Here is a 55,625-nt window from a genome sequence, read left to right as displayed (position 1 = left end):
ATCGTCGGCCAGACCACCCACGGCGGCATGCGGCGCATCTGGGACCAGGGCCTCACCGGTCCCCAGACCACGCTGATCTGCGCCAACTACCGCGGTCGCTCCCTTAGCGAGCTTAACGCCTGCATCGCTGCGTACATCGACAATGCCCGCGATCACTACGCCGCAACCGGCGACCTCCCCAGCTCGGGTAGCTCCGGCGAGCCGGACGAACCCGTCCGGGCTCTCACGCGCCTAAAGCGCCTAGATCCCTTACGGGACTGCGTCGCGACTCACGCAACCGGTCGCGCTCAGCCGCACCGAAACCCGCGAAACAGAGCGCGGACCTTCAGGTCCAGCATACGCGACCCCGACGGCGGGACTGACCGGACAAACACGACGACAGCGGAACAGGCGAAACCTTCCTAAGATAATAGAACCAAAGATTAAGGTCCAGGGGCGAATAAGGCTAGGATGTGTTAAAGGCGCTGATAGACTTTTATTGTTTAATGTAAAAATATGATAAAATGGATATAATTATAAGGAACAATCTTGGAGGTGGGAAGCGCCTAAGACCGCGCCCAGTCCGCGATCCTCGGCGACGGGAGGTGCGGTCGCGCTGCACCGGAGACCGAGGCGTTGCCGCTCTCGTTACCGGCTTCGCTCGACCGAACCTGGACCCGGACCTGCGACGTCTCCTCCGGGATCTCAGCAACGGACACCGCCGTCGGGCTCCTCGGTCGCAGCGTCGTCGGGATACCGCGCACGTCGGGGTGCACAGCCCGGTTCTCACCTGCGATCGGAGGCGAACGCCTAGAGCGGATGCGGCACCGAAAGCGGTCACGCCGTCGCCGGGTGACCAATCCGCGTCGCCCGTCTCGCCGACCGGCGTAACCGCGTGCGGTGCGGTCGACTCTACCGAATCTCCGGTGTCGAGAGCAGGGACTCGCCGCCCGCGTCGACGATGCATCCGCGGACCTGATCGCCCGCCGTCAGCCAGCGCGGACAGGTCGTTGTTGACCGCGGCCGAACGCGACGCTGGGCAAGGACGGGCGAGCACGAACGAGCAGCTAGACCCTGACGAGCCCAGCAACTCGCCGCTCGGCCCGACCAGCTCCAACGCGCCGACGCCGCCGCCCGAGTCCGTGCCAGACACCGTGCCGGGTGAGCGAGCGCACCCAGCCAGCTGGCGTCCCGGACAAGACCGCCGATCCCGGTGCGACGGTGTCCTTGACCGGAGGGTCGCGCGATAGAGGTCCGCCTGGACGTCGTTCACAGAGAAGCCAGTCTCGCACCCCGTAATCGGGGAGCGACCGACGGCAGAACGCGCCCTATTATCGACATACGGCGCCGATACCGCCCAACGTCAAACCGAACTGGCCAGCGAACTGGCAGAAACCGCCACCCGTGATCACGCAGTCCTCGTACTGACCTGCTCCAGGTCCACCTCGGGACGTTCATTCCCATAACCCAGTTGGTACCGTACTTCTGACAAAGTCCCTCACCTGACCACGGTCGTGACTGCTCGTGCCGGTGGGGGCTTGAATCTCATGCCGTGGTGGTGGTTCCGATGACATCGGGCGATGGCGAGACGTCCGCGGCGCGCACCGTCGCCGGGGTTGGTGCCGCCGCAGGCGCTGCTGGTCAGCATGGAGTTTGGTGTTCACGGCCGACCACCCGTCGATAGAGCCCGTGGAGCCGCACGACTGTACGGTGTACGTCCCGGCAAGCGCGGTAGAGGCGCCGACCATCGCGCACGCCTGCAGTCCGCAGGAGCAGCAGCGTGATTCGTCGGGTAGTGCAGTCGAGCATCAGCGAAAGCGTTTCGGCGGTCCAGGTGCAGATACTCCCCTCGGCCGCCGGAGGACTTCGCAATCACAAACCGGACCAGGATGCGATCGGGTCGGCGCGTCACGCGAAAGCTGATAGAGCTGCGGACGGTCATGCGGCGCAAGGGCGGAACCCGAAGCCACGGAACAACTGCGCTTTCACCTCAACGCGGGCACCCGTCGGCCGGTTGCGGACAACCACAACCACGCGACCGCGGACCCACCTGGCCGACGCCAGGCGACGTCGGGCAGGCGCGGCGTCTTGGGGTTCGTCGCGGGAGTCGGCGTTGCCGCTGAAGCTGGCTCCATGATCGTCTGGTCCGGTTGGGGCGGAGTCGTCACCGCGCTCGGTGCGGGATCCCGAGGCTGGGCGGCGCGGCGCGCGGTGGCGCGGTCAACGACACCGCCGAGCCCCGCCGCGCGGAAGGCTCCTGCGACATCGAGGACCGGGCGATCGGCGACGGTCCGTGCGCCGGTGCGAAGCCAGCCCTCGACCTCAGCCGGGCGCCGCCGGGCGCCATGACCGCAGCGCAGCGACGATCGCCGACGCGAACGCGGCCGCCGAAGACGACCCACCGTTCTCCGTGGTCACCGGTGCCTCGCCATCCTGCCGTGTCGATCCCGCACCCCGGGCCGACCAGTGTCCCCGGGCTGTACGAGGCGTAGCCGCACAGCCCGCCCGCCGGCGTACCCGCTGCGACCGCGATGACGCCATCGGCGGTGGCGGGCCACCCGTTGGGCGCACCAGCGGTGTTGCCGGCAGCTGCGACGACGGAGACGCCGTTGCCGCGGGCCTCCCCCACTCTGCCTCGAGCGTCGTGCGCTCATCGGCGGTCGGGGAGTTGTCGGAGCCAGTGAGAGGTTGACCGCCGCGACCGCCCACCGACTGGCGATCGATGACGACGGACACAACGCGCCACGCCGCCCTGTAGTCGGTGGCGCGGAAGGCGGACCGCTTGAAAGCGAGTTGCGCGAGTGACACCATGTGCGGCGATTCGGTGGCGCCGATCGTCCCGACTCCGTTGGCCTGCGCCCCGATGATCAGCCCTCATCCGTGATCCGTGCCGACCCTGAGTGGTTGGCTCGTCGGAGGGATCGGCCCCAGGAGTAGAACGAGAGCGCCCACCTCACCGGCCTGCCGTCCGATGGTCAGCAGTCAGCGGAACGCGACGCCAGTGTCCAACAGGTGGAGCACGCTGTTCTCGATGGTCTCCCTCGGAGATCGGCTGGGTGATGAACGGCATCCACTCGCGCCGAACGCGCTGCTGAGCTGAGGGCGATGAGGACTATGCTGTCGTAAACCGTCCCTGCCCCCATGTGAGAGAGCAGATCGCGACAGCGAGAATCGTCCTACGGTCGGGGGTGGCCGCCGTTTTCGAGCGGCATGCGCGATATTCCGTTCTCTGAGCGGTGGATGCTCCCTCGCCGATCAGTAGCGCACTTTCCGAGTCGGGCTCGCGCCGCCGATGTGGCGGTGGTACCGATCACGGCTCGGAACTGGACGGTCCCGCTGAGCGGGGCGGCCAGGCGGAGCGGCCGGAGAAGGCGCCTCGGGAGAGGTCGACAGCGCCAGGAACGGGCGCTGACCGCGTGCGGACGGATCGTGACCTCCGGCCGCCGAGCTTCCCCGGTGCGGATCTCGCCGCGAAGGCGGATCGCGCCGGGACGCTTGGCGACGCTGAGACGTGCCGTCGCGCGGACCGTCAGACGAGTTCGACCTTGGAGGTGACGTCCTGCTTGCTGAGGTCATAGCGGTAGCGCAGCTGCAGCTTGCGGGACGGGCTGTTGCTCGGGAGCTTGATGACGAACGAGCCGTCCTTGCGCGTGCGGGCACCGCCCATGTCGCGGACCGTTCCAGCCTCGAGGTAGACGAGCTCGATCTTTGCGTCGTCGACCTTTCCGCCGTCCGGACGGGCCAGCTGACCGCGGATCGTCGCCGAGGTCCCGTACCGCGTCGTCTGTCCACGGGTGCGGCCCTTCAGCCACACCGCCGACAAGACCGCCTGCGGATGACCGTTCTCGCCGTTGACCTTCAGGCCCGCACCCTCTCCCCCGGTCCCCGAGGAGGCTGCGACGCCCCTGCCGAGGGCGAGCTCGAGGACGACGCCGGGTCCTTGCCCCGCCTCGCCGGGCACCTTCGGGTCAAACGGAGCCGGATCGGCTGCGTCCGGAACGCCATCCCCGTCGTCATCGCTGTCCGCACAGTTCGGGATGCGATCGCCGTCCGCGTCCTCAGTGGGACCGTTGCCAGTGCCGGTTGGGGCCGACGGGCAGGCGGTGCCGGATGGAGCGGGCTCCGTGGGGGCGGGCTGGACGGTTGCGCCGTTGTCGAACGGGCCGCTCGTGGTCGTCGAGGTCTTCGTGGTCGACCCGCCCCCCCATCGGTTGCGGTCACGCGGCAAAGGGAGCTTCTTGGACTGGTCCGCGGCAGCGGCGTGTACTTCGCGCTGGTCGCGCCGGGGATCTCCTGCTGGCCCGAGCCGTCCGCGTTCGCGCGCAGCCACTGATAGCTCACGGTCGGGCTCTGTCCGTCGATCGCACCCGGCGAGCACGTCAGCTCCGTGCCGACCTGCGCAGACGAACCGGAAACGGTCGGCGTCCCGAAGCTCGGCGCGACGTTGTCGACCTTGATCGTCCACGCGGCGGTCTGCGCCTGGTTGGTGTCGGTCGCGTCGGTCACGCGCAGCGAGATGTCGTGCGTGCCGTCGGTGAGCGTCGCGGTGTCGAAGCTGAACGTCTCCGACGCCGAGAGCTTGCACGGGACCTTCTGCGTGAACGGGGTCGCGCACGCCCCGCCGTTGCCGTCGACCGTGGCGAGCGCCTGCGGGACATCGTCGATCACCAGGCGCCGGCGGAAGACCCGCCGCCTTGGTCGGTCGCCGAGAACGCGAGCTGCCGCGTGCGGATGGTCGTCGCGGTCGACGTCAGTGAACCGCTGAACCCCGAGATCGCCGGCGCGAGGCCGTCGTTGATCTGCAGCCGCATCCCGCGCATCGAGGCCGACACCGTGTCTGCGGGGCAGCCGTTGGCACCGGTGCACTGCACGCCGAACGTCACCGAGGACGCGCCACCCAGGCCGTAGTTCGCCGGTCCTGACCGGGACCCGCACGCGTACAGCTGGACGCAGTCCTCAAGGACCGTCGATCCGTTCTTGAGCACGAACCCCGACGAGTCGCCAAATCCGTTGGGGTGCGGGCGGCCCGCGCGCATCTGCCGCGAGTCAACAGCGAGGTGATGCAGCGAAGTGTTCGCCGGCGCCGTGAACGTCCACTGCGCGACGTTCCCAGCCGTATGTCCCTGGCCGCTGTCAAACGCCGTCGACAGCCCACCACCGGACGGGCAGTCATCGCCCACGTACACCCAAGCGCCCGCGTAGGCGCTCTCCCACCCCGACGTGCCGGGGCGCGCCGACGTGCACTGCTCCAACTCGTAGGTGTCCGCCGCAGCGACCGCGGGCGCGATCGATACGCCGGCCGTCGTTGCGAAGCCCAGGGCCACCGCGTAACGCAGAAGCCGTCCCCCAACCTGTGTCTTGAACTGCATGCTTCTCCTACTTCCGATCAGTTCGCGCGACTGGCAATGCCCCGCGCCCATACCGCGCGCTCCCAGCACGCGGCCCGTCCCTGGTCTGCGAACCTCACCCACCGTCGGTGGACAAGCCGAACGCCTTGTCCGCACTCGTCGGCGCACCGCCTGCGCCCCCGCCGCCGGACCCCGACGAGCCCGAAGACCCAGCCGGAGCCGACACCGGAGCCGCACGCGGCGCCACGCCGAATGCCTTGTCAGACCCCGTCGCCGACGCAGAACGCGTCGCCGAAGCGGCCGAAGAACTCTTGAACGCCACCTCCGCACTGGCACGCTTTTCCCGACGCGCCGCGCGCCGAGCGCGCTGCGACGACCGGTTCAGCGCACTCGACTGGGACCGCACCAGAGCAGGTGACGGCGTCGCCGTCACGACCGGCGCGACCGACGCCACGGGGGCCGGCCGGGCGGTCCGCGCCGTAGTTGCGGCGCGCTCCGCCGGCTTGACCGGTTCGCGGTCGACCTTCTCGATCACCACGGGCGTGGCCACCGCCACACATCCGACCGCAGCAAGACCAGCGCACGCCTTCACCGCCGTCCCGCCCGCCAGCAGGCCGCCAGACGCTGCCGTACCGCCCGCGGTGACGGTGGCGCCCTCGCCGCTTGAGAACCAGTCCCCCACCCGGGCCGCGACCGACGCCAGCAGACCGGCTCCGGCCAGCGCGGGCACCGGCGGCAGCACCGCCGCGGCGCGGTCGTGCATGCCGGCCATCACGTGCAGCACGTAGTCGTTGCACCGCTCGCAGTGGCGCAGGTGCAGCGCCTCCACCCCATCGGAATCCTGCAGCGTCCGCTCCAGAACGAGCTCGGCGATCCCCGAACGATGCTCCGCACACCAGGCGCCGGCAGCCATGCCCTCGACCTCGACCGCCAGCGCGGCCTTCAGCCGGGTCGCGCGCTTGCGCCACCCCTTCGGGGTCAACCCGAGATGCTCGCGGGCCTCCTCCATGCTCATCCGCGACTCCGGCGCCCCTCCCATCTCGACCAGCCGCACGCGCGCGAACTGCCGCAGATCCTCCGGAAGACGCAACAGCAGCTCCTGGAAACGATCAAGCCACTCCGAACCGCCCGCCGTGTCCAGCTCCTCGAGCTCCAGGCCGGTCTCCGCGGGTACGCCGATCGCCTCATCGAACGCGACGAACGACCGGGGCCCACTCTTCTCGCGGCCCTCGACGTGCTTCTTCGCATCGCGCGCTCGGTCGTAGGCCTTCGTGACGACAAACGCCATCAGGTCCTCGCTCGTCGGGCGACTGCGACCCTGCGCGGTCGCGTAGCGCTCGAGCTTCGCCGGATCTCCGAGCACCTCAGCGAACGCATCGGACGTGGCGTCCTCCGCCCATTCCGGGCCGACCTTGCGCGCCACCATCCGGACGATCTCGTCCTGACGCCCGTGGACCTCGCGGACCATCGCGTCAAACCGCGCGGCATCGAGCGGGCTACGCATCGTGCTCACGCGCCCGGCCGCCCGGCGTCGTCGAGATCCGCCAGGACACGGCCCATGGCCCTGGCGCCAGCGAGGCGCTCGTCTCCGCTGCGCAGGCGTTCGATCGCGTACTCGCGAAAGCAGCCGGCAGCGGTCGCGCCCGCGCCGGTCAGGACCGCCGCTTCGAGCACTCCGAGGTTCGGGTGGACGTCGACGATCTCGAGCCAGTGCTGGTCGGAGATCGGCGCCATGCCCTGAACCAGACACCGGGCAGGGCGAAGTGACCCCCCTTCGGGCCTCGTGGCGCATACGCGCTCACCGGGCGTCCCCTGCCCGGCGCAACGTCCTTCCCTGCGGTCCCGCATCCGTCCCCGCAACCTACGCGTCCCGGCCCGACAGTCAAAGCCGACGCACCGAAACTCGTCGCACGGGCACCAGAAAGCCGTGCACGACTGAAGTTTTCTGGTTGGACGCCGCCCACCCCGTCCGGGGGGGCGGTCCACGTTGCGACCGCGGCCTACGCGGCCAGCTCGTGACGCATCGAACGACTCTCGTACTCCGTGACCTGGCGGTAGGCCGCGTCCGCGTCAGCGGCCAGATGAGCATCCAGGACCCCGCTGATGAGGTGGGCGCGCTTGATCTTCGCGCCAGCCGGAAGGGCGCTGATGAGCTCGTCCATCCGTACGCGCAACTGGGTCGGCAGGCGCAGGTTCATCTCCGTGGTCTGGATCGCCGCCGACCCGCGACGCGGTCGCGCGGTCGCCAGGACCAGCTCTCGCACCTTCCCGGTCTCCAGCGGCAAATGCCGCTCCAGCACCGCGACCGCAAGCGCCGTCATCGAGACACCCGCCGCACGAGCCAGCTCACTCAGGCGGTCCGCCGTCTCGTTGGGCAAGAGCACCGCAGTCTGAACGGGCCGCCCCGTGCCCAGGAACGGCCTCTCCCCCACCTCCGCCTTCGCCCGCGGAGCGCTCGTCGTGCCGGACTCGCGACGCTCCGATCGCTGCGCGCGCCCGCCGCGGCTGCGGCCGGGCCGGCGACTCCCGCGGCTCCGGCTCCAGGGCGGCGACCGGGGGCTCCGGGAGCGACTCCGCTGCTGGACGCTGCTCCTCCGCAGCGGGTGCGTCGTCGGCCGTTGGCAGAGGCGCGCTGACGTCGGTGGGCCGACGCATGCCGATCCGGCTGAGGCTCGGGCGCGAGCTCATGCTGCGGCCTCCGCGACGACGCCGGCTTCGAGGATCTCCGTCGTGAGCTCCCGGACCTTGGACGCCGCTACGTGGTCCGGTGCGAACAGCACCAGCGGGACCGACGACGCGCCGGCGTTGTGGAACGCGGCCGCGAGCGGGATCTCGCTGCGGAACATCGGCAGGTCTTCCTCGGCCATCTCTTCCTGCAGCGCCTGATAGGTGAGCCGCTTGCGCTCGACCTGCGTCTTGGCGATCCCCGCCAGCCGCACGTCGATGCGGTTGCTGCGCAGCTCCTCGAGCGTGTTCATCAGCGCGAGCACGCCCTTGTAGGCGTTCAGGTCGACCATCGACACCACACCGACGACGTCGTTGGCCGCCACGAGCGCGTTGATCGTCAGGAGCCCCAGGTTGGGTGGCGAGTCGATCAGCACGAGGTCGTACTCGTCCACGTGGTCGAACAACGCCTTCAGCAGAAACTCCTCGCGGCGCATCTGGCCGCTGAGCTGGATCTCCACCTGAGACATGTCCGGATGCCCCACCACCACGTCGACGCCCTTCACGACGTCGCGCGCGGTCGCCTCGGGGATCTCGCACTCCCCCAGCATCACGTTGAACAGCGTCTTGCGACCTTCGGCGAACGGGTCGACCCCGAGCATCGTCGAGGCGTCCGCCTGCGGGTCGACATCGACGACCAGGACGCGCTGCCCGCGCTCCCCCGCCGCCGCCGCGACGTTCGCGGTGACCGTGCTCTTCCCGGTCCCGCCCTTCTGGTTGGCGAAGGTCACCACTCGCGTATTCGGTCGAAGCATCACTCACCCATTCGACATTGCGGTCAACAGTTCCTGCAATCACGCCAACGGTCACGTGCTCGCACGAGCGCACACACCACGGCTCGCACACTCGCCCACATAACCTAGCACCCTCTCTAGCACTCTACCTAGCACTCAACCAGGTGACCGGCCCACCGCTCGTCTGACCTATCGTACCCTCGACCTACGCGCGGCTCGATCTGAGCGCCAGGGAGCGTCGACCCGGGCGAGACCGCGAAATCGTCACGCCTTGGCGCCAATTGGAGCCAGAGAGGCCCCTCGAGCGACGTGCGAACCGCTCGCCGGACGGAACGTGGCGCCCGTGAGGGGGGAGGCGCGCCTCTGGCGACTGGAACAGGCGACCGGCGAGCGGCCGCGCATCGCCGACTGCCGGGTCGGGGGCCATCGCGCGGGCGCTGATTCCAGCAATCCGTCCGTGCTAGGCAGTGACTGCATCGTTTCGGCGAAGCGCGAAGAGCCCAGGGAGGACCCGGGCCGGCGCCGAGAGTCCGGACGGAGCAGACATGTCCGGCGCCAGCTTATGCACCCGGAGCGCGGCCGGCCCCATGTCGGGTTATGGCACTTCTCGACCGCTACTCGAGGGTTGCTCCGTCCGACCAGGTCACTGCTGGATCCGAAAGCCGGTCGACGATCGAGGCATCGCACCCAACCCTCGAGTGCTGGTCGAGGTTACCGATCGCCCGGATTCCGTACACCGGACGTGTCGACATAACGACCCGGTCGCAAAGCGCCGCGCGACCGGGCCGTTTCCCGGGGAACGGCAGAGCATCGTTCTTGCCGGCGGGGACCCTCCGGCAAGGCGGGAGCTATCCCACCCTCGGGAGCAGATCCACCGTCGGGAGCTATCCCACCCTCGGGAGCAAATCCACCCTCGGGAGCTATCCCACCGGCTCCATCCGCCCCGAAGCAGACACTTCCCGCATGCCGGGAGCTATTCCACCCCCCGAACCACCCTCGTTTTCCGCCCGATCACGCGCCGAAGGGGACTCCTGCTGGTCCGCGGAACGGTTGAGGTGGTGGACAGCACTCCCACTTGGCGGTGGACAGCACTCCCGTGCGGGTGGACAGCACTCCCGAACGGGCAGGAGCCGTCCGCAGCCACGACAAAGGTGGCGCGCGTGACCGACTCCGCCGTCAGCCCCGACCCCTACCCGCTGCGCCGCAGCTTCCTGGAGCAGGGACTCGGAAGCGCCGTCGGCCTGGTGCAGTTCAACGCCCAGGAACTCGTCGACAAGGTCTCCGCCAGCACCCTTGCCGGCGCGGTCGTCTCCTCCGCCAACGCGCCGATCGGAACCCTGGAGTTCGACGCGCTCACCGTGATGGCCCTCGACTTCGCCGAAGACGGCGACGACACGACCTACGAACTGCGCTTCCAGCTCGGCGCGCTGCTGCGCAAGCTCGGCATCACGCCCGGGGGATACCAGCGCCGAGACCTCGTCATCGCGCTCAAGCGCCTCTACGACGTCTCGCTCGAACTGCCCGAGTTCGACGAGGACGGCAACGAGATCGGCGTCCGCCAGCGACGCCTGTTCAGCGAACTCGCCGTCTACGCCGACTCCCGCACGCTGCAGGAAGTCGACGGGCCCCGCGACAAGGCCGGCAACCTCAGCTTCGTCAAGATCGCCGACGCCGAGGGCGCCCACGCCCAGGTCACCCTGACGCCGTGGTTTGCCGAAGCCGTCCTGGACCGCCGCGGCCGAACCCTGGACCTCGAAACCCAGCGCGCCCTCGACGGAGCCGCCAAGCGCATCTGGGTCACCCTCGGGATGCTCCCCTACGTCCAGGCCGCCGACGGGCAGTCCGAGAGCTACACGATCGCCCTCGACGACAAGGTCTACGAGGCGCTCAAACTCCGCGCCAAGCGCCCAACCGACAACCGCAAGGCCCTGCGCGCCGCGCTCGAGCGCATCCTCGAGCGCGACCCCTCCTACACCCGCCTGGAGGTCGTCAAGAGCCGCAACACCTGGAGCCTGGTCGTCGAGCGCCTCGCCGGCGACGCCAAGCAGGCCGCCCTGCGCTCCCGCGAAGCCGACCGCGACACCCGACCCAAAGGACGGATCGCCGCCTAAGCACGCAGCCCGCTCCGAAACGACGAAGCGCCGCCCGGCCAGGGGCGGCGCTCCTCAAGCACAGATGCCTGATTGCCCCTCACATCTTAGACGTGCGCCGGTCGCCTCCTGCCCGCAGGCGGCGCGACCCGCCCCGTCACTCCTCTTGGCGGCGTCCTCGCGATGACCGAGCGGCTGCTCATCGAAGACGGCCGCGACGGCTTCGTGATGGTCTCGTGCGCCGTCATCACGGCCTGCCGCAGCCGCCTCACCGGGGCCACGCTCGCCCAGAGCCTAGGCGCGACCGTCGTGCTGGCCGCCGCCGCTCTGCGCGACGGGCGCGCCAACGACGGACGGCAGATCTGCGACCGCACCATCCGCCAGCTCTGCCAACCCGACCACTTCGGCACCAGCAAGGAGCTCGGCCAGCGGATCCTCACGCACCTCCAGGACGCCGGTGCCATCAGCTGCGACACCACGCGCCGCGACGGAGCCCTGCGCCTGCCCTCACGCATCGAGATCCTCGGCGACCCCGTGCCGTTCGCGCGCGTCGACATCCCCGCCCTCGCGGCGATCGGCCGCCACGCCAGCGGCCCCGCGCGTCTGCGGGCGTTCGCGATGTACCTCACGCTCGTCGACCTCGCCGGCGCCCAGCGCCACGGGGAGACCGCCAGACCGTCCAGACCACCTACACCGAGCTCGCCAAGCTCACCGGCGTCAGCGTCCGCTCCGGCAAGGACCTCATCACCCTCCTAGTCGCCTCCGGCGTCATCGAACGTCACGCCCAGACCAGCGACAACGGCATGGCCCACGCCAACCGCTACCGCCTCATCCAGGTCCCCGCGACCACCACGCACACGACGCCGACCACGATCGATCCGGGAGTGCACCAGGTAGGACGAGGGCGTGCAGCAAACCCGTTGGTGGGGGTGCAGCAGGCAGGACATGACAGTGCACAGGCCAGGACAAGGCCGGGCGAGAGCCAGGACATGGGCGTGCAGCATCCGGTCCAAGGCGGTGCAGACCGCACGCCCTACGCGCACACGCGGGAAGGACAGACCCAGCAGACCGCCCAGAACATCCCCAGAGACCAGCCGGGGGAGAGGCTCATCACCAATCCCGTGGAGATCCTCATCGAGCGCTTCATGGGGCACCTCGCCAGCGGCCTGAGCGCCGCGCGGGTCGCCCGGCTCTACGCCCCCCAGCGCGACAGCTGGCTCCCCATCGCCGCAGAACTGCTCGAGGACTTCCCGCTGGACCAGCTCCTGGCCGGCGTCGACTACCTGCAGACCGACACCATCCTCAGCAGCAAGGCCAAGACCCTCCCGGCCTTCGCCGAGCTCGTCGACGACATCCTCCTGCGCGCCCGCGCCGCCACCACCAACGCCGCGGCACGCGGACCCGTCGCGGACGCGAGTGGGGGAGAGGCCGCACCGTCCTGGGCCACCGCCTGGAACCACCTGCGCCGAGCCGTCAGCGCCCACGGCCGCTCCGGCGAGACCAAGGCCCGCGCCTCCCTCGCCACCGCGTCGCCGGTGCTCGAGGAGTTCGTCGACCACCTCGGCTGGAGCTCGATCGCCACCGCCAGCGACGAGACCGACCTGAAGTTCGCCTACCTGGACTTCTGCAAGACCGCCGGCCGAAAGGCAGCATGAGCACCCCCGCCCAGACCCTGCCGCACAACCTCCAAGCCGAGGAAGCACTCCTCGGTGCCGCCATGCTCTCCGGCGTGCTCTTCGACCGCCTCGCGTTCGTCGAGCGCCTCGAGCCCCGCCACTTCTACCGCGGCCGGCACGCCGTCGTCTGGCAGGCCATGCTCGACCTCACCCGCCAAGGCGAGGCCATCGACGCCGTCACCCTCACCAACGAACTCACCCGCACCGGCAAGCTCGAACAGGCCGGCGGCGCCGTCGGCGTCGACAACCTCGCCGGCGCCGTCCCGTCGGTCGCCAACTTCGCAAGCTACGTCGGCATAGTCCGCGACCTCGCCACCATCCGCGACGTCCTCACCGCCACCTACGAGATCCAAGCCGCCGTCAGCGAACCCGGCGCCACGGGCGAGAGCCTCGTCGCCGACTTCCAGACCCGCGCCTTCGCCCTCGGCACCGTCGCAAGCCAAGACCGCGCCGTCGCGCTCGACGTCGCCGTCGGCCGCGAACTCCAACGACTCGAAGAGGCCTCCAAGTCCGACCGAGACATCCCCGGCCTCACCACCGGATTCGACGAGCTCGACCGCATGCTCGGCGGCTTCCAGCCCGGCAACCTGGTCATCCTCGCCGCACGCCCGGCGATGGGGAAGACCGCGATGGCCATGAACTGGGCCGAGCACATCGCCTTCTCTGAGCGCGCCCCCGTGCTCTTCGCCTCCCTGGAGATGAGCGAGACCGAAGTCGTCCAACGCCACCTCTCCGCCCACGCGCGCATCAGCACCCAACGCCTGCGCAGCGCCGACCTCAACGACAAAGACTGGGCCGCCCTCATGCGCGCCGCCCAACACGCCGACGGCGTCCCCTACACCCTCCTGGACGAAGGCTCACTCACCGTCACCCAGCTCCACGCCAAGGCCCGCGCCATCAGCGCAAAGACCCCCCTCGGCGTGATCGTCGTCGACTACCTGCAACTCATGCAGCCCGAACGATCCAACGGCAACCGCACCGAAGACGTCTCCGCCATGAGCCGCGGCCTGAAGATCATGGCCCGCGACCTCAACGTCCCCGTCGTCGCCCTCTCCCAGCTCTCCCGCAAAGTCGAAGACCGCGCCGACCGTCGCCCCCAACTAGCTGACCTCCGCGAATCCGGGCAGATCGAAGCCGACGCCGACGCCGTCCTCATGCTCTACCGCGACGACTACTACGAACCCGACTCCGAACGCCCAGGCGAAACCGACGTCCTCGTCCGCAAGAACCGCCACGGACCCACCGGCGAATTCATCCTCGGCTTCGACCCCGGCCGCGTCCGCTTCCGCCCCCACAACACCTGATCCAGCACGGGCGCATCTCTCAATGCAGATGAGGGCCGCTCCGCGTCCCCGACGCGAGCCCCCCAGCCAGCATGACCAAGAATCGCGCCTTCGCCAATCCAGAGGTCGACGTCTTCGACTCCCCGCGCAAAATCGGCACAGGACGAGTTGTTAGCCCGAACGTTCTTCATCCCCTCCGTAGCGGGTACAGACTTCCCAGCAGGCCAGACGATCGCCTACTCGCCACTACCGTGATCCGCCTTCGACATTTCGTAGTGATCGCTCTCGGAAGCGTCTCGGGGGGCCTCATGGCGGCGACCCAGGCCAATGCTTCCCCCAAATGGGAATGTGGGCAGGGCGCCGGGGTCACCAGCTTCGCTCGCTCGCCCGAAGCCCGGGTGTACCTCCGCTCGCGCTCGGGGGTCCTCGGCAACGAACCGAAATCGGTGGTGGGATGCTGGCGGCCCACCGGCAAACGCACGCGGATCGGCTTCAATGACAACGGCTTTGACTTCGAGCGCGACCGAGTGCGCCACGTCATCCTCTCAGGCCGCTTCGTTGCCTATACGCAGCGGCACGCCGACGGCAACAATCCAGGCGCCGGCACAGAACGCGCACTCGGCGTCGACCTCGAAACAGGCAAGCTCGTCGCCTGCGGCAACGCAGAATCGTCCATCGACGAAGTAGCTCTCACATCGCGCGGTGCGATCGCCGTCCTCAGCAGCAACCGCTCGCTGCTCCAGGTCTTCGACGTCCGCGGCGCCACGACCTTGGTGCGACGTGCCACTTCCCCGATCTCGCGACTTCGGGTCAACGGAGACCGGATCGTGTGGCGACGCGGGGACCGAACCGGAGCTGCCCGCGCCATGCCGGCCTCACCGGTAACCGCGGCATGCGAAGGTGTTCAGATCCGGCCGTTCTAGCCAGACCACCCGTCTGAACCCACACGGCTCGACCCTTTTCGGCGGAGCCGCCACGTCGTCGCGCACGCGAGATGCGCCAAGCGGATCCGAGCGGACCGCGCCCTACCCTCCCAGACATGCACCGCACGCTCGTTTGGACAGGGAAGGGCGGGACCGGCAAGACCACCAGCGTCGCCAACCTCGGCCCAGAACTCGCCTACCTCGGCGCCCGCGTCCTGCTCGTCGGCTTCGACCCGCAAGCCGATCTGGAAGCCTCGTACGACATCACCCCTGACGCGCCGACGATCGCCGACGCACTCACCGGTCACCGGCCCGTGACCGACTGCCTCACCGAGATCGCGCTTCCCGGCACCACCCACGGCGGCACCCTGCACCTTCTCCCGGCCAGCCCGGTCCTCGACGACCTTCTCGGAGCCTTCGCCGACGGCGGACATCAGAGCCTGGACCTGCTCCTGGGGCAGCTGGACGAGGCGTTCGACATCGCGCTCATCGACACGCAGGGTGCCATCACCCCGTTGAGCGACACCGCCGCGCACGCCGCCGACACCGTGCTCTTCGTCATGGAGCCCGGCGCCTACGAATCCCGCGCCCTGGCCAAGCGCCTCGGCGAGATCCAGGCGAGCCGCACCGAGACCGGCGGCTGGCGGATGAAGCCACTCGGCGTCGTCTTCATGCGCACGCCCGCGCGCTCGAGCAGCCTGCGCCTGCTGCGCGAGCAGCTCGCCGACACCGAGACCTACGGCGCCGAGATCTACGTCTTCGAGCACCACACCCGCCCGCAGACCAGCGTCCAGCTCCACCCACTCCACGGCCGGCCGACCGTCATGGTCGAGCCCGACAGCAACGTCGGCCGCGACTACCGCCGCATCGCCGCCGAACTGCTGCAGCAGCTCAACGCCCTCTACCCGGCCGCCGCCTAGAACATGACCAAGAAGCCCGCCTTCCCGACGATCAAGCAGGTCCGCGCAGGCCAAGAAGACCGCACCCCCAGCCGCACCTTCAACGCCCTCGGCCACGGCGGCCGGATCAAGACCGTCCCGCTGGACCGGATCGCCCCCAACCCCGCCAACCCGCGCAAGGCGTTCGACCCCGACGCCCTTCAGGCGCTCGCCGACTCCATCGCCGCCCGCGGTATCCTGCAACCCCCAGTCGTACGCCCCGCCGGCGCAGACGGGGTCCACACGCTGATCATGGGGGAGAGGCGCACCCGCGCCGCCCGGCTCGCCGGCCTGACCGAGATCGACGTGCTCATCGGGGGCAAAGACGACGCCGGCGCCGACCTCGAGGACGCGCTGATCGAGAACCTCGACCGCGAGGACCTCAGCCCCGTCGAGATCGCCCGCGGCTACGCCACCCTCATCGAGGACCTCGGCATCACCCGCGAAGAGCTCGCCCGGCGCATGGGCCGCAAGATCAGCCGCTCCACCATCAGCAACCACATCCGCCTCCTCGACCTTCCGGCGCCGATCCTCGCCGCCGTCGACGACGGCCGCCTCAGCTTCGCCCACGGCCGCGCGCTGCTCAGCGTCGAGGACCACAACCACCAAAAGCGCCTGGCCCGCCAGGCGATCGACCTCGGCTGGTCCAAGCGCACCCTCGAGACCGCCGCCGCCGAACTCTCCTCCCGGCCCGCCCGCAAACGCGTCAGCCCCGCCGACCGCGCCGCCATCGCCGAGAACCGCGACGCCTCCGACCGGCTCACCGACCAGCTCGCCCTCGCCGGCCACGCCGCCACCGTCAAGGTCACCCAGCAGGGCGTCACCATCAGCCTCAAGGACCTCGACGCCGCCGACCAGCTCGCCGCCGCACTCACCACGGCGAACACCACCACGCGCCGCTGAACCCGCCGTTCCCCGGGGAACGCGCACAACCGCCACCCGACCGCTCGGCGTGACCACCGAGGCGTAGGGGTCACCACCGACACGGACGCGTCGGGTGCAGGGCATGAACGCCCACGCACCCCAGACGCCAGGACGCGCCAGTCGCCCGACCGCCGGTGCGTGCCGTCCCGAGGGTGAGCGCGGGGAGGACCTCCTTGCCGCGGCCCCGGGGGCGCGGTGGGCAGCAGGCGGCGAGCATGGCCGACGCCGGACGGGCGGTGCGCAATCCGCCGCTCCAGCTTCCCCGCTCCCGCCCCGCGGCGCTCGGGCCGGGGCACCGCCGCTGCGCGACGGCCAAGCGGCCCTGACGGGCCGGCCCCTCGGCGCTCACGGCCTCGGGCGGGTCGGCTGCGCCGACCGCGGCGAAGCCGGCGCGTGCGTTCGCGCACGACCCGCCGGTCGCCGACCGAACTCGACACCAGCAACCACCACAGCCCCGGGGACCACCGGGAGAAGGGAAGTCCACATGCTCACCATCACCGGAAACGGCCGCCTCACCCGCGACCCCGAGCTCCGCGCCACCAAGGCGCAGAAGAGCGTCACCACGATCAGCGTCGCCTGCGACCAGCGCGGCCGCGACGGCGAGACCGTCTACGTCGACCTCGTGCTCTGGGAGCGCGCCGCCGAGGCCGCCGTCGAGCACCTCGTCAAGGGCCAGGCCGTCGCCTTCGCCGGCGGACTGCGCGTGCGCACCTGGGCCGACCGCGACGGCAACAAGCGCCACACCGTCGAGGTCCACAACGTCGACCTCGAGTACGGGGCCAAGCCCCACCGCACCGACGACGACCTCGTCGCGGTCCCCGACGGCGAACGCGACCACGAGCCCACCGACGACGAGATCCCCTTCTAGGACCTCCGCCGCCAGAAGCACCAACGGCCCGTCCGCCACCGGCGCGGACGGGCCCCGCCCAGTTCCAGACCGTCCAATTTTTCGCCAGGGAGACCCGATGAGCCACCAGGACCCGCAGATCACCCAGATGACCGCCGTCGACCCGCTGCTGGAGTTGCTCGCCGTGCTCGACGCGACCCGCGCCGAGGAGCGCGCCGAGCTCGACGCCATGACCACCGAGCAGCGCCAGGCCGCCTACGCCACCGGCCTCATGACCGCCTACCAGTGGCGCGACTGGTACCAGCGCTACCCCCACGAGACCCCGCTGACCAGCCTGACCGGACCGGGCGAGTTCTTCCACATCCTCTGCAAGACCCCCGAGTACCTCGGCGAGTAACGAGCCCGAGGTGGGGGAGGGCCGCCTCCGGGCGGCCCGCTACGGTCACCAGACCGTGTCGCAGCGTCCCCTGGAGCTCCACATCACCCTCGACGGCCAGCCCGTCCACGCCGCCACCGCCGTGGCGGACCAGGGCCCGCCGTGGGTCGTGACGATCACGACCTCCCTGCCCGACCAGGCGCTCGAGCTGAGCAGCACCTACGTCGGCCGCCGCGGCACCCCGACCCACATCGTCCGCGTCGCCCTCGCCCCGGGCCGGCAGATCACCACCAGCACCGACGAGCGCCCCCAGGGCGCGCTCCCGGTCACCCACGCGCGCGAGCACCTCCTGCACGACCACCTCGCCGCGCTACACACCCACGCCGCCACCCACCACGCAGGCGCCCTCGCCGCGAACGTCGACGACGCGACCGTCGCCGCCGTCGCCCTCGCCTAGATCCCGCGCGCACCGCCGCGGGGCGGCTTCTGCTTGCGGACGCCGGGCGCGTGGTGTTGCTCGACGTCGGCCGCGAGCAACCCGGTCAACACCTCCGCGTCCAGGCCGTCCACGCCTCGGGCCCACAACCCCGAGGCAGCGCCACGGACGATCGCCAACGTGTCCGGACCGAGATCCACCGAGCCCGCCACGCGCTCCACCGCCGCCAGCAACGCCGGCGGCGCCGACCCGTCCGCGATCGCCGCCGCACGAGCGCGGGACGCCCGCATCACCGCGACCATCCGATCCTCCGGCGTCAACACCGGCCAGACGCTACCGGCAGCCCACCAAGCCACGGCACCGAACAAGTCGACTGCCCCCCGAGACTCCAATCCCAGCAGCTGACCACCTGACGCTCACCGTCGCCAGCGTCAACGATCCACCACTAGAACGACCGACTGGCGCCTTCGGCACCAGAACAGCAGGGTTCTCCGAACCCACATCGACTTTGCTGCGCAAAGTTTCAGAACAGACTAGATGCACTACGTGCCAACGCTGCGCGAACGCAGCACGCCGGTGACGCCGCTCACGCTCCTAGCGTCACGCGCACCGTGATGACCGTGCACAGCATCAGCGCCGACGGCGCGAGCGACTACGTCGACTACCTCGACGGCAAGGCCGTCGCCAAGGAGGCCGGCGACTACTACCTCGGCCGCGATGGCGCTCCCGCCGAGGCCCCGGGGCGTTGGCTGGCCAGCAGCCAGTCGCTCGAGGCGCTGGGCATCACCCCGGGGGCGGACGTCGACCGGGCGGCGCTCGAGGCGCTCGTCGCAGGCCGACGGCCCGGGGGAGAGGCCGACCAGTGGCTGCGCCGCGCCGGCCCCGACGGCACCCGCTCAAGCGGGCTGGACGCGACGTTCAGCGCCCCGAAGTCCGTCAGCGTCCTGCACGCCCTCGGCGGCACCGAACAACGGCAACTGCTCGAGGGCTGCCACAGTCGCGCAGTCACCGCCGCGGTCGAGCACCTGCGCCGCACGGTCGAACTCACCACAAGGTGGGAGGGGGAGAGGCCGGATCGGTTCCGGACTCGGCCGGTGACCTGCTCGCCGCGGAGTTCATGCACACCACCGCCCGCGGGGTCGAAGGCCGCCTGCCCGACCCGCAGCTGCACTCCCACGTCTGGATCACCAGCGTCGTGCGCAAGGACGGGCAGGTCGCCGCCGTCCGCTCCCGCCCGGTGTTCCGCGCCGCCCGCGAAGGTGGGGCCTACTACCGGGCAGCACTCGCGCGGGAGCTCGTACAAGCCGGGTATCGCCTCGAGACCGGCACCGGGAAGAACGCCCGGTACTTCGAGATCGCCGGAATTGCGCCCGAGACGCTCGAGGCCTTCAGCGCGCGGTCCCGCGAGGTCCGACACGCCATCGACGCGTTCCGCGCCGCCCATGGCCGCGACCCGCGCGAAGACGAACTTCGCACGCTCAAGGTCAGCTCCCGCGAAGCCAAGAAGGCCCAGACCCGGCCCGAACTCGAGGCCCACTGGGAGCACGCCGCCAAGGACAGCGGCATGACTCGCGGCCAGGCAGAGGAGATGCGCCCACGTCGCGGCCGCCGTCTGGCCGGCGCCGATGACGAGTGGGCGTGCCGCGTCCTGGACCAGGCGACCGCCGACCGCGCGATCGTCGGCGCCGACGTCGTGCGGGCGGTCGCGCTGGAACAAGCCGCAGGCGTCATGGACCCCGACCGCGCACTGCGCGCCCTGGACGAGCTTTGCGACCACGGGGCGCTCATCGAACTCCAGGACGGACGCATCACCACCGCTGCCGTCCGCAACCGCGAAGAACGCCTCGTCGCCCACACCCGCACACTCGCCAACGACCTAACCGTCACGGTGCCCGAGGTCGCGCGGGAGACCGCGCTGCGCCGCGTGGCCGAGCAGCGCGGCATCCAGCTCAGCGACGAGCAGCAAGCCGCCGTCCAAGTCCTGACCGGACCCGAGCGGATCGCCGCACTCATCGGACAGGCCGGCACCGGCAAAGGCGTCGTCATCGACACCGCGGCACGCGCCGAACAGGCCGCCGGACGCACCGTCCTCGGGGTCGCGGTCGCCGGCGCGACAGCGCAACGCCTGGGGGAGGACTCCCCGAGCCTCGCCGGCCAGACCCAGACGATCGACGCGCTCATCTCGCGTGCCGATCACGGACACCAGCCCATCGACGCCAGCACCACCGTCATCGTCGACGAGGCAGGCATGGCCGACACCCAGCGACTCGACGCGCTCACCGACCTGGTAGTTCGCGAGGGCGCAAAGCTCGTGCTCGTCGGCGACGGCAGACAGCTCCCGTCCATCGGGCCCGGCGGCATGTTCGACCAACTCACCCAACACGCCCCCACCAGCGAGCTCACCCACGTCCGCCGCACCCAGGACCCCGCCGAACGCGCCGCATGGCGACACCTGCGCAACGGCGACCCCGAACCCGCCATGGCCCACTACCTCGCCCGCAATCAACTGCACCTCACCGACACCCGCACCCAAGCGATCGAAGCCGCCGTCAGGCGCTACGACGCCCTCAGCACTCAACTCGGGCACACCGCCATCGCACTCATGACCGACGGCCCCAACACCGAGATCGACGCCATGAACGCCCGCGCCCAACACCTCCGCCGCGCACGCGGCGAACTCGGTGCACACGCACTCGCAATCCCCGTCGAAGACGACACCACACCCACCTACGCACTCCGGCAAGGCGACCGGATCACCTGGACCCGATCCCAACCCGTCCCTAACGGGGACCGCGTCGAGAACGGCACGCGAGGAACCGTGGCCGCGATCGACCCGCACGGACGCGCACTCATCACCGTCGACGGCTCCAGACGCCACATCGAGGTCGCCGGCGACCAGGTCGGGGCGCTGCGCCTCGCCTACGCGAGCCACGTCTACCGCCAGCAGGGCGCGACCGTCGACCGCGCCGTGACCGTCACCGGCGGCTGGCAGACCAGCCGCGAGACCGCCTACGTCGAAGCCTCGCGCGCCAGAGAAGGCAGCGACTGGCACGTCAGCCGCGAAGACCTCGGCACCCACGGCAACGACCCCAACCGCATCGAGCGCCTCGCCGACGCGATGCGCATCACCGGCGCCCAGATCCCCTCCACCACCGTCCCCGCAGCGCCGACACCCACACGCTCGTTCGCGCCCGCCCACCTGGCACCCATCGCTCCACGCCTGGAACCGCTAGTCGAACACAGCCCCTTCCCGGACCCCACCAGGCCCCACGTACCGACGCCCGCGCCCGGAGTCACGCGATGAGCACCAACCGCAAACGCATCACCGTCAACCTCACTGCCGAGGCGTTCGCTCGCTTGGAGCAGCTTGCCGCCCAACGCGGCAAGCGCTACGGCTCGGTCGCCAACGAAATCCTGACCGGCCTCCTCGAGCACGGTCAGCTCCCCGACAACCCCGAACCTCCCGTCGACGGTGCCCCACCAGACTGGCTGGAACTCGGCCGCGGACAGCCATGGCGAGCAAAGGCCTGGGAGCAGGCCCAACACCTGCGCGAGGCCTACCCCACCGAACTGCACCTCCTGCCCAGCACCTGGACGACCGACCGCTTTGCCCGCGACGGCCTCCTCGCCCTCGCCGCATGGCGAGCCCAGATTGACGCCGGCACCAGCGACGACCCTCGCATCGAACTCGCCTGGCTCGACAGCCTGCGCCGCTTCCGCACCTGGCTCGAACTCCGCGCCCGGGAAACCCCCGACCGCCTCCCCGACCACTCAGCCCCGACGGGATGGACGCCCACCAGCTGAGCGCGCAGACATCCCCAGCACAGACAGATCGCCCGATCACCTAGCGTTGCCGGCGTGTCGCTCACCACCCACCTCGGAACCGAGCGGCGCGTCTGGGACACCGCCCTGCTGGGCATCGCCTACTGGGAAGCCCAACGCACCGCGCCCTCCGTCGTCCACACGCCACTGCTGACCAAGCCCCGAGCCACGGCCTGGACCGCAGCAGTCAAGGACGCCCACGACGCTCTGCGCTGCACCGACACCGGACTGCTCAGCGACAACCAGATTCAATGGCTCGTGGCCCGCACCAACGACGGCCAGGACCTCGACGAACTCCACGGCTGCCTCTGGGGCCTCGACCACGCCAACGCCGACGCGTTCATCACCTGCTGGCGCGACCGTCACGACGAAGAAGTGCTCCTCACCCCCGGCGACATGATCCCGGTCCCGGAAGTGATGTGGCCCGCCCTCGCCGACCAGCCACTCGTCTCCCGCACCACCTCGATCAACCAGCCTGCAGACGGCGAGCTGCCGCACGCCCGCCGCTACCAGCCCATCACCCTCGGGGACCGGCAACTGGAGATCGTCATCGACTTCGAGTTCGAAGCCGAGCTCCAAGAGGTCCTCCTGCCGGGCTTCACCGCGGCCGCGGTCCACCCCTATCGCGACCTCGCGGACTTCGCCAACGCCACGGGCACCGCGAACTTCCCGATCCGCCCACGCCGCCACAAGCCCGCCGTCACCCACGTCACCGACGCCCTCGACACCGGGGCGACCGTCGTGATCGTCCCCGAACTTCACGTCAATGCCCAGGCGCTCGAAAAACTCGCCGAGATCATGGCCGGCCACGACAGCGGACCGTGCCTCCTGATCGCAGGATCTAGGCACGAGAAGATCGGCAAGCGCAAGCTCAACATCGCCACCGGCCTCCTTGCAGGCGTCGACGAACCCCTGCTGCACACCAAGCTCTCACGGGCGATCTCCCCTACACCGCAGCCGGACCGGCATTCGAGCTCATCGACCAGCCAGAGCCCCTGCGGCTCCGCCTCTGGCAAGCCGGTTCGATCCGCATGGCGATCGTCATCTGCAAAGACGTCCTCGACGGCCGCATCGCCGACCACCTGGTCTACCTCGGCGTCAACGTGCTGCTCGGCCCCGCGATGTCCGGCCGCACCGACGGCTTCCGCGGCCACGCCGAAACGATGGTCACCGACGCCCAATGCGTCTCAGTCATCGTGAACGGCCCGCTGCACTGGCAGGCCGCGACCCCGGCACCCAGCTCGCTCATCACCCGACCGGTCGCCGGCAGCCAACGCACCGACCACCACCGCACCGAACCCGGCATCGACCTGCTGCACCTCAACCCCGAAAAATAGGTGACAAGTAGGGGACAGGCGCGCTACGCTACGCGCATGGACCAGGCAGTCATCGCCCTCAAGCCGGCGCTGGTCAACGCCCTCACCGGCTGCGAACTCGAACGCTCCCAGGAGCTCCTGGGCACCGTAGAGGAAGCCGTCTCCGTCGCGCTCTCCAGCGGGGACGTGTCGCACCTGGTCTCCGTCCGCGGCCAGACATCGCGTCTGCGTCGCGCCGCATCGGCAGCCGCACCGGAATGGGACGGCCTGGCCCAGATGGTCACCTACGACCGTCTGCTGGCCGCCGCGATCACCGGCCTGCAACTCGCGCTGCGCCGCGAGCAGGGAGCAGCGGTCCCCGAGGACGTCCGGCGAGCCGCCCGCAGCGCAGCCCCGAAACTCACGATCCGCGAACAGGTCCTCAAGGCCCTCGACGACAAGCCGCGCCGGCCGCTGGAAATCATGCAGCGCACCGGCGTCGGCAAGCGCCAGACCCAGCGCGCACTCGGCGAACTCGTCAAGAGCGGCCAGGCCCGACCGGTCATCGCCGCAAGCGCCGACGACCGCTCGGCGTTCTACCAGCGTGTCGCCTGACCCAGCCGTCCCACCCTCAGCGCACCAGCGCCGCCAGCAGGGCATAACCGTGGACGACCGCGGTCGGGACGTACACCGCCATCACGCCGGCCATCCGCGCCCGCGTCTGCGGACCGGCGACCACCGCGAAGCCCGAAGCCACAGTCAGCCACAACATCCCCGTCAGCAGGAACGCCTGCTCCCGAGGGTGCGGGGCATCGCCCGAGAGGAAGGCCGACGTGTCGGGTCGGCGCCACCGCGACCAGCAGCAGCGACGCCAGGACCGCCAAGGCGGCGAGCACCGTCAACGAGCTCTGCCACCGCGCCCCGACCACAACGATCGCCACGCTCACCGCGACCAGCAGCCACGGCTCGCCCTCCTCTCCGGCGTTGCCAGGGATCGTCGCCGGGGCGATCCCGGCGAGGACCAGAACGGTTCCCGCCACGTTCGAGCGCGAAGCACCGGTGGCGGCCGCGTGCAGCAGCAACAGGGCTCCGGGGAGCACGAGCAGGAACACCAGACTCGTTCCCTTGTCGTGCGGGAGGAGCGTGAACGCAAGTCCCGGCACGCGGCGAACGTATCAGCGCTCCGGGCGCGTGGGCTCCTGCTGCAAGATGCCGTGTAGAACGAGCGCGCGAACCGCAGCGGCGGCCCGCTCGGGACTCCACCGGTGGCCGGTGCGCAAGTGGATGTAGGTCCAGCCTGCGGAGTTGAACAACACCGTCGCGAGGTCCGGGTCCTGCTCCGGACGCAGGACCGCTTCCGCCCGGGCGTCGTGCAACAGGCGCTCGAGCGGCTCGGTGAAGACCCCGCGAGTCACGTCGCCCTCAGGGTCGTCGTCGGCCTCGTGGAAGACCTCATCCGAGATCGCACCGAGGGCGACCAGGAGGGGGAGGTGGCGTTCGGCCTGCTCGAGCAGCACGTCCACCGCAGCCGAAAGTCGCTCCCCCGCCGGAAGCGAGGACGTCAGCAGCGGCCACATCGCGTCCCGGTACTCCGTGGTGGCCCGAGCGGCGAGCAGGCCCAGCACGTCGCCCTTCCCGATCTCGTGCCGGTGAAGCGTCACGCGGGACACCCCGATCGCGCTCGCGAGGTCCTCCAGACGCAACCCGGCATAGCCGGTCCGGCCCATCGCCGCGGCGGCCGCGTCCAACTGCTCATCACTCAACTTCATACCCGTGAACTATACGCACCACTTGCACAGATGAAACATCTGTGTTTCACTCTAGAACCATGAAAGGTTCACGGTTCATCGGTCAGCTCGCACCGGCCGCGTTCTCGTTCGCGGCCGCGACAGCCCTTGCGGGCGGCTACTGGGACGATGCGTGGCACACAGAACGCGGTCGCGACACGTTCTTCATCGCGCCCCACATCGCCATCTACCTCGGGATCGCCGTCGCGGGCCTGGCCCTCGCCGCCGCACTCGCCTCCCGGACTCGGGACCGGCGCACCGACGTGCTGCTCAGGATCGGACTGCTGACCTTGATCGGAGCGCTTCTCTCAGGGCCGCTGGACAACGCCTGGCACGAGGCATTCGGCCGCGACTCGGTGCTCTGGAGCCCACCGCACATGCTCGGAATCGTCGGCTCGCTCGGCCTGGCCTACATCATGCTCCTGCACCTCAGCACCACCCCGCAACATCACCGCGTCCTCGGCGCCGCCACCGCCGGGCTCGTCGTCGCCGCAGCCGCCTTCAGCGTCGCCGAGTACGAAACCGACGTACCGCAGTTCGCGCCCGTCTGGTATCCGATCGTGCTGGCGTTCGCCGCGACCGTCGCACTGCGCCTGATCACCAACACGACAACGGCCCGGTGGGCAGCCACCAACGCCGCAGCCGTTCAGTCCGTCTTCGTCGCCGTGACCGGCGCGCTGCTGCTCGGCCTGGGCTACGACGCACCTTGGTTCTCGCTGATGCTCGCGCCGGGCCTCGCCATCGACCTCGGCGTCCGCCGACGGTGGGGGTACGCACGCTGCGCAGGCGCCATCACCCTCGCTGTCGTCCTCGTTGTCATGCCGCTCCGCGAGATCGCCGGTGGCGTCGGGCTGACAGCCTCCGACATCGGTCCCGCCGCCGCAGGGGTCTACGTGACCTCGCTCCTCGCGCTGTGGCTCGCCGACGGTGCACCACGCCGCAGGGGGAGGCCTGCTGACCGCGGCCACCGCACTCGCCCTGCTGCTGCCGGGAGCCGCGTACGCCCACGACCCCGGACAGGGCAACCCCGCGGGCACCGTCGCGTGGCGAGCCCAGACAACCCGTCAAGACGTGACAGCCACCGTTCGCGCCGACGCGTTGTGCGGACGGACGCCGGCCCGTCTGGTCGCCCGGCGAGGGGGACGGCTCATTCGGGGCTCGGACCTGCGCGGGGACTGCCGCCGAACCGGTCGCCTGAACCTGGACCGCGCCGGGCGCTGGTTCCTCTACCTGGAGATCGATGCTCCCGACGGACGGATCGAGAGCTGGGTCCCCGTCACGGCGGGGACATCGAGGACCTCCGCGCAGCCGCTGCGGTACGCCTACTACCCGCGAACGCCAGGGCGCGCTTCCACGATCAAACTCGGAGCCGGCCTGCTGCTGTACTCCCTGGTCGCCGCCTTCCTCGTGCTCCTCGCTCGCGCCGCGCGGGCCCTGCAACCGACAACCTCAGCCAAGCCGGCGTGACGTCCGTCGGGACCTCGCCATGGTCGATCAGCCGATGACCACCGGCGTTCCTACGCGAACCCGTCGATAGAGCCGCACGACATCGCGCACGCGCATGCGCACGCATCCGTGGGACGCCCGACTTCCGATCGACCCCTCCTCGGACGTCCCGTGGATCCCGATCCCCCGGCGAGGCCCATCCAGCGGGCCCGCAGCGGGTTCTGCGGCGAACCGCCCGCGACGACCGAGCCACCCAACTCGCCCGCCCACGGAGCGTTGGGCACGTACCAGTCCGGGTTGACCTGCTTGGACCGGATCCTGAACCGACCGCTCGGCGTCGGATAGGCCGGCTGCCCATGAGCGATCCGGTAGCTCGAGACGCGTCGCAAACCGACGAACAGCCGCAGCGTGAAGGTCCGCTTGTCGACCGTGACGATCGACGGATACATGCGCCGCAGCGCACCATCTGTATGAGCCGGGCGGATGCGGCGCACAGCGACCGTCACGCGACGCCCCTCCGGCTGCGCGGCAAGGGTCGCGATCGTACCGGCGAGCCGCGACGCGTCCACCTCAAGCCCCACTCGCGCGCGTCGCCACGACACACCACGACTCGTGATGCGGACCAGCCGCGCAGACCGAGCGCTCCGACGCACCGCGAGACGCACCCTCTCAGCCTGTGCAGCGACCCGGCTGGGATCGGTCACCACCGTCAGGCCCACATCGACCGGGCCGGTAGGAGCCGTCACCGCCGCGGCGCGCTGAGCCGTCCCGGGAGCGTCCAGCTGTGCCCCGAGCTCTGCGGGATCGATCGCGAAACGGCGCCCAGCGACCATCAGGACCAACGGCACCTGCAGCCGGGGACCCAACCGGTCCTGCAGCCGGGCCGCAGCGGCCTGCACCGTCAAACCGCCGAGGTCGACACCCCCGGCGCTGACCCCCGCGGCAATCACCTGATCGCCAGACGCGCGCGCGCCAGGGGCGAAGCCGAGAACGACCACCGCCACCGCCAGGATTCGCAACATGCCCGGACGGTACCAGCACTCCTACGTAGCGTCGGAGATTTGCGGCGAGGAGCGACCGGACGCGACAGCGAACCTCCTGGCACGCCGGCGCAACGCCCAGATCCCCACGAAACCGACGGCGACAAGCGCCAGGCTCGTCCACTGCGCCTGCCGCAGGCCCAGGCCGACCACCGGACTGTCACGGATTACGAAGAAGATCACGAACCGCGACGCGGCGTAGCCGGCGACCACTGCGCACAGCAGAGCGCCAGGGGGCCCGAAGGTCCGACGCAGCCGCCAGGCGACGATGAACAGCAGCCCCGCAGCGATGATCTCGTAGAACGCCCCGGACTGATAGGCGACGTCGCGCAACGGGGTCTCGGAATCGGGATGCGGATAGACGAAGCCCCACGGTGCGTCGGTCCGGGGCCCGTAGTGCTCCCCCGACAGCAGGTCGCCGACGCGCCCGACGGCCATACCGAGCGGAAACGTCAACGCGTACAGATCCAGATACCGCAAGACCGCTCCTGTACGCCGCAACACCACCCACGCCGCCAGCGGGGCCGCCAGCATCGCGCCGTAGAACGCAAAGCCACGCGTCCCCAACCACGAGCCGGGGTCCAAAAGGGCGGCAGCGTCGTCCTGTGCGAGAAAGAAGAGCCGCGATCCGACGATCCCGGCGATCGCGATCGCGACGATGCCGTCAGTCGCGCGCGCGGGATCGAGTCCGTAGCTCGGAGCCAGTCGCACGACCAGCGCGCTGCCGACGGCGATCCCGACCGCGATCATGACCCCGTGCCACGCCAGTTCCACCGGACCTAGGGAGAACGTGGGGGAGAGGTCGAGGGTGATCGCCGCCATTCGCATGTCCTACGAAGTGTAGGACATACTGTTGGGGTGATCCTTGGACGCGCCATCCTCGTCCTGCTCCTCCCTCGTCGCGCTGGCCGGACTGGCCAGCGCACTGCGCGCCGCACGCCGCGGAGACCGACGCTACCTCGAGGTCGCCCGGCGGTCGGTGATCGCCAGCGCCGGGCTCGCCGCGAGCGCCATGCTGCTCCTGGAAGCCGCCTACGTCCGAGACGACTTCGACTTCGCGCTGGTCGCAGGGAACTCCAGCACGACCACGCCGCTCTACTACAAGCTGACAGCGGTCTGGTCCACGCAGGCCGGGTCGCTGCTCCTGTGGCTCTGCGTGCTGGGAGCGATGAGCGTCGTCGCAGTCCGCAACTTCCGCGACGAGCACCGCGAGCTGGAACCCATCACCGTCGCGGTGCTGCTCGCCGTCAGTGCGTTCTTCGCGTTCCTCATGGTCTTCTACGCAAGCCCGTTCGACGCCAGCCCCGTCGGCACATCGCAGGGAGCCGGCCTGCAGCCGCTGCTGCGCTACCCCCTGATGGCACTCCACCCGATCGCCCTGTACCTCGGGTACGCCGGGGCCACCGTCCCGTTCGCCTACGCCGTCGCAGCTCTCGCGCGTGGACGACTGGACGCCAGCTGGCTGACCGCCGTGCGCAGGTACGCCATGCTCGCCTGGATGTTCCTGGCAGCCGGCCTGGTCCTCGGGTCGCGCTGGTCCTACGCGGAGCTCGGCTGGGGCGGCTACTGGGGCTGGGACCCGGTCGAAAACGCGGCGCTCCTTCCCTGGCTCACCGCGACGGCCTTCATCCACAGCTCCGTCATCCAAGAACGGCGCGGCATGCTGAAGATCTGGAACGTCTCGCTCGTCGCCGCCACCTTCGTCCTGTCCCTCGTCGGAACGTTCCTGGTCCGTTCCGGGATCCTTGACTCGATCCACGCCTTCGGAGCCTCAACGCTGGGCGTCCCGTTCCTCCTGCTCATCGCCGCGACGATCGCACTATCCGTCGGGCTGATCGTCTGGCGCGTCCCGCAACTGCGATCAGAACACCGGCTCGACGGCATCCTCTCGCGGGAAACCGTCTTCCTGCTGAACAACGTCATCCTGGTCGGCCTCGCATTCGTCGTCTTCTGGGGCACCTTCTTCCCCCTGATCAGCGAAGCAGTCACAGGCACGAAATCCGCTCTCGGGCCACCGTGGTTTGAGCTGTACGTCACACCGCTGGGCATCGCGCTCGTGCTGCTGCTCGCCATCGGCCCGAACCTCGCCTGGAAACGCACCCGGCCGCGCGCCCTCGCCCGCGTCCTGCGCGTCCCCGCACTGCTCGCAGTAATCGCGGCCGCAGCAGCGGTATCGCTCGGAACGTCCTCCACGAGCGCCGTCCTCACCACCCTAGGTGCGGCCCTCATCGTCGCCGCCAGCACCCAGGAACTGGCCCGCGCCGCCACCGCCAGAGCAGCCGCCACCGGAGCCGGGCGGCGGCGATCGGCCCTAGACGTCGTACGCCGCAACCGCCGCCGCTACGGGGGCTACCTGACCCATGTCGGGTTCGCGACGATGTTGCTCGGTGTCGCGATCTCGGGTGCGTCGAAGTCCGGGCGCGACATCACCATGCGCCCCGGCGACGAGGTGACGGTCGCCGGCTACCGCGTCGCCTACGAGCGTCCAACTACCAGCGTCCGAAGCGAGAAGATCGCGTTCGGCACCTCACTGTCGATCTGGCGAGGTGGGCGGCGCCTGGGGACGCTGAGCCCTGCACGCGAGTACTACCCGTCGCTCGACCTCGGGGGGTCCAAGGGCACCTTCGGTCGATTCTTCGACGGGGAAGCGACCAGCGAGATCGGCATCCGCGCAAGCTTCGGTCGCGACCTCTGGATCTCAGCCGCCCCCGACCTCGAGACCCTCCGCAAGCCGATCGAGGAAGCGAACCGCCGCTTCAGCACCGTACCGCCGGTCGCCCAAGCACTCATCATCAACGCGATCGCCGAACGGTACGTCGTGCAGGCCCCGCCCGTCGCCTTTCGCGTCATCGTCCGGACCGGCGTGACCTGGATCTGGGTCGGCGCAAGCGTCATGGCGCTCGGCGCGCTGCTCGCCCTGCGCCGGCCTCGACGCCGACCGGGCGCTCGCCGCGCAGCCCTGCCCGCTCCGGAGAACCCGGCCCGGATGCCATACTCCGGCGTTCAATGAGCGCTATTGCCCCGTTGCAGGGTGATCTCCAGGTCCAGGTGATGGCCGTCATGTGGCGCCTCGACGAGGCAGCGGTCGACGACGTCCGCCAAAGCCTGCCGCCGCGCTACCGTGGCGCCTATACGACCGTGCAGACCGTCCTGAATCGACTCGCCGACCGCGGCCTGCTCAAACGCCGCAAGCAGGGCAAGCTCGTCCTCTACCGCGCCGCGATCACCGAGACCACCTACGTCGCCTCAACGGTCGAGCACGCCCTCGCAGGAGCATCCTCCGGCACCCGCGACGCCGTCCTGGCGCACCTCCTCGGGTCGATCGACGACCAGCAGATCGACGACCTCCGCCGCCTCCGCGAAGAGCTCGAGAGCAAGCGCAAGTAGCCCATGCTGGTCTCGCTCGCCGCGCTCCTGATCGCCGCCAGCCTCGCGCTACCCCACCGCGCCGCCCTCGATCGCGCACGCCCGGAACTCGCCATCGCTGTCTGGGGCGCCGCGCTCGTCCTGCGCGCAGCGCTCGCCCTCGGCGCCGCCGTCTTCGCCTTCCGGTTCATGCCGGCCACTGACCTCTTCGGCGCGCTGACCCACTGGTGCTGGCACACGGCGCTTCCCGGGCTCAGCACCCACCTGGGCCTCAACGGTCACGCCGTCGGAGACATCGCCGTGCTGATCCCCATCGCCGTCCTGGCGTTCTCGCTGCTCACGGTCGGACACGGCCTCGTGCGCGCATCGCGCGCAGTCACCCGTTTCGTCCGCCGCACCGCAGTCGGCCCCGGACCGGAAGGGTCCGTCATCGTCGGCCAACCCGGCGTTCTCGTCGCCGCAGCAGGCCTCACCCGCCCCAGAATCATCGTCAGCCCCCTCGCGCTCGCAGTGCTCGACGAACCCGAACTCCAGGTCAGCCTCGAGCACGAACGCGGCCACGTCGTACGACGCCACCGCTACGTCCTGCTTAGCGCCGAGATCCTCCGCGCCCTCGGCCGCGTCGTGCCCGGATCCCGACATGCAGTCCGCGAGATCCAGTTCCACCTCGAGCGAGACGCTGACCGCTGGGCCCTGGCCCGCGGAGGCGACCGCCTCGCCCTCGCCTCCGCGATCTGCAAGGCCGCCGAACTGCGCTGCGCCACCAGCCCCGCGCTCACCGCGCTGTCCGGCTCCTCGGTGACCACCCGCGTCCGCGAGCTCATGGACGGCGACCGCGACCGAAACGACCGCGGCCACCTCCTCCTCGCCAGCTGGCTCACCGGCCTTGCGCTGGTGTTCGTCGCGCTCCTTCCCGCCGCAGCGCTCTCGCCGGCCTCCGCAGCCGTGATCGTCGAGCACTGCCCCTTCTAGACGACGACCGCCAGCCCAACTCCCACGCCCTGTAGGATTCAGGGGGCGTGCTCGTCGCCATCAACCGCACCCTCCGCCGCGCTCGACGCCGCATCGCCCTGTCCGTGGCCATGCTCTTCGTCGTGTTCGCCGTGATCGCGGCGCACTCCGCGCTGGGCGGCGGGCACATGGACCACGAGCAGGGCATGGCCACCGCCCTGGCTGTCTGTCTCGCCATCAGCGAGACCGCCGCAGGGGTCTTCATCGCCGTCGCCCTCAGTCAAGCCGCGGGACGCGTCGGACGCTGGCGACCCAGAGCCGAGCGCGCACTCTCCCAGATCACTCCGTGCCCCCGGACCACGAGCGCCCGCGCCCGGGCGGGCCCAGAGCTGCAGGTCTTCCTGACGTGATCGAGCGCTGCGTCACCTCACCGGTGCGCACCCACACTCGATCAGCTAACCCAAACAGGAGAACGACAACCTCATGCAGCACATCCTCAAGACCCGCCCGCTCACGCTGGCGGTCGCACTCATCGCCGTGCTCGCCGCGCTCGTCGTGGCCGGCTGCGGCTCCGACGACGACTCCGGCACGTCGAGCTCAAAGACCGGCAACGGCGTCGACCTCGCCTTCGTCGAGGAGATGGTCCCCCACCACAACTCCGCCGTCGCCATGGCGACCATCGCCAAGGAACGCGGCGAGCACGACGAGATCAAGACGCTGGCCGACAACATCATCAAGAGCCAGACCGCGGAAGTCACTCAGATGGAGACGATCGCCAAGACGCTCAAGGCCGACGGCGTCACCTCCGGCGACCTTGGTGTTCCGGAGGCGATGATGGGCATGTCCGGCGACGAGATGTCGCTGGAGACCGCCGACCCGTTCGACCGCGAGTTCATCGACATGATGGTCCCGCACCACCAAGGCGCGATCGTCATGGCGCGTGCGGTGCTCAAGAGGGGGAGAGCGCCGAAGTCAAGAAGCTCGCCGAGGCGATCATCGCCGCACAGTCCAAGGAGATCGGCGAGATGAACAGCTGGCGCAAGGAGTGGTACGGCGCGGAGTCTCCCGCAGGCGGCGTCCCCGCCGACACCGGCTCAGAGGACTCCTCCTCGGAGAGCATGCCCGGACACTCGATGTAGCCCGACTGCCGTGCCGGCCGGGACACCAGACCAACGGCGCCGGGGAGACCCGGCGCCGCCGGCCGGCCGAGCGGCGTTCGTCTTCGCCGACCTCGTCGGCTACACCGCGCTGACCGCCCACCACGGCGACGAGCTCGCCGCGGACCTCGCGCTCGCACTCGCTGACCTGGCGCGCACTGTCTTCCGTACCGCCACGTTCGTCAAGACGATCGGGGACGCCGTCATGGTTCGCGTTCCCGCCGCCAACGACGCCGTCGACCATGCCCTGACGCTGTGCGAGGTCGTCTGCGCACGCGTCGACTGGCCACAACTCACCACCGGCATCGCGTACGGCACCGCGGCGCAGCGCGGCACCGACTACTTCGGCGCGACCGTCAACCGCGCCGCCCGACTGTGCGCCCACGCCCAAGCGGGCCAGGTGCTCGTCGATCAACCGCTGCGCGACGCCGTCGGCCGGCACGACGGAATCCTCTGGGAGCCCGGGGGAGAGGTCGTCCTGCGCAACCTCGCCGAGCCCGTCACGGTCCACCAGGCCACCTGGCGACGCGCCGCACCTCGGGCCGTCCCGGCGATCGACCCGGTCTGCCGCATGCGCATCGACCCCGCGACCGCGATCCGCTCGACGCACCATGGCCAAGAGCTGTGGTTCTGCTCCCCGGAGTGCACGGCGCGGTTCCACCGCTCCCCAGAAGCCTTCACCAAGTCCTAGGACCCGTAGGAAGAACACGCAGAGGCCCAGTAGGGCATGCTGTACCCGGTGCTCGCCGGAATCCTCATCGCAGCGCTCGCCGGGCTCTTCGCCCGCCTCATGGTCCCGGAGCCCAAACCGCCGCGGGCGGCCGCCGTTCTGGCCGGCTTCCTCGGCATGCTCTCCGGCGCCCCGATCGCTCATAAGATCAGTGCCGATCACGAGTTTCACGCCTTTCGCCCCGAGAGCACGATCGCCGCCGTCGCCGGCGCCTACGTTCTGCTCGTCCTCCTACGACTGGTCATCCGCCGCTTCGGTGCATCCGAGGAACGACGCCTCTTCTCCTGACGCGCCTCGCCGAACCCTGGGCGGTCGCACGCCCGCACCACTTTCTCCTACACTTCGTCGGAATGCGAGGCGTGCGAGACCCAGACATGCAGTTCAGGATCAGAGCTGCCGTTCGTCACGGCAACCGAATCCGGTGGTTCGCAAAAGCCCGGAGCCTGCGGGCCTACGGCGCCAACGGTGCCTCGCTCGCTTCCCGGATGCGATACGTGCTCTGGGACCCGGAGGTAGGGGACTTCTCCTTCGACCTGGCCGACCTCGACGCCGCAGCGCACTTCCTCGCCGCGAACTTCGAGGTCACGCCCGAGGTTGCCCGCCAGCTGCTCGAGGAGCCCGCCCAGGACGAGCGACTGCAGCGCGACTACGCCGCCCTTCGTCGGCCCGCGCTCCTGCGACCTCAGATGGCCCTCGGGCACCGCCCGCTGCTCTGGGCCCTGATCCGGCTACGGCGCCCGCACGTCGTGGTCGAGACAGGCCTGTGGTACGGACTCGGAGCCATGGTCATGCTGCGCGCACTCGAACGCAACGTCGAGGACGGAGGTCACGCCGGACGGCTGATCAGCTTCGACCCCGACCCGACCGCGGGATGGATGGTTCCCCAGCGCCACGCCGACCGCTGGACCTGGGCGCGGGCCACCACCCAGGACGCACTCGCCGCCAACCTCGCCGGCATCCGCGTCGACCTCTTCGTCCACGACACGCCCTCAGAGCCCGACCTCGAACGGTACGAGTTCACCACCGCGGCCGACGCGGCCGCCCCGGGCGCCGTCCTGTGCTCGGGCAACGGGCAGAACACCCCGGCGCTCCGCGAACTCTGCGACCAGCGCGGCTTCCCGTTCATGCACCACGACTACGCCGCCGCGGGCCACTTCTATCGCGGAAACGGGATCAGCTTCGCCACCGCGACCCGCATGACCAAGACCCTCTGAACCGTCACGGACCGGGCGGTCCTTGCAGAACCGCATAACGCGGCGAACCAGGTCGAGACCAACTCCTACGATACGTAGGATAAACGGATGGTCCCTGTCTTCCGGGCGGGAGCAGCGCTCCTCGCCGGCATCCTCATGGCCCTTCTTGCCGGCCAAGGCACCTCCGGCGCACGCCTCCCCGATCCCGCCGACCTCGCCGCACGAGCGGAATCCACCCGCGCAACGATCGTCCGAACCCGGCTGCGTGAACGCCGGCTGGCGCTGAGCATCAACTCCTTCCAGCGCCGGATCACCAAACTCGGAGCGCGCGGAGCGGTCCTCGAGCGCCGACTACAGACCCTCCGCACCCGCTACGCCGCCCGCGCAGCCGCCCTCGCCACGACCCGCAGAACACTGCGACGTCAGCGGCGGCGGACCGCCCGGCTTCGCAGCCGGCTCGGCCAGGTCCGAGACCTGCTCGCGGTCCGGCTCGTCGCCGAGTACAAAGCAGACCCGCCGGACCTCGTCAGCGTCGTCATCGGCAGCGACGGCTTCGCTGGCCTCCTCGAGCGCCGGGAGTTCCTGCGCCGGCTGCAGCGCAGCGATCAGGAGCTCATCCGTCAGGTCAGGCGCGCACAGACCGAAGCCGGGACCGCGATCGCCGCCCTCAAGCCACTCCAAGACCGCCAACAGACCGCCGCTCGCCGGGTCCGCCAACAGGCTGAGACCGTCCAGGCCGCCCGCAACGACGTCGCACTGATCGAGCTACAAATCGCCGCGGCACGCGACACGCGCCGACGCTCACTCGCCCTGGCGAAGGTGTCCCGTCGTCGCCAAGAACGTCACCTCGTCGCACTCCAGCGCGAGCAGCGCCGAGTGAGGGCGATCCTCGCGAAGTCCGCCCGGCAGGCACCAGCCAGTGCTTCGGCCGCGCCGACAACGACCGCAGGCGGAGCGCTGCAGATGCCTGTCTCCGGACCGCTGACCAGCCCGTTCGGCCCGCGCTGGGGACGTCTGCACGCCGGGATCGACATCGCCGCCCCGGGCGGGACGCCGATTCGAGCTGCAGAGGCCAGCCGCGTGGCCACCGCCGGCTGGATGGGGGGCTACGGGCTCTACACCTGCATTCAGCACACCGCCTCCAAAGCCACCTGTTACGCCCACCAGTCGCGCCTGGGTACCCGGACAGGCGCGACCGTCCGCCGCGGGGAGATCATGGGCTACGTCGGCAACACCGGCAACTCGTTCGGGGACCACCTGCATTTCGAGGTAAGAATCAACGGACAGCCGGTCAACCCGCTCGCATACCTCTAACTCCCTACTCCTACGAGATGTAGGATAAAGGATGTGATCGTGACCGCCTTTCGAGCCTGGCAGCTGCGTCAGTGGGTGGCAGCCGCCGCGGGGACGGCGCTGGCCGCCGCGGTGATCGGCATCCCGACCGGGATCATCCAGACGTCGTACTACACGCGAATGACCCCGGTGCTCTGGTGGAACTGGCCCGTCTGGGCGGCCTCGTCGCTGCTGCTCGGGCTGACGGCGGCGACCTATCTACGGGCAGCCCCGCAGAGCCCGCGGGGGACGACCCGCAACGCCGGTGCGACGCTGCTGTCGACCTTCGCGGTCGGCTGCCCGGTCTGCAACAAACTGATCGTCGCGCTCGTCGGCGTCTCCGGCGCCCTGGACTACTGGGCACCGGTCCAGCCACTCCTCGGTCTGGCCGGTGTTGCGCTCCTGCTCGCCGGGCTGCGGATTCGCCTGCGGGGCCAGATCTCCTGCGCCAGCCCGCAGGTCGTCGGCGTCCCCGCCGGCTAACGCGCGCCAGGCCGCACGAATCCCACAGCGCCCCCGGCGTCAGGCCCATAGTTCCGGCGTGACACCGCGTCCGATGAGTTCCCTTCAACGACGGTCAGCTCGCCCCGCGGACCGACCTTCTCCACCACACCCATGTGCTCGTCCCACAAGATCAGGTCGCCGGGCCTCGGGACGTCGCTCCTCTTGAGGGTCCGGCCGGTCCGCGACGCCCACGACCATACGTCGTCAACACGCGCAAAGCCCTGACCCGCGTCGCCAAGAGGTGTGCCGGCCCGCGCCGACACCCACGAGGCGAAGTACGCACACCACGGGCCCACGGGACCCCCCGGCACAGAGCGACGGTACTCAGCGATCCTCGGCGAGTCATTGGAACCGGGAGGGGCCTCGCGCACGCCGACCTCGGCAGCGGCGAACGTCGCCGCCGAATCCCCCGCGTTCGAACGCGATGGGGGAGACGCCGTCGCGCTGGCCAGGACCGACGAGAAGGCGACCGGCGAGTCGGTCACCTGGACGGGAACCGGCCCGGGGACGTACTGGCGGATCTCAGCGATCCGCGCCACGACCAGCTCAACGCTCATGAACCGGTGATCGGCAGACACAGCATCTCCTACACTCTGTAGTGATGACGAGTTCGTCGGACGATCCGGCTTCACAGGAGACGACGCCCATCGGGCGCCGCGCGTTTCTCGGAACACTCGCAGTCGGCGGGGTGACGCTGGCCACCGGAAACGCGCTCACCGACGCCCTCGCACGACTGGCCTCACCCATCACCGGCCGGCTTCCGCAGGGCGTCCGCGACGCTGTCCCCGCGTCATCGTCGGGATGGCGGATCTACACCGTCTCGCGCCCCATGCCGCAGTTCGAACCGTCGCGCTGGCGGCTCGATATCGACGGCGACGTGACACAACCAATCCGCTACAGCTACGACGAGCTCCTCACCCTTCCTCGCACGACGCAGACCTCCGACTTCCACTGCGTCACCGGATGGAGCGTCCAGAACGTGCGCTGGGAAGGGGTGAGCGTCGCAGCGATTCTTGACCGAGCCGGGCTCCTCGCGGGCGCCCGTGCCGTCCGGTTCGTTTCCGCCGAGCGCCCCTACGTGGACTCACTGACCCTCGCTCAAGCCCGCCTCGACGACGTCCTGCTGGCCTACCGCATGGACGGACGAGCACTCTCCCGCGCGCACGGAGCCCCGCTCAGACTCGTCGTGCCGAAGATGTACGGCTACAAGAGCGTCAAATGGGTCGAGCGCCTGGAGGTGACCGGCGACCGGTCGCCGGGATACTGGGAGCAGCGGGGGTACGACGCCGACGCGTGGATCGACCCCGACGATGCGGTCTGAGCTCGTCCCGCGGTTCAGCGCCACCGCGCGCGCCCTGCATTGGATCCACGCAACGGGGTTCCTGGCGATGACCTCTACCGGCCTTGCCCTGTACGTCCCGGCCTGGAGTGGACTCGCCGGCGGCCGGACAGCGCTGAAAGCCGTCCACCTCGCGGCCGCCGCACTCTGGTTTGCCGGCATCGCGGCGACCGTGGCCGTTGCCGACCGCAGGGCCCTTCGGTCAGCCCTTCACGACCTCGAGCACTTCGACGTCGACGATCGCCGCTGGTTCAGAAACCGCCGGGTCCCCCAAGGACGCTTCAACGCCGGCCAGAAGCTGCATACCGCGCTGCAGGCCGGGCTTGCCTGCCTGCTCGGCCTCTCCGGAGCCCTGCTGTGGCTCGGCGAGCGCAACCACGCCTTGCGCACCGATGGCGCGCTCACCCTGCACGATGCCGCGGGCACCGTGGGACTCGTCCTGCTCAGCGGCCACCTGTGGTTCGCCGTCATTCAGCCGTCCACCCGTCCAGCGCTGCGCGGGATCGTGACCGGCCGGGTCTCACGGGACTGGGCACGCCACCACCACCCGAAATGGGACCCGCGCCACGAGACCCGACCGCCGACCGCTCCCGGGCAACGCCTCGTCGCGCTCGCAAGCCTCGCGCTCGGAGCCGGCGTCGCGCTCCTCTTCCTCCGTGAGGGCGACCTTCTTCCGCTCTGAGCCATCACGAGGCCCTGAGCCTGGAGCCGCACCGGGGCCGTCCACCCTCGCGCCCGGCGGTTCGACGACGCCGCGGCCCTTGCTGCCGCGCGACCCGGGCTACCCGTCGTCTGGACCCGCGGCCGATGACCCGAGGGCGACCCGTCGGTACAGCACCGCGCCCGTGAGCGTCTTTCCCGCGGATTGCGCCCACCCATGACGGCGTCCAACGCTCAGGGCCTCAAGCACTTCACGTTGCTGGCACCCCAGCATCCCGGCGAGGTCCCGTGCTGTCACGGACCGTCCATCGAGCCGCTCCAGCGCGAGGCGGAGAGCGGCGATCAAGTCACTCATCGCCACCCCGTTATACCGGAATTCAGCTAAAAGAGTCCCAGCGACGAAGCTCGGGCAACGGGTCGACGCCCTCGCCGCCCGTGTACCACCCAGGAGCCGTCCAGAGCTCGAAGTGCAGATGGCATCCGGACGCGCGGCCCGTCTCGCCGACGTACCCGACCCGCTGACCGGCCAGCACCTTCTGGCCCTTCTTCACCAGCGCGGCATCGCGCATGTGCATGTACACGTAGGACTGGCCGGCCGCGTCCTGGAGAACCACGTAGTTCCCGGCGCGGTCCTGCGTCGCCGCGAACTGCACCGTCCCGGGCCGAACAGCGACCAGCGGCGTTCCGCACGCAGCGAACATGTCCTGGCCGCCATGTCCCCGGGCACCGCCGAAGTTGTTCGTGTCGCTCTGACCGAGGTCGTGCTTGCCACGGATGGGGAACATCGCGTCGTGCACCAGCAGCGACTGCGCGCTGGCCTGCGAGGCGGTCGGCTGGCCGGTCAGCCGCAACTCGTAGCGGCCATCGGCCACGACGCTGCCGTTGGCCGTGCCATCCCAGCGAATCTCGCCGCTCCCTGCCGGCACCGGCCATGAACGGACCGCCACGCCGTCGCTCAGACGCACCGCCTCGACCGTGCCGGCGCCCGACGCCGAGTACCGCAGCACGGCCCGCTTACGCGACCCGGCGATCAGCGCCTCCCCGGGCTTGAGATCGGCCGCGGCACCAGTCACGTCCGCCTGAGGAGCCGCGCCCGTCAAGATCCGCAGCTTCCGGGTGCGACTCGATCCGCCCGCGGGGCTCTGCAGCCGCAGGACGCCCGACCGAGCGCCGCGCGGCACCGTCACCACGAGTTGCTCGGCGGACCTGGTGACCGGCACCGCCGACCGGTCGTCGCGCGAGCCCTTCCCGCCGAGGAAGGCGACACGCTCGACCCCATCGAGACCTTCGCCGGCGATCGTCAGGGTCTGCCCGACCCGGCAGGCCCACGACTCGCCCGATGCGCAGGTCGCGACCGACGCCACCGCACGGTCCGGAATCGCCGCGCCTCCGGTCGAGGTCTGCGCGCCGGCAGGGGCTGCAGACACAGCGGTGGTCATCAAGGCGAGCACGGTCAGGCTCGTGATCCGTCGGGGGTGCACCAAAGGCTCTCTTTCGTCGGCCTACGGGGTTAGCTGACGGGCTCGCGCAGAAAGAGTCGCGCTACGACATACGGTCGATTCGCCCCGTGAGTGGGTCCCCCGCTCCTCGACACGCGAGGACTCGGCGCTCCTATGACGTGTAGGAGATTACTCCACGGGACGGCGTTATGTCGATCCAGTCAGCGCGCACCAGCTCACGGGGTGCCGCGGCACCGGTATTGCACCGAGATCTGAGGCCTGCAGTACGTTGCGCGCGTGGGACCGGTCAGGACACGACGCCTGCTGTGGCGCCGCAGCGTGCGCTGGGCGTTGCTCGGTGTGCTCGCCGTCATCGCGGCATCGGTCGTGATCCATCACCCGGCTCCGGTCGCCGACCACGGCGACGGTCACCACCACGCGATCAGCGAGCTGTTGCTGTGCGTGGCGCTGGCCGGAGCCGCGCTGCTCAGCGCGACCGCAGCAGCACTCACGAGCATGGGGGGGACGTTCAGGCCGTCGTCGGTCTCCGTCCCTCGCGGCCTTCCTGCACCGGCGGTCCCGGCGCCCCGCGCGCGGGCCGGGCCCCCCGGCCGCCACTCGATCCTGCGGATGTGACGAGGGCGCGCGCCCCATCCTCTCGGGTGGGCGGCGACGACCCCTTTCCATCTTCCACAGGAGAACACCAGCATGGCCAGCCCGCTTCACCGCGCCCTCGACAAGGTGCGACTGCCGTACCGCTCGCGCCGGTTTCGCGCCGCGCTCGACATCCAGCCCCGTGCCGACCTCGTCGGGATCGCCGACCCCACCTACGGCGGCTACGTCGTCCCGGCCTCGCTGCTGCGGGAGGACAGCGTCGTGTTCCTCTGTGGCACCGGGACCGACATCACCTTCGACCTCGAGCTCATCTCACGCTTCGGCTGCCGCGTACTGGCGATGGACCCGGTCCCCGCCGCCGCGGAGTACGTCGCGCAGGCGGCCGCCGACGAGCCCCGTCACGAGTTCCTGCCCTACGCGCTGTGGAACGAGGACACCGAGCTCACCTTCCACGCTCCGCGCGTGGAGGGCTACATCTCCCATTCGGCCACCGACATGCACGGCACGGAGGTCGCGTTCACCGCGACCGCCCGCCGGCTGGCCACCCTTGCCGCCGAACGCGGAGTCGGACACGTCGACCTGCTGAAGATCTCCGCCGAAGGCAGCGAATACACCATCCTGGACGACGTGCTCGCCTCCGGGATCCCCGTCACGATCATCGCCGTCGAGTTCGCGACCCCGGTCAAGCCGGCCGTCCCGCTGGCCCACGTCGAGAAGCTCACCTCGGCCGGGTACCAGCTCGTCGCCGCCCACACCGCCGACTACAACTGGAAGCTCACCTTTGTTCGGACCTGAACAGGTCAGTGCGCGTGATGGGCGTGCACCAGGGCGTGCCCCTTGCCGCGGGCGATCAACCACCGGTTCGCGGCGAACGCGAAGGGAAACGCGATCGCGAACCCGCCGAGCATCGGGCCCCAGAAGAGCAGCTCGTCAAGATAGGCGTCCATCGCTCCCGGGTATAGGGCCATGAACCCGTTGTCGATGGCCTCCATGATCGAGATCGACACCGTGTCGGTCGCCAGGGCGATCGGCACGATCGCGCCGATCGTCATCCCTGCGCGGTAGAGCGGTAGGGACGTGAGAAGGTAGCCGAAGACGAACGCCAGACCGACCGCCAGGGCGATCGACGCGAGGTCGCCCCAACCCAGCGCGGTCGAGATGACGAGTCCGAGGATCTCGCCGATCAGGCATCCGGTCATGCAGTGCAGCGTCGCCGTGACGCTGAGGCGGTTGAGGCTCTGGGCTCCGTGATCCATGACCTCACCCCCCGCCGCATGAGGCGCGCGACCGCACCTATCAGCTCATCGGTGCGGTCCTCCCGGAGCTGGCCCTCAGCGCCCATGACGCAGTGGTGGGCGTGCTGATCGAGCAGGCCGAGGGCGACCTTGTCGAGGGCCGCCTGGATCGCGCCGATCTGCGTCAGGACATCGATGCAGTACCGGTCGTCCTCGACCATCGACTGCACGCCGCGCACTTGGCCCTCGATGCGTCGCAACCGCTTCTGCAGCTGGTCCTTGCTCGCGCTGTATCCCCGCGCCGAGGTGGTGGAAGTCGTCGTCATGCACCCAACAGTAGCAGTACCCCCAGGGGGTATGCTAGCCTCCGTCTTGCATACCCCCACCCCGTATCTACGAGAGGACGAGCATGACCCAACTCAGCGAGCGCACCTACACCGTGACCGGCATGACCTGCGGACACTGCGAACTCAGCGTGCAGGAGGAGGTCGAGGAGCTCGCGGGCGTCACCACCGCACATGCGGACCGCACCACCGGAACGCTGACCGTCACCGGCACCGACCTCGACGACGCAGCGATCCGCGCCGCCGTCGCCCAGGCCGGCTACGAGACGGGGAGCGCCTGATGAACCCCCCGACCCGCATCGCGCTCTTCGCCGTCACCGTCGGACTCGCCGCAGGCGGCGCGGCCCTCGCCGGCGCCGCGATCGATCCCACCGACGGCGCCGTCACCGCCGCCCCGCACTCTGCTGCCGACGCGCCCGCCGCGCAGGGGAGCCCTCACGGCGGCGGCCATACCAGCGACCGGTCGACCACAGCCGCGACCGAGTCTGCACAGGCGCCTGCCCCGGGCCTGGCGATCTCCCAGGACGGCTACACGCTCAAGGTCGACCGCACGACCCTCGACCCCGGCCGCCCGGCCCGGCTGACGTTCCAGATCCTGGGTCCCGACGGCCGACCGCTGCGCGACGAGTACGAGCGCTCGCACGAACGCGAGCTGCACCTGATCGTGGTCCGGCGGGACACGACCGGCTTCCAGCATCTGCATCCCACCAAGGACGGGTCCGGGACGTGGGGCACCCCGCTGCGTCTCGCCGAACCGGGCGTCTATCGCATGTACGCCGACTTCACCGTGGAGGGCCAGAAGCGGACCCTCGCCGCGGACCTCAACGCCCCCGGAGCGTTTTTGCCGGCCAAGCCTGTGGCCCTCACGCGCAGCGACCGCGTCGCCGGGCTCGACGTGCGCCTGGACAGCACGCGCGCACGCGCCGGCACGGAGTCCGAACTGACCTTCACCGTCAGCCGCAACGGCCGCCCGGCCACGGACCTGCAGCCCTACCTCGGCGCCCGTGGCCACCTCGTCGCACTCCGCGCCGGCGATCTGGCCTACCTGCACGTCCACCCGCTCGAGGAGACCGCGACGCAAACCGACCAGATCAGGTTCGCGGCGACGTTCCCGACCGCCGGGCGCTACCGCCTGTTCCTGCAGTTCAAGACCGACGGCGCCGTACGCACCGTCGACTACACCGTGGAGGTCCCGCGATGAGCACCACCACCCAGACCCAACAGCGCCTCGAGCTCCCCCTGGAAGGCATGACGTGCGCGTCCTGCGCCAACCGCATCGAGCGCCGCCTCAACAAGCTCGACGGCGTCCAGGCGACCGTCAACTACGCCACCGAGAAGGCCTCCGTCGCCTTCGACCCAGGACTCGCGTCCCCCGACGACCTCGTCCAGGCCGTCGCCGCCGCCGGCTACCACGCGCGACTGCCCCACACCGAACGCGCCGACACCGCCGACGAGCCCGAGGACGGCTACGTACGCGACCTCCGTCACCGACTGATCGGAGCGACCGTCCTGTCGGTCCCGCTGCTGCTCCTCTCGATGATCCCCGCGCTGCAGTTCGACTACTGGCAGTGGCTGGCCCTGCAGCTCGCCACGCCCGTCCTGTTCTGGGCCGGCTGGCCGTTTCACCGCGCCGCCTGGCAGAACCTCAAGCACGGCACCGCGACGATGGACACCCTCATCAGCGTCGGCACCATCGCCGCGTGGTCCTGGTCGGTGGTCGCGCTGTTCTTCCTCGACGCTGGCATGCCCGGCATGACCATGCCCATGGACCTCGTCCTGGACCGCAGCGCAAGCAGCTCCCACATCTACCTCGAGGCCGTCGGCGTCGTCACCACGCTGATCCTCGCCGGCCGATACTTCGAAGCACGCGCCAAGCGCCGCGCCGGCGCCGCACTCACCGCCCTGCTGGAGCTCGGAGCCAAAGAGGCCACGCGCCTGGACCAGGACGGCAACGAACGCCGCGTCCCGATCCACGACCTCGCAGTCGGCGACCGCTTCGTCGTGCGCCCGGGGGAGAAGGTCGCAACCGACGGCATCGTGGAGTCGGGTTCCAGCGCCGTGGACCAGTCGCTGCTGACCGGCGAATCCGTCCCCGTCGAGAAGCACCCGGGGGACGACGTCGTCGGCGCCACCGTCAACGCCGGAGGCCGCCTCGTGATCCGCGCCACCAAGGTCGGCGCCGACACCGCGATCGCCCAGATCAGCCGGCTGGTCGAGGACGCCCAGACCGGCAAGGCACCCGTCCAGCGCCTCGCCGACCGGATCTCAGGCGTGTTCGTCCCGATCGTCATCGGCCTGGCCGCCGTGGCCCTCGGCTTCTGGCTGGGCGACGGGACCGGAACCACCTTCGCGTTCAGCGCCGCCGTCGCCACGCTCATCATCGCCTGCCCGTGCGCGCTCGGGCTCGCAACGCCCACCGCACTGCTCGTCGGGACCGGCCGCGGCGCCCAGCTCGGCCTCCTGATCAAAGGTCCCGAGGTCCTGGAGTCCACCCGCGCCGTCGACACCATCGTGCTCGACAAGACCGGAACCGTCACCACCGGACGCATGGCCCTCGTCGAGGTCATCACCGACCCCTCCACCTCACGAGAGGAGACCCTGCGGCTCGTCGGCGCGCTCGAAGCCGCCTCCGAGCACCCGGTCGCGCAGGCGATCGCCGCAGGCGCCCGACAGGACGTCGGCCCGCTTTCCGAGGTCGAGGGCTTCACCAACCGCGAGGGCCTCGGCGTCGAAGGCGTCGTCGAGGGGCACGGCCTGATCGTCGGACGCCCCTCGCTCCTGCGCGACTGGTCCGTCGACCTGTCCAAGGAGCTCCGCGCAGCGTTCGACGACGCCCAGGGACGCGGCCACACCGCGGTCACCGCCGCCTGGGACGGGCAGGCCCGCGCCGTCATCGTCGTCGCGGACACCGTCAAGCCGACCAGCGCCCAGGCCATCGCCGCGCTGCGCGCCCTCGGCCTCACCCCGATCCTGCTGACCGGCGACAACGCCTCCAGCGCCCGCACCGTCGCCGACGAGGTCGGGATCGACGAGGTCATCGCCGACGTGCTGCCCGACGGAAAGGCGGACGTCATCCGCCGCCTGCAGGACGAGGGGCACGTCGTCGCCATGGTCGGCGACGGCGTCAACGACGCCCCCGCCCTCGCGCAAGCCGATCTCGGCCTGGCGATCGGCACCGGAACCGACGTCGCGATCGAGGCCAGCGACCTCACGCTCATCTCCGGTGACCTCCGCGCGGCCGCCGACGCCATCCGCCTGGCCCGCCGGACCCTCGCCGTCATCCGCGGCAACCTGTTCTGGGCCTTCGCCTACAACGTCGTGCTCATCCCGATCGCGATGCTCGGCTGGCTCAACCCGCTGTTCGCCGGAGCCGCCATGGCCCTCTCCAGCGTCTTCGTGGTCGCCAACTCGCTGCGACTCCGCCGCTTCCAAACACAACACCCCGCCTGACCCCGGCGGCCGGCGCGCAGACGGGCGCGCGCCGGCCGACCGCTCACGCGACCAGCGCCGCGCACGCCTCTGCGCACGCCCGACAGGCCTGCGCACACAAGCGGCAATGCTCGTGATGGTCGCCGTGGGCCTCGCAGCTCACCGCGCAACGCTCGCACGCCTGACGACACGCGTCGGCGATCGCGCGAGACACCGCCATATCGCCACCGCCCAGCACCAAGACGGCCGCCGTGGTGCGGCAGAGCTCGGCGCACTGCAGGTCATCGCGGATGCAGTCCGCCATCGCCGTGACATCGGCCTCGGACAGGCATGCCGACGCGCATGACGTGCACGCCACCTCGCAGCGCAGACACGCCTCTACACACGCAGCAATGAGTGACCGGTCAAGCTCGCTCGCGGTCGAATCGGCGGCCAGCAGGTCGGAGACATGATGTGACATGACGGTCCTCTCGTAGGGTCCGACCCGCGTTCCCGGCGGCCGCACGACCAAACGTTGTTCCTACGTCACGTAGTAGCGTGAGTGCTCATGGGTCGCCTGCGTACCGCCGTAGTCCTCGTCCTGCTCGCCACCGTGGCGAGCGGGTGTGGCGACGAGAAGCCCAAGGCGCCCGGAGCGGTCTTCGTGGACAAGCTCGGGCACGTCCACGCCGTCGGTATCGACCCCGCCGATGGAGCGACACTGATCGCGGCCCACAACGGCCTGTTCCGGGCTCCGGCAGGGCAGAGGCAACCGTCGCTGGTCGGCGATCAGAACCGAGATGTCATGGGCTTCGTCGTCGAAGGCGCCCAGCAGTACGCCGGCTCGGGCCACCCCGACGTGCGATCGAACGAACCCTCCTCGGTGGGGTTCATCCGCACGACCGACGGCGGCCGCAACTGGAAGAATGTGTCCCTCGCCGGACGCGCCGATCTCCACGCGATCGAGGTCGCGGGCAAGGTCGTCTACGCGTTCGACGCGCTGAGCGGAAAGCTCCTGTCCAGCGCCGACGCCGGCCGGACCTGGAAGCGCGCCACCGTCCCGCCCGTCCTCGACCTCGCCATCGACCCGCAGAACAGCCGGCGCGTCGTCGCATCAACCGAGCAAGGCCTGATCGTGTCCCGCGACGGCGGCCGGTCCTTCGAACCGCTCGCGGAGTTCCCGCTGAGCGTCCTGGCCTGGACCGGGGAAGGGGCTCACCGCGATCGGGCAGGACCAGGTCGTCCACCGCATCGACCGATCCCTGGACAACGTGCTGCAGGTCGGGCGCGCACCGGTGATTCCCGCCGCGCTGGCGGTCAGCGGCCGGACCATGGTTGTCGCGGCGGACGACGGCAGCGTCCACGAGAGCTCCGACGGCGGTAAGACCTGGAGCCCGCGCGTCAGCGCGGCACGCTGAACGCGTTCACTGCACCACCAGATCGGTGAACAGCACCTCGTCGACCTCGACGTCCGTCCTGGAGACGATCAGCCGGCGGATCCGCTCCTTCACCCGTCGACGGCCAGTCCGCGACGTCAGCTGACCGGCCTGACGCCCGGTCAGGACCTCCGTCACGATCGCGCGAACAGCAGCCTCCTGCTCCAAGGGCCCAAACCCCTCCGGCAGCTCCGCCGGCGCTCCCTCGGCCGGCGCGTGAGGCGCACTGCTGAAGCCGTGCGCCAGTACCAGACCCACCCCGACACGCGCGTAGCGTGCGCCGCCCAGCGTCACGACGAACTCCCGTGGCAGCACGTACACCTCGCCCTCGATCCTCGGCGCAGCCGCCGTCTCGTTCGGGGTGGACGATGTGAGTTTGTAGACGGCGCCCGCGGCGATCAGCAGCACGGCAACGAGGAGGAGAAGTTTCTTCATCTCCTACACGTTGTTGGTCATCCTGCGGTCGGCTTGACCTCCAGCTCGCCAGCTCGCTGCTGGACGTGCACATGGTCCTGATGGACCTCGTCGGTGAACGATGCGCGCCCGGGCCCATCGAAGTCCCACGGGCTTCCGACCTGTCGCGCCCCGGCCGTCGCGAACGCCTTGGCCAACGCGAAGGCCGCGCTGCCGTCCTGGCGCTGACGGATCACCAGCATCCCGTCCACGGAGTAGATGTCGGCGGCCAGACCGCCGGAATGCGCGCTGCGCCGATCGGTCTGCCAGACGTTCCGAGGGTGCCCCGAGCTCAGCACGGCCACCGAGAAGCGGTGGCGTCTGGCGGTGCGCGACAGCTCCTCGAGCAGCGCGTCGTCGACCTTGCCCCGGAAGATGTCCCACCGCGCGCTGTCGGGCAACGTGATCCGCTCGTCATCCAGGACCGCGCGCGCCGCAGCGGACAGACCCGACGGGCGGTCGAGGGGCTTGCCGCCCAGCGAGGCGACCTCGGCGAGCTTCCACGGCCCGTCGGTCCGGGTCAGGCGCACGTCGACGGTGCGCGTGATGGCGCGCCGGCGGCCGTCCTCGCTCTGCAGCAGCTGCCGCACGACGACCATCGCCCCGAAGGACGTCTCGGTGGTCCCGGACATCTGGGCGTAGATGACCTCAGCCGCCGACGAGCGCTCAAGGTCAAGCGACGAATCGATCGTGCTCACCAGCTCGGCCCCCGCCGTCCCCTCCAACGGCAGCCTCGAGGCGAGATCCTGGGGCGTCGTGCCACCGGGGTAGGTCAGCACCGTCTGCGCCGCGCGGCCTGCAAGCTGGCGAGCGTTGGGGAACGTCTCACCAGCACCGACCGCATAGGGAGCAAACCGCGGCAACGGCTCGACCGCCTGCGCCGTCGCGGTCGCTGCGGGGACGTCGGGCGTCCGCATCGTCGACGCCGTCTCAGAAGCGGGCTGGCTCGAGCATCCCGCCAGCACCCCGGCGCTCACGGCAGCCAGAGCCCACCGAGTTGCAGTACTCATGCGGGGACCCCCGAGTCCAGCGGCTTGCTCCACTCCTGCATCCGTGCCCCGTCCGCGGTCGGCCGGACCGGGCCGGGCTCCCACGACAGCACCTCATAGAAGGCGCCAGCGCCCTCGTCACCGTCCAAGGTCGTCAGGTACGCCGTCTGCGCGCCGCCAGCTCGTGCTTCGGACTCGAATGCGGCAACCAGGGCACGACCAGCGCCCACGCCGCGCGTTCCAGGCAGGACCGCGACGTGATTCAGCACTGCCACGTCCCGCACCGGACCCGCCCCGCCGCTCGTATCCCCACCGCGAGCCAGGAGGCGCCGGCGGTACTGAGAAATGCGGGTGCGCGCGAAACGGATCGCGGCCCGGGGATGGGCCAGCAGCGCCACCGCTCCAGCCGCCGCGAGGCGGAACCCACAATGCCGCAACACCCACTGACGGTGCGCACGGGCCCTCGAGGAGCCGACCAGGAAGCCGACCGGATAGCCGTCCACCGTGGCGATGAGTGCGACGGCGTGCGGAGAGTCGGCGAAGGAGCGGTAGTACACGCTCAGAAACCGGCTCCCGAGCGTCGCGAAGAAGCCATGCGGGAGGGCGCGAGTATGGAGCTCGCTGCAGAACGCGATCGTGCTCCCGTCGAGTCGGGCGACGTCGGCGGGCCGTCCGCTCAGCATGACGACGGGGGCTGCAGCCTCACGCGGAGCCAGCACGGACCCGACCAGGACCGCGGCCACCGCCGCGCTCCCCATCGCCAGCACCGCCCACGGAGCGACGTGGGCCGCCAGCGGGCCGACGTGATGCATCGCGAAACTCGCCGCCGCCGCGACCAGCGCCGTAAGCGCGAGCGCCGCTGTGGGGCTGCTGCCCGAGCGGATCACGGGCGCAGAAGCGTGCAGTCGAGGCGAGTTCATCCTACGTAGTGTAGGAGAAACGGGGCGGGCGCGGACCCCTTCCAAGGGCGCGCCCGCCCCTGCCATGATCCTACGATATGTCGGAGACACTGAGCTCGAGAAACGACACAGCGCCCGCGCCTGAGCGGGAGCCTCAACGACGCCGCCCACGAGGTGATGACGACCGGCTATGGGAGGTCGACGCCACGCGGACGCTCGCGATGGTCATGATGGTCGTCTACCACGTCGTCTACGACATCAACTTCCTGCTTCCCGCGGCCGGGGTGGACCCCTACAACGGCGTCTGGAGAGCGCTGCAGGTCGTCTGCGGCTCGACGTTCCTGACGCTCGTCGGGATCAGCTTCTGGATCTCCCACGAACGCGCCAAAGCCGACCGGCTCACCGGCGAGCAGCTCTGGCGATCACACCTCCTGCGCGGCTTCGAAGTGCTCGCCGCCGCAACGGTCGTGTCGATCGCGACCCGCGTCGCGCTGGGCCCCGACGACGCCGTGCGCTTCGGGATCCTCCATCTCATCGCCGCACTGATGATCGTCGTGCTGCCGCTCACCGTCCGGCTCGGCCGCTGGAACGCGATCCTCGGCGCCGCGATCATCGCCGCCGGGCTCTCCACGGACCTCACCAGCGACATCCCCGGTCTGCTCGCGCTCGGGTTCGAGCCGCCCCAGGCGGGCGTCGACTGGTACCCGTTGATGCCGTGGGGCGGTGCCGCACTCCTCGGCGTCGCCCTCGGAAGCGTCCTGTACCCCTGCGGGCGTCGCGGACCCGCCCTACGAGCGCTACCCCGCCACCCGCGCCTCGGTCGCCTCGCCGCCCAACCGGGTCGTCGCTCCCTGCCGTTCTACCTCGTACACCAGCCCGTCCTAGTCGCCGTCCTCGGCAGCGGCTTCTGGCTGTTCGGCGCCGACGTCTAAGCCTCGATCCACCGCGAGGCTAGACCGGTGTCGTCCGGTTGCTAGCGAAGAATGACCTCCTGAGCAGGGCTTTTCACGGATGTAGCGGCATCCGGGGTCCTGCAGCAGGAGGTCACCTTCGTGGTGCAGCATGGCGGGCCGTCCGGACTGGACGCGATCGACGTCTGTTTTGACGATGAGCGGGCGGTCGCCAGCGCCGGGATCGCGCTGGTCGCGACGCTTGCCCAACGCCTTGGGGCCGAGCAGCTCATCGACGAGACCGTCGATCTCGGTGATCGTCCCGGCGCCGGCCTGGAGGGCGCGAAGGCGATGACGTTGGTCTCGGCGATGGCGCTCGGCGCCGACTGCATCGACGACTGCGACCTGTTGCGCTCGGGGCGCACCGCCGAACTGGTCGGCCACCGCGTGCTTGCCCCGTCGACGCTCGGCACGTTCTTGCGGGCGTTCACGTTCGGGCACGTCCGCCAGCTCGACCGTGTCCTCGGTGAGCTCGTCGCGCGCGCCTGGGCCGCTGGCGCGGGGCCGGGCGACGGGCGGCTGGTGATCGACCTCGACTCGTTCGTTGGTGAGGTCTACGGATCCAAGAAGCAGGGCGCGGCGTTCGGCTACACCCGCGTGCGCGGGATGCATCCGATCCTCGCCACGCGCGCCGACACCGGCGAGGTCCTGCACATCCGCCTCAGGAAGGGTTCGGCGAACACCTCCAGGGGCGCCGGCCGGTTCCTCGACGAGCTCATCGCCCGCATCGCCCGCACGAACGCGACCGGCCCCAGGTTGCTGCGCGCCGACAGCGGCTTCTGGAACAACAAGACCTTCGACAAGCTCGAGGCCGCGGGCTGGGACTTCTCGATCGGCGTTCGCCAGAACCCCAAGATCCGAGCAGCGATCGAAGCGATCGACGAGACCGCATGGACCACGCTCGAGGACTACCCGAAGACCTCGATCGCCCAGATCGCCGAAACCGAATGGGCCACAAGCCGCCGGCTCGTGATTCGCCGCGTTCGCACCCTCGACCGCCAAGGCCAGCTGCTGCCGACCTGGGAGCACTACGCGTTCATCACCAACCGCACCGACGACCTCGCGCTCGTCGAGGCCGAGCACCGCCAGCACGCACAGATCGAGCTGGCCATCCGCGACCTCAAAGACCAGGCCCTCGCGCACTTCCCCTCCGGCCGCTTTTGCGCCAACAGCGCCTGGACGGTCCTCGCCGCGATCGCGCACAACCTGCTGCGCTGGACCCAGCTGCTTGGCGCCCCCAACCAGACCATCCGCACCGCCCGCACCCTGCGCCGCCGCTGGCTGACGTTGCCCGGCCGACTGACCCGCACCGCCCGGCGCTGGACCCTGCACCTGCCAGCCCGCTGGCCCTGGCGCAACGCCTTCACCCAAGCCCTCGAACGCATCCGCGCCCTGCAGCCGGCCTGACCGCCGGCCACTCGTTCGACGACGATCGCACCGCAGGACCTCCGCGACGGCCCCTGCACGCACACCCTGCTCAACCGCCGCCTCAACAGCTTCCGAAGGCGACCGCTAGCTCAGTTGGCGGACCATCGGCTTCCCGAGCCACCGCTCACGCGCTCGACCCCCTCGGACCGAGCGCGCTCACCGTTTACGCGGTGGATCGAGGCTAAGCTCCCCCCCGTGTCGAGTCCCTATATTCGCACGATCGTTAGAGTTAAGGTAATGGCAGCCAACGACGCAAGGCGATCTGATGCGTGAGTCATCTGCGCGGGGCGAATCGTGCGATACGCCAGGCGGACGCCAGCGATGAGAGTTCAAGGTGTCCTGGTGGTGGTCGCGGCCGCCCTGCTCGTCGGACTGCTGACCTACGGCCTCGTCCTTGGTGGCAACGACACCACGCTTGATGACGCGGTCAGGCGCGGCGAGTTCCCTGCCTCGCCCCAGGCCGGTCTGCAACTCCCGCTGAACGATGGCGGAGGCTCGCGATCGCTGAAGGATGTCCGCGGCAAGATCGTCGTCCTGAACTTCTGGGCCTCGTGGTGCGACCCGTGCAAGGACGAGGCCCCGGTACTCGAGAAGATCCACAGGCGACTGTCGGCCGCGGGAAAAGGCATCGTCCTCGGCGTGACCTACCAGGATGCGGTCGCCGACGCGCGGGACTTCGAGCGTGAGCACGGCATCACGTACACGAGCATCCGCGACACCGACACCGAGCTCTACAAGGGCTTCGGGGGCACCGGGGTACCTGAGACCTTCGTGCTTGACACGCAGGGGCGGATCCGCGCAATCTCCCGCGGCCAGGTCAGCGAGGAGTTCCTCGACGAGGCGCTCCGAAAACTCGGCGCATGAGCATTACGTTCGATCCCCAACCGCTGCTGCAGATCCGAGAGCCCAGCGGCACCCCTCCAGGGAGCAGGCGATGATCGGCATGTTGCTCCCGCTCGCAGCCCAGGCCGACACGACCGTCCTCGCGGCGTTCGCCGTGGGGTTCATCTCCTTCGTTTCCCCGTGCGTGCTCCCGCTCGTCCCGGGCTACCTGTCCGCGGTCAGCGGCCTGTCGCTCGACGACATCCGCACGCACGAACAGGGCGTCGGCAAGGTGCTCTGGCCGGCCTCGATCTTCTGCCTGTCGTTCACGGTGATGTTCGTCGCCCTGGGCATGACCGCGACCGGCATTGGCTCGACGCTCAACGACCACCGCGGCCTCGTCAACACGATCGCCGGCGCCGCGATCATCACCATGGGGGTCTTCCTCCTGCTCACCCCGTTCGTCACCCGCATCAACCAGGAGTGGCGACCCGCATCGATCATGGAGCGCGCCGGGTCCGGCGGCCCCGTCATCGCCGGCCTCGCGTTCGCGGTGGCATGGACGTCGTGCATTGGCCCGACGCTCACCGCGATCCTCGGGACCGCTGCGACGTCCGACTCGGTCGGCAAGGGCGGCGTCCTGCTCGCGTTCTACTCGCTTGGCCTGGCGGTGCCCTTCCTGCTGACGGCCGTCGCGTTCGACAGGGCGACCAACGTCTTTCGCTGGCTGCGCGACCGGCACCTGATCGTCACTGCGGTCAGCGGACTGATCCTGATCACGATGGGCGTGCTGATGCTCACCGGCGAGCTCACGAACATGAACAGCTCCGCGCAGGACCTCTTGAATACGCTCGGCCTGAACATCTTCTCGGGGCTGTGACAGCCATCGAGCGATCCGGCCCGGCACGCGAAGCGCATCTGCCGCCGGCCCACGCCAAGGCCGGATACGACCTGCCGTCCCGGACGGTCGACGAGGACGAACGCCGCGCACGACCGGACGTCGGCCGCCCGTGAATGTCCTCGAAGCCATCCTGCTCGGCGCCGTCGAAGGGCTGACCGAGTTCCTCCCGATCTCCAGCACCGGTCACCTGACGGTGATCGAGAAGCTGCTCGGGTACGAGATCGACGACCCGGACATCACCGCGTTCACGGCGATCATCCAGGTCGGCGCGGTCCTCGCGACGCTCATCTTCCTGCGGCACGACATCCGCCGGATCCTGATGGCGTGGTTCGCCGGGCTCACGCAGTCTTCGAGGCGCGACGAGCCCGACTACCGGTTCGCCTGGGCGATCCTGCTGGGCTCGCTGCCGCTGGGCATCGTCGGCCTGCTGTTCAAGGACACGATCGAGACGACGCTGCGCAACCTCTGGTTCGTCGGCGGCGCGCTGATCCTCTGGAGCTTCGTGATGTACGCCGCCGACCGGGGGGCGACCCAGGAGCGCGGGGAGAAGGACGTCACGCGCCGCGACACGATCATCATCGGGCTGGCGCAGTGCCTGGCGCTGATCCCGGGCGTGTCGCGCTCCGGCGCGACGGTCTCAATCGGGCTGATACGCGGGATCGACCGGGTCACAGCGACCAAGCTCGCGTTCTTTCTGGCAATTCCCGCGCTGGCAGGCGCCGGGACGCTGCAGTCCTTCACCCGATATGACGAGATCACCGCGGGGGTCGGATGGGGCCCGACGATCACCGCGACGGCCGTGAGCTTCGTCGTCGGGTACGCCGCCGTGACGTGGCTCCTGAGGTTCGTCGCCGGACACACCTACACGGTTTTCATCGTCTACCGGCTCGTCGTCGGCTCGACCATCCTGGCACTCATCGGCACCGGCGCCCTTACCAGTACCTGACGCCCAACCCGGCCAAAGCGACCCCGGTCACGCCCGAACGAACGCGGTGTCCCGAGCGCCGTGAACAGCACACCGATGGGCATGAGGCCGGTGTCAATCAGGCGCTCTCAAGGACCGGTCGCGCGACTCCGCAGGCCGCACGGCGCTGAGCAACACCAGGGCGACGCCGACGGTGAGGTAGACGTCGGCAAGGTTGAACGACGGCCACGCGCCGACGTCGATGAAGTCGGTGACGCCGCCACCCTCGAGCCGATCGACCAGGTTCGCGATGGCTCCACCGAGGAGCAACCCGCCAGCGATCCCGCCCGGCAGCACTCCGCTTACCACCGCCCACCCAAGCCCCGCGATACCGACTGCCACCACGCCCAAGACGACGCCGTCGGGAGCGCCGGAAAGCCCGCCGAACGCCACCCCGGTGTTATGGCTGAGGTCCAACCGCGCGCCGAGCGGCAACCCGACGCCTGGAGGCATCGTCTGTTCGGCGACGACCTTGGTCAGCCAATCGGTCGCGGCCGCGAGCAGCGCCCACCGAAGAACCCACCCTTGTCCTGAAATTCTCATCTTCGTTAGAGTATGCGCCATGGCTGAGGACGAGCGCTGCGACCTGCTGGCAATCGACGTCGCGACCGCCGAGAGGTTGCGCACGACGCTGCCGTCGGTCGAGGACCTGGAACTCCGGGCGCTGCGGGTGAAGGGACTCTCTGATCCGAGCCGCCTGCGGCTCGCGATCGCCCTGCGCGACGGCGGCGAACTGTGCGTCTGCGATCTGGCGTGGCTGGCCGAGAGGCAGGACAAGATCGTCTCGCACCACCTGCGCCTCTTGCGCACCGCCGGGCTGGTGCGCTCCCGAAAGGACGGCC

61 protein-coding genes, 3 pseudogenes and 1 riboswitch (1 of these 65 cut by a window edge) are annotated in these 55,625 nt (G+C 70.0%); of the genes and pseudogenes, 41 read left to right on the top strand and 23 right to left on the bottom strand.

Going from position 1 to position 55,625, the window contains the following annotated elements:
- Positions 1-2,143: 2,143 nt before the first annotated feature.
- The 7 genes from GKE82_RS31810 to GKE82_RS25650 all read right to left on the bottom strand — a co-directional run bounded on the left by GKE82_RS31810 (position 2,144) and on the right by GKE82_RS25650 (position 8,782).
- Entirely contained in the window at positions 2,144-2,608 is a 465-nt protein-coding gene (locus tag GKE82_RS31810; protein WP_375337065.1) for a S8 family serine peptidase, read from the bottom strand.
- 900 nt (positions 2,609-3,508) lie between these two features.
- Entirely contained in the window at positions 3,509-3,940 is a 432-nt protein-coding gene (locus tag GKE82_RS25675) for a hypothetical protein (protein ID WP_154735733.1), read from the bottom strand.
- A gap of 703 nt (positions 3,941-4,643) precedes the next feature.
- Positions 4,644-5,348, bottom strand: coding sequence for a hypothetical protein (locus GKE82_RS25670; protein WP_154735732.1), 705 nt, complete (start codon positions 5,346-5,348; stop codon positions 4,644-4,646).
- 94 nt (positions 5,349-5,442) lie between these two features.
- Positions 5,443-6,840: an RNA polymerase sigma factor gene (locus GKE82_RS25665; protein WP_154735628.1), complete on the bottom strand. Its 1,398-nt coding sequence runs from the start codon at positions 6,838-6,840 to the stop codon at positions 5,443-5,445.
- The gene (locus GKE82_RS25660; protein ID WP_154735627.1) at positions 6,837-7,061 is read right to left on the bottom strand and encodes a hypothetical protein; all 225 of its coding nucleotides are present in this window, start codon (positions 7,059-7,061) and stop codon (positions 6,837-6,839) included. Before GKE82_RS25660 ends, GKE82_RS25665 begins: the two co-directional genes overlap by 4 nt.
- A 266-nt stretch (positions 7,062-7,327) precedes the next feature.
- Positions 7,328-7,705 (bottom strand): hypothetical protein, encoded by a 378-nt coding sequence (locus GKE82_RS25655; RefSeq protein ID WP_154735626.1) that lies wholly within the window; start codon positions 7,703-7,705, stop codon positions 7,328-7,330.
- 306 nt (positions 7,706-8,011) lie between these two features.
- Complete coding sequence (locus GKE82_RS25650) at positions 8,012-8,782, bottom strand: ParA family protein (RefSeq protein WP_196189457.1); 771 nt, start codon at positions 8,780-8,782, stop codon at positions 8,012-8,014.
- 1,163 nt (positions 8,783-9,945) lie between these two features.
- Between GKE82_RS25650 and GKE82_RS25645 the strand changes: the two genes are divergently transcribed.
- The 10 genes from GKE82_RS25645 (at position 9,946) to GKE82_RS25600 (ending at position 18,299) form a co-directional block, all read left to right on the top strand.
- A complete protein-coding gene (locus tag GKE82_RS25645; protein WP_154735731.1) occupies positions 9,946-10,896 on the top strand; it encodes a hypothetical protein in 951 nt (316 codons plus the stop codon).
- A 162-nt stretch (positions 10,897-11,058) separates the two neighbouring features.
- The gene (locus GKE82_RS27520) at positions 11,059-11,631 is read left to right on the top strand and encodes a hypothetical protein (protein WP_196189473.1); all 573 of its coding nucleotides are present in this window, start codon (positions 11,059-11,061) and stop codon (positions 11,629-11,631) included.
- 239 nt (positions 11,632-11,870) lie between these two features.
- Positions 11,871-12,530 (top strand): hypothetical protein, encoded by a 660-nt coding sequence (locus GKE82_RS25635; protein ID WP_154735730.1) that lies wholly within the window; start codon positions 11,871-11,873, stop codon positions 12,528-12,530.
- Positions 12,527-13,855, top strand: a complete 1,329-nt coding sequence (gene dnaB, locus GKE82_RS25630) for a replicative DNA helicase (protein ID WP_154735729.1) — start codon at positions 12,527-12,529, stop codon at positions 13,853-13,855. The genes GKE82_RS25635 and dnaB overlap by 4 nt, the downstream gene beginning before the upstream one ends.
- 287 nt (positions 13,856-14,142) lie before the next feature.
- Complete coding sequence (locus GKE82_RS25625) at positions 14,143-14,757, top strand: hypothetical protein (RefSeq protein WP_154735621.1); 615 nt, start codon at positions 14,143-14,145, stop codon at positions 14,755-14,757.
- Between the two features lie 116 nt (positions 14,758-14,873).
- On the top strand, positions 14,874-15,677 hold the full coding sequence (locus GKE82_RS25620) for a ParA family protein (protein WP_196189455.1): 804 nt from the start codon (positions 14,874-14,876) through the stop codon (positions 15,675-15,677).
- 3 nt (positions 15,678-15,680) lie between these two features.
- Complete coding sequence (locus GKE82_RS25615; RefSeq protein ID WP_154735619.1) at positions 15,681-16,598, top strand: ParB/RepB/Spo0J family partition protein; 918 nt, start codon at positions 15,681-15,683, stop codon at positions 16,596-16,598.
- A 505-nt stretch (positions 16,599-17,103) separates the two neighbouring features.
- A complete protein-coding gene (locus GKE82_RS25610; protein WP_154735618.1) occupies positions 17,104-17,487 on the top strand; it encodes a single-stranded DNA-binding protein in 384 nt (127 codons plus the stop codon).
- A 97-nt stretch (positions 17,488-17,584) separates the two neighbouring features.
- The gene (locus tag GKE82_RS25605) at positions 17,585-17,863 is read left to right on the top strand and encodes a hypothetical protein (protein WP_154735617.1); all 279 of its coding nucleotides are present in this window, start codon (positions 17,585-17,587) and stop codon (positions 17,861-17,863) included.
- A 55-nt stretch (positions 17,864-17,918) separates the two neighbouring features.
- The gene (locus GKE82_RS25600; protein WP_154735616.1) at positions 17,919-18,299 is read left to right on the top strand and encodes a hypothetical protein; all 381 of its coding nucleotides are present in this window, start codon (positions 17,919-17,921) and stop codon (positions 18,297-18,299) included.
- Here GKE82_RS25600 and GKE82_RS25595 read toward each other — a convergent pair.
- Entirely contained in the window at positions 18,296-18,568 is a 273-nt protein-coding gene (locus tag GKE82_RS25595) for a hypothetical protein (RefSeq protein WP_154735615.1), read from the bottom strand. The two genes, GKE82_RS25600 and GKE82_RS25595, sit on opposite strands and share 4 nt — an antisense overlap.
- Positions 18,569-18,892: 324 nt before the next feature.
- Here GKE82_RS25595 and GKE82_RS31805 point away from each other — a divergent pair.
- The 3 genes and pseudogenes from GKE82_RS31805 to GKE82_RS25580 form a co-directional block, all read left to right on the top strand.
- A pseudogene (locus GKE82_RS31805) lies at positions 18,893-19,327 on the top strand (relaxase domain-containing protein); the annotation flags it as partial.
- A gap of 5 nt (positions 19,328-19,332) precedes the next feature.
- A complete protein-coding gene (gene mobF / locus GKE82_RS25585) occupies positions 19,333-21,582 on the top strand; it encodes a MobF family relaxase (RefSeq protein WP_196189454.1) in 2,250 nt (749 codons plus the stop codon).
- Positions 21,579-22,082, top strand: a complete 504-nt coding sequence (locus tag GKE82_RS25580; RefSeq protein WP_154735613.1) for a hypothetical protein — start codon at positions 21,579-21,581, stop codon at positions 22,080-22,082. The genes mobF and GKE82_RS25580 overlap by 4 nt, the downstream gene beginning before the upstream one ends.
- 36 nt (positions 22,083-22,118) lie before the next feature.
- Here the strand turns inward: GKE82_RS25580 and GKE82_RS27515 are convergent, their stop codons facing one another.
- On the bottom strand, positions 22,119-23,021 hold the full coding sequence (locus GKE82_RS27515) for a hypothetical protein (RefSeq protein ID WP_196189472.1): 903 nt from the start codon (positions 23,019-23,021) through the stop codon (positions 22,119-22,121).
- Positions 23,022-23,131: 110 nt separating this feature from the next.
- On the opposite strand from GKE82_RS27515, the gene GKE82_RS27510 reads away from it, so the two are divergent.
- Positions 23,132-23,437 carry a hypothetical protein gene (locus tag GKE82_RS27510; protein WP_196189471.1) on the top strand — a complete coding sequence of 102 codons (306 nt, stop codon included), beginning with the start codon at positions 23,132-23,134 and terminating at the stop codon, positions 23,435-23,437.
- A gap of 36 nt (positions 23,438-23,473) precedes the next feature.
- A complete protein-coding gene (locus tag GKE82_RS25570; protein WP_154735611.1) occupies positions 23,474-24,010 on the top strand; it encodes a hypothetical protein in 537 nt (178 codons plus the stop codon).
- A 16-nt stretch (positions 24,011-24,026) separates the two neighbouring features.
- Here the strand turns inward: GKE82_RS25570 and GKE82_RS25565 are convergent, their stop codons facing one another.
- Positions 24,027-24,167 (bottom strand): hypothetical protein, encoded by a 141-nt coding sequence (locus GKE82_RS25565; RefSeq protein ID WP_154735610.1) that lies wholly within the window; start codon positions 24,165-24,167, stop codon positions 24,027-24,029.
- A 403-nt stretch (positions 24,168-24,570) separates the two neighbouring features.
- A complete protein-coding gene (locus GKE82_RS25560; protein WP_154735609.1) occupies positions 24,571-25,164 on the bottom strand; it encodes a TetR/AcrR family transcriptional regulator in 594 nt (197 codons plus the stop codon).
- Positions 25,165-25,223: 59 nt separating this feature from the next.
- On the opposite strand from GKE82_RS25560, the gene GKE82_RS25555 reads away from it, so the two are divergent.
- A complete protein-coding gene (locus GKE82_RS25555; protein WP_196189470.1) occupies positions 25,224-26,687 on the top strand; it encodes a hypothetical protein in 1,464 nt (487 codons plus the stop codon).
- On the opposite strand, the gene GKE82_RS31800 is transcribed toward GKE82_RS25555, so the two are convergent.
- From GKE82_RS31800 to GKE82_RS25545, 3 genes and pseudogenes are all read right to left on the bottom strand, one after another.
- On the bottom strand, positions 26,677-26,898 hold the full coding sequence (locus GKE82_RS31800; protein ID WP_375337067.1) for a L,D-transpeptidase: 222 nt from the start codon (positions 26,896-26,898) through the stop codon (positions 26,677-26,679). The two genes, GKE82_RS25555 and GKE82_RS31800, sit on opposite strands and share 11 nt — an antisense overlap.
- A pseudogene (locus tag GKE82_RS31795) lies at positions 26,892-27,077 on the bottom strand (L,D-transpeptidase); the annotation flags it as partial. The gene GKE82_RS31800 and the pseudogene GKE82_RS31795, both read right to left, overlap by 7 nt.
- Positions 27,078-27,671: 594 nt before the next feature.
- Complete coding sequence (locus GKE82_RS25545) at positions 27,672-28,490, bottom strand: prolipoprotein diacylglyceryl transferase (protein WP_196189453.1); 819 nt, start codon at positions 28,488-28,490, stop codon at positions 27,672-27,674.
- A 43-nt stretch (positions 28,491-28,533) separates the two neighbouring features.
- Between GKE82_RS25545 and GKE82_RS25540 the strand changes: the two genes are divergently transcribed.
- From GKE82_RS25540 to GKE82_RS25490, 11 genes are all read left to right on the top strand, one after another.
- On the top strand, positions 28,534-30,678 hold the full coding sequence (locus tag GKE82_RS25540; protein WP_154735725.1) for a heme lyase CcmF/NrfE family subunit: 2,145 nt from the start codon (positions 28,534-28,536) through the stop codon (positions 30,676-30,678).
- Entirely contained in the window at positions 30,675-31,055 is a 381-nt protein-coding gene (locus tag GKE82_RS25535) for a BlaI/MecI/CopY family transcriptional regulator (RefSeq protein WP_154735604.1), read from the top strand. Before GKE82_RS25540 ends, GKE82_RS25535 begins: the two co-directional genes overlap by 4 nt.
- Positions 31,056-31,058: 3 nt before the next feature.
- Positions 31,059-32,006 (top strand): M56 family metallopeptidase, encoded by a 948-nt coding sequence (locus tag GKE82_RS25530; protein ID WP_154735603.1) that lies wholly within the window; start codon positions 31,059-31,061, stop codon positions 32,004-32,006.
- A gap of 47 nt (positions 32,007-32,053) precedes the next feature.
- Entirely contained in the window at positions 32,054-32,395 is a 342-nt protein-coding gene (locus tag GKE82_RS25525; protein WP_154735602.1) for a hypothetical protein, read from the top strand.
- A gap of 73 nt (positions 32,396-32,468) precedes the next feature.
- Positions 32,469-33,014, top strand: a complete 546-nt coding sequence (locus GKE82_RS27500) for a DUF305 domain-containing protein (protein ID WP_154735601.1) — start codon at positions 32,469-32,471, stop codon at positions 33,012-33,014.
- Entirely contained in the window at positions 32,978-33,124 is a 147-nt protein-coding gene (locus tag GKE82_RS31790; protein ID WP_375337066.1) for a hypothetical protein, read from the top strand. The genes GKE82_RS27500 and GKE82_RS31790 overlap by 37 nt, the downstream gene beginning before the upstream one ends.
- Before the next feature lie 10 nt (positions 33,125-33,134).
- The gene (locus tag GKE82_RS31085) at positions 33,135-33,833 is read left to right on the top strand and encodes an adenylate/guanylate cyclase domain-containing protein (protein ID WP_154735600.1); all 699 of its coding nucleotides are present in this window, start codon (positions 33,135-33,137) and stop codon (positions 33,831-33,833) included.
- Positions 33,834-33,869: 36 nt separating this feature from the next.
- Positions 33,870-34,160: a hypothetical protein gene (locus GKE82_RS25505; RefSeq protein WP_154735599.1), complete on the top strand. Its 291-nt coding sequence runs from the start codon at positions 33,870-33,872 to the stop codon at positions 34,158-34,160.
- Positions 34,161-34,357: 197 nt separating this feature from the next.
- On the top strand, positions 34,358-35,086 hold the full coding sequence (locus GKE82_RS25500) for a class I SAM-dependent methyltransferase (RefSeq protein WP_154735724.1): 729 nt from the start codon (positions 34,358-34,360) through the stop codon (positions 35,084-35,086).
- Between the two features lie 87 nt (positions 35,087-35,173).
- Positions 35,174-36,379, top strand: a complete 1,206-nt coding sequence (locus tag GKE82_RS25495; RefSeq protein ID WP_154735723.1) for a M23 family metallopeptidase — start codon at positions 35,174-35,176, stop codon at positions 36,377-36,379.
- Between the two features lie 39 nt (positions 36,380-36,418).
- On the top strand, positions 36,419-36,880 hold the full coding sequence (locus tag GKE82_RS25490; RefSeq protein WP_230317261.1) for a hypothetical protein: 462 nt from the start codon (positions 36,419-36,421) through the stop codon (positions 36,878-36,880).
- Here the strand turns inward: GKE82_RS25490 and GKE82_RS25485 are convergent.
- Positions 36,877-37,458: a CHAP domain-containing protein gene (locus GKE82_RS25485; RefSeq protein WP_154735722.1), complete on the bottom strand. Its 582-nt coding sequence runs from the start codon at positions 37,456-37,458 to the stop codon at positions 36,877-36,879. The genes GKE82_RS25490 and GKE82_RS25485 overlap by 4 nt on opposite strands.
- A 44-nt stretch (positions 37,459-37,502) precedes the next feature.
- Here GKE82_RS25485 and GKE82_RS25480 point away from each other — a divergent pair, with 44 nt between their 5' ends.
- Together GKE82_RS25480 and GKE82_RS25475 are read left to right on the top strand one after the other, a co-directional pair.
- Positions 37,503-38,222, top strand: a complete 720-nt coding sequence (locus GKE82_RS25480) for a molybdopterin-dependent oxidoreductase (RefSeq protein WP_154735721.1) — start codon at positions 37,503-37,505, stop codon at positions 38,220-38,222.
- On the top strand, positions 38,212-38,922 hold the full coding sequence (locus GKE82_RS25475) for a cytochrome b/b6 domain-containing protein (protein ID WP_154735720.1): 711 nt from the start codon (positions 38,212-38,214) through the stop codon (positions 38,920-38,922). Before GKE82_RS25480 ends, GKE82_RS25475 begins: the two co-directional genes overlap by 11 nt.
- 355 nt (positions 38,923-39,277) lie before the next feature.
- On the opposite strand, the gene GKE82_RS30450 is transcribed toward GKE82_RS25475, so the two are convergent.
- A complete protein-coding gene (locus GKE82_RS30450; protein WP_154735719.1) occupies positions 39,278-40,351 on the bottom strand; it encodes a peptidoglycan DD-metalloendopeptidase family protein in 1,074 nt (357 codons plus the stop codon).
- Between the two features lie 33 nt (positions 40,352-40,384).
- Positions 40,385-40,518, bottom strand: a riboswitch (cyclic di-AMP (ydaO/yuaA leader).
- A 118-nt stretch (positions 40,519-40,636) separates the two neighbouring features.
- Between GKE82_RS30450 and GKE82_RS25465 the strand changes: the two genes are divergently transcribed.
- Together GKE82_RS25465 and GKE82_RS25460 are read left to right on the top strand one after the other, a co-directional pair.
- Positions 40,637-40,975 (top strand): hypothetical protein, encoded by a 339-nt coding sequence (locus GKE82_RS25465; protein WP_154735718.1) that lies wholly within the window; start codon positions 40,637-40,639, stop codon positions 40,973-40,975.
- A 72-nt stretch (positions 40,976-41,047) separates the two neighbouring features.
- Positions 41,048-41,749 carry an FkbM family methyltransferase gene (locus tag GKE82_RS25460; protein WP_154735717.1) on the top strand — a complete coding sequence of 234 codons (702 nt, stop codon included), beginning with the start codon at positions 41,048-41,050 and terminating at the stop codon, positions 41,747-41,749.
- A 5-nt stretch (positions 41,750-41,754) separates the two neighbouring features.
- On the opposite strand, the gene GKE82_RS25455 is transcribed toward GKE82_RS25460, so the two are convergent.
- Positions 41,755-42,153, bottom strand: coding sequence for a DUF4396 domain-containing protein (locus tag GKE82_RS25455; RefSeq protein ID WP_230317260.1), 399 nt, complete (start codon positions 42,151-42,153; stop codon positions 41,755-41,757).
- A gap of 65 nt (positions 42,154-42,218) precedes the next feature.
- Positions 42,219-42,515, bottom strand: a pseudogene (locus GKE82_RS29445) (metal-sensitive transcriptional regulator); the annotation flags it as partial.
- An 83-nt stretch (positions 42,516-42,598) separates the two neighbouring features.
- Here GKE82_RS29445 and GKE82_RS25445 point away from each other — a divergent pair.
- The 3 genes from GKE82_RS25445 to GKE82_RS25435 are packed head-to-tail and all read left to right on the top strand — an operon-like array spanning position 42,599 to position 45,983.
- Complete coding sequence (locus tag GKE82_RS25445; RefSeq protein WP_154735714.1) at positions 42,599-42,814, top strand: heavy-metal-associated domain-containing protein; 216 nt, start codon at positions 42,599-42,601, stop codon at positions 42,812-42,814.
- Positions 42,814-43,734: a hypothetical protein gene (locus tag GKE82_RS25440; RefSeq protein WP_154735713.1), complete on the top strand. Its 921-nt coding sequence runs from the start codon at positions 42,814-42,816 to the stop codon at positions 43,732-43,734. The genes GKE82_RS25445 and GKE82_RS25440 overlap by 1 nt, the downstream gene beginning before the upstream one ends.
- On the top strand, positions 43,731-45,983 hold the full coding sequence (locus tag GKE82_RS25435) for a cation-translocating P-type ATPase (protein ID WP_154735712.1): 2,253 nt from the start codon (positions 43,731-43,733) through the stop codon (positions 45,981-45,983). Before GKE82_RS25440 ends, GKE82_RS25435 begins: the two co-directional genes overlap by 4 nt.
- Positions 45,984-46,026: 43 nt before the next feature.
- Here the strand turns inward: GKE82_RS25435 and GKE82_RS25430 are convergent, their stop codons facing one another.
- Complete coding sequence (locus GKE82_RS25430; RefSeq protein ID WP_154735711.1) at positions 46,027-46,422, bottom strand: four-helix bundle copper-binding protein; 396 nt, start codon at positions 46,420-46,422, stop codon at positions 46,027-46,029.
- A gap of 87 nt (positions 46,423-46,509) precedes the next feature.
- On the opposite strand from GKE82_RS25430, the gene GKE82_RS25425 reads away from it, so the two are divergent.
- Positions 46,510-47,325, top strand: a complete 816-nt coding sequence (locus tag GKE82_RS25425) for an exo-alpha-sialidase (protein ID WP_154735710.1) — start codon at positions 46,510-46,512, stop codon at positions 47,323-47,325.
- Positions 47,326-47,365: 40 nt separating this feature from the next.
- On the opposite strand, the gene GKE82_RS25420 is transcribed toward GKE82_RS25425, so the two are convergent.
- The 3 genes from GKE82_RS25420 to GKE82_RS25410 are packed head-to-tail and all read right to left on the bottom strand — an operon-like array spanning position 47,366 to position 49,706.
- Entirely contained in the window at positions 47,366-47,812 is a 447-nt protein-coding gene (locus GKE82_RS25420) for a flagellar basal body-associated FliL family protein (RefSeq protein ID WP_154735709.1), read from the bottom strand.
- A 17-nt stretch (positions 47,813-47,829) separates the two neighbouring features.
- Positions 47,830-48,807 (bottom strand): hypothetical protein, encoded by a 978-nt coding sequence (locus tag GKE82_RS25415; RefSeq protein ID WP_154735708.1) that lies wholly within the window; start codon positions 48,805-48,807, stop codon positions 47,830-47,832.
- A gap of 29 nt (positions 48,808-48,836) precedes the next feature.
- A complete protein-coding gene (locus GKE82_RS25410; protein ID WP_154735707.1) occupies positions 48,837-49,706 on the bottom strand; it encodes an N-acetyltransferase in 870 nt (289 codons plus the stop codon).
- A 110-nt stretch (positions 49,707-49,816) separates the two neighbouring features.
- Here GKE82_RS25410 and GKE82_RS25405 point away from each other — a divergent pair, with 110 nt between their 5' ends.
- From GKE82_RS25405 to GKE82_RS25385, 5 genes are all read left to right on the top strand, one after another.
- A complete protein-coding gene (locus GKE82_RS25405) occupies positions 49,817-50,650 on the top strand; it encodes a heparan-alpha-glucosaminide N-acetyltransferase (protein ID WP_154735706.1) in 834 nt (277 codons plus the stop codon).
- 120 nt (positions 50,651-50,770) lie between these two features.
- Positions 50,771-52,075, top strand: coding sequence for an IS1380 family transposase (locus tag GKE82_RS25400; RefSeq protein WP_196189339.1), 1,305 nt, complete (start codon positions 50,771-50,773; stop codon positions 52,073-52,075).
- 363 nt (positions 52,076-52,438) lie between these two features.
- A complete protein-coding gene (locus GKE82_RS25395) occupies positions 52,439-52,960 on the top strand; it encodes a TlpA disulfide reductase family protein (protein ID WP_196189468.1) in 522 nt (173 codons plus the stop codon).
- A 79-nt stretch (positions 52,961-53,039) separates the two neighbouring features.
- The gene (locus tag GKE82_RS25390; RefSeq protein ID WP_196189467.1) at positions 53,040-53,798 is read left to right on the top strand and encodes a cytochrome c biogenesis CcdA family protein; all 759 of its coding nucleotides are present in this window, start codon (positions 53,040-53,042) and stop codon (positions 53,796-53,798) included.
- Positions 53,799-53,928: 130 nt separating this feature from the next.
- Positions 53,929-54,765 (top strand): undecaprenyl-diphosphate phosphatase, encoded by an 837-nt coding sequence (locus GKE82_RS25385; protein ID WP_309233846.1) that lies wholly within the window; start codon positions 53,929-53,931, stop codon positions 54,763-54,765.
- A 93-nt stretch (positions 54,766-54,858) separates the two neighbouring features.
- On the opposite strand, the gene GKE82_RS25380 is transcribed toward GKE82_RS25385, so the two are convergent.
- Positions 54,859-55,326 carry a signal peptidase II gene (locus GKE82_RS25380; RefSeq protein ID WP_196189466.1) on the bottom strand — a complete coding sequence of 156 codons (468 nt, stop codon included), beginning with the start codon at positions 55,324-55,326 and terminating at the stop codon, positions 54,859-54,861.
- 19 nt (positions 55,327-55,345) lie between these two features.
- Here GKE82_RS25380 and GKE82_RS25375 point away from each other — a divergent pair, with 19 nt between their 5' ends.
- A protein-coding gene (locus tag GKE82_RS25375; protein ID WP_154735702.1) for a metalloregulator ArsR/SmtB family transcription factor crosses the window boundary here: on the top strand, positions 55,346-55,625 show its 5' portion. 77 nt of this gene lie beyond the right edge of the window; the window shows 280 of its 357 coding nt (coding positions 1-280); its start codon is at positions 55,346-55,348; the stop codon falls past the right edge of the window.

The sequence above is a fragment of the Conexibacter sp. W3-3-2 genome (assembly GCF_009707605.1).
GTDB lineage: Bacteria > Actinomycetota > Thermoleophilia > Solirubrobacterales > Solirubrobacteraceae > Paraconexibacter > Paraconexibacter algicola.
The sequence above is the reverse complement of the archived record's forward strand: the minus strand, read 5'-3'. Positions and strand labels throughout refer to the sequence as shown.

Excerpts from the sequence above, each read along its gene's own strand:
- GKE82_RS25625 (WP_154735621.1), top strand. The coding sequence starts at position 14,143 with ATGGCGGCGACCCAGGCCAATGCTTCCCCCAAATGGGAATGTGGGCAG.
- GKE82_RS27520 (WP_196189473.1), top strand. The coding sequence starts at position 11,059 with ATGACCGAGCGGCTGCTCATCGAAGACGGCCGCGACGGCTTCGTGATG.
- GKE82_RS25425 (WP_154735710.1), top strand. The coding sequence starts at position 46,510 with ATGGGTCGCCTGCGTACCGCCGTAGTCCTCGTCCTGCTCGCCACCGTG.
- GKE82_RS25500 (WP_154735724.1), top strand. The coding sequence starts at position 34,358 with ATGCGATACGTGCTCTGGGACCCGGAGGTAGGGGACTTCTCCTTCGAC.
- GKE82_RS27510 (WP_196189471.1), top strand. The coding sequence starts at position 23,132 with ATGGCGATCGTCATCTGCAAAGACGTCCTCGACGGCCGCATCGCCGAC.
- GKE82_RS27500 (WP_154735601.1), top strand. The coding sequence starts at position 32,469 with ATGCAGCACATCCTCAAGACCCGCCCGCTCACGCTGGCGGTCGCACTC.
- GKE82_RS25505 (WP_154735599.1), top strand. The coding sequence starts at position 33,870 with ATGCTGTACCCGGTGCTCGCCGGAATCCTCATCGCAGCGCTCGCCGGG.
- GKE82_RS25660 (WP_154735627.1), bottom strand. The coding sequence starts at position 7,061 with ATGGCGCCGATCTCCGACCAGCACTGGCTCGAGATCGTCGACGTCCAC.
- GKE82_RS25535 (WP_154735604.1), top strand. The coding sequence starts at position 30,675 with ATGAGCGCTATTGCCCCGTTGCAGGGTGATCTCCAGGTCCAGGTGATG.
- GKE82_RS25605 (WP_154735617.1), top strand. The coding sequence starts at position 17,585 with ATGAGCCACCAGGACCCGCAGATCACCCAGATGACCGCCGTCGACCCG.
- GKE82_RS25445 (WP_154735714.1), top strand. The coding sequence starts at position 42,599 with ATGACCCAACTCAGCGAGCGCACCTACACCGTGACCGGCATGACCTGC.
- dnaB (WP_154735729.1), top strand. The coding sequence starts at position 12,527 with ATGAGCACCCCCGCCCAGACCCTGCCGCACAACCTCCAAGCCGAGGAA.
- GKE82_RS25380 (WP_196189466.1), bottom strand. The coding sequence starts at position 55,326 with ATGAGAATTTCAGGACAAGGGTGGGTTCTTCGGTGGGCGCTGCTCGCG.
- GKE82_RS25435 (WP_154735712.1), top strand. The coding sequence starts at position 43,731 with ATGAGCACCACCACCCAGACCCAACAGCGCCTCGAGCTCCCCCTGGAA.
- GKE82_RS25475 (WP_154735720.1), top strand. The coding sequence starts at position 38,212 with ATGCGGTCTGAGCTCGTCCCGCGGTTCAGCGCCACCGCGCGCGCCCTG.
- GKE82_RS25420 (WP_154735709.1), bottom strand. The coding sequence starts at position 47,812 with ATGAAGAAACTTCTCCTCCTCGTTGCCGTGCTGCTGATCGCCGCGGGC.
- GKE82_RS25565 (WP_154735610.1), bottom strand. The coding sequence starts at position 24,167 with ATGTTGTGGCTGACTGTGGCTTCGGGCTTCGCGGTGGTCGCCGGTCCG.
- GKE82_RS25485 (WP_154735722.1), bottom strand. The coding sequence starts at position 37,458 with ATGAGCGTTGAGCTGGTCGTGGCGCGGATCGCTGAGATCCGCCAGTAC.
- GKE82_RS25670 (WP_154735732.1), bottom strand. The coding sequence starts at position 5,348 with ATGCAGTTCAAGACACAGGTTGGGGGACGGCTTCTGCGTTACGCGGTG.
- GKE82_RS25560 (WP_154735609.1), bottom strand. The coding sequence starts at position 25,164 with ATGAAGTTGAGTGATGAGCAGTTGGACGCGGCCGCCGCGGCGATGGGC.
- GKE82_RS25480 (WP_154735721.1), top strand. The coding sequence starts at position 37,503 with ATGACGAGTTCGTCGGACGATCCGGCTTCACAGGAGACGACGCCCATC.
- GKE82_RS25555 (WP_196189470.1), top strand. The coding sequence starts at position 25,224 with ATGAAAGGTTCACGGTTCATCGGTCAGCTCGCACCGGCCGCGTTCTCG.
- GKE82_RS25610 (WP_154735618.1), top strand. The coding sequence starts at position 17,104 with ATGCTCACCATCACCGGAAACGGCCGCCTCACCCGCGACCCCGAGCTC.
- GKE82_RS25495 (WP_154735723.1), top strand. The coding sequence starts at position 35,174 with ATGGTCCCTGTCTTCCGGGCGGGAGCAGCGCTCCTCGCCGGCATCCTC.
- GKE82_RS25545 (WP_196189453.1), bottom strand. The coding sequence starts at position 28,490 with ATGGCGGCGATCACCCTCGACCTCTCCCCCACGTTCTCCCTAGGTCCG.
- GKE82_RS25440 (WP_154735713.1), top strand. The coding sequence starts at position 42,814 with ATGAACCCCCCGACCCGCATCGCGCTCTTCGCCGTCACCGTCGGACTC.
- GKE82_RS25530 (WP_154735603.1), top strand. The coding sequence starts at position 31,059 with ATGCTGGTCTCGCTCGCCGCGCTCCTGATCGCCGCCAGCCTCGCGCTA.
- GKE82_RS25455 (WP_230317260.1), bottom strand. The coding sequence starts at position 42,153 with ATGACCGGATGCCTGATCGGCGAGATCCTCGGACTCGTCATCTCGACC.
- GKE82_RS25405 (WP_154735706.1), top strand. The coding sequence starts at position 49,817 with ATGTCGGAGACACTGAGCTCGAGAAACGACACAGCGCCCGCGCCTGAG.
- GKE82_RS25430 (WP_154735711.1), bottom strand. The coding sequence starts at position 46,422 with ATGTCACATCATGTCTCCGACCTGCTGGCCGCCGATTCGACCGCGAGC.
- GKE82_RS25570 (WP_154735611.1), top strand. The coding sequence starts at position 23,474 with ATGGACCAGGCAGTCATCGCCCTCAAGCCGGCGCTGGTCAACGCCCTC.
- GKE82_RS25595 (WP_154735615.1), bottom strand. The coding sequence starts at position 18,568 with ATGCGGGCGTCCCGCGCTCGTGCGGCGGCGATCGCGGACGGGTCGGCG.
- GKE82_RS25620 (WP_196189455.1), top strand. The coding sequence starts at position 14,874 with ATGCACCGCACGCTCGTTTGGACAGGGAAGGGCGGGACCGGCAAGACC.
- GKE82_RS25615 (WP_154735619.1), top strand. The coding sequence starts at position 15,681 with ATGACCAAGAAGCCCGCCTTCCCGACGATCAAGCAGGTCCGCGCAGGC.
- GKE82_RS25390 (WP_196189467.1), top strand. The coding sequence starts at position 53,040 with ATGTTGCTCCCGCTCGCAGCCCAGGCCGACACGACCGTCCTCGCGGCG.
- GKE82_RS25460 (WP_154735717.1), top strand. The coding sequence starts at position 41,048 with ATGGCCAGCCCGCTTCACCGCGCCCTCGACAAGGTGCGACTGCCGTAC.
- GKE82_RS25580 (WP_154735613.1), top strand. The coding sequence starts at position 21,579 with ATGAGCACCAACCGCAAACGCATCACCGTCAACCTCACTGCCGAGGCG.